The sequence below is a fragment of the Pseudomonas sp. BF-R-24 genome (assembly GCF_019947335.1).
In the GTDB taxonomy this organism is placed as follows: domain Bacteria; phylum Pseudomonadota; class Gammaproteobacteria; order Pseudomonadales; family Pseudomonadaceae; genus Aquipseudomonas; species Aquipseudomonas jessenii.
This window is the reverse complement of sequence record NZ_JAGYGG010000005.1, coordinates 173,014-230,310: the sequence shown is the minus strand read 5'-3', so window position 1 is coordinate 230,310 and position 57,297 is coordinate 173,014. Positions and strand designations below refer to the sequence as shown.

Sequence of the window (57,297 nt, the reverse complement as noted above, 5' to 3'; positions counted from 1 at the left end):
CTTGATACGGAACACCCATGGCCAAACGCCAACTCAATCGTCGTCAAAACTGGCGCATCGAAAAGATTCAGGGCGAACGCGCTGCCCGCGCCGCCAAACGCGAGTCCTCGGCCGTCGAGGCACTTGAGGGCGGCGATCTGGGCCCGGAACAGCACGGCCTGGTGATCGCGCACTTCGGTGTGCAGGTCGAGGTCGAGGCCCGCGACGGCGAACTGGCCGGCCAGGTATTCCGTTGCCACCTGCGCGCCAACCTGCCGGCGCTGGTGACCGGCGATCAGGTGGTCTGGCGTGCCGGCAACCAGGGTATCGGCGTGATCGTGGCGCAACTGCCGCGCAACACCGAGCTGTGTCGCCCGGACAGCCGTGGTCAGCTCAAGCCGGTTGCGGCCAACGTCGACATGATCGTCATCGTGTTTGCACCGCTGCCCGAGCCCCATGCCAACCTGATCGACCGCTACCTGGTGGCGGCCGAGCATGCAGGCATCAAGCCACTGTTGCTGCTGAACAAATTCGACCTGATCGACGAAAACAACGCTCCTGCACTGAATGCCTTGCTCGCCGTATACCGCACCCTGGGCTATCCGGTGCTGGAAGTGTCGGCGCACCACGGCAACGGCATGGAGCAATTGCAGACACAGCTGGACGGACGCATCAGCGTATTCGTCGGCCAGTCCGGCGTCGGCAAGTCGTCGCTGGTCAACAGCCTGCTGCCGGATGTCGAAACCCGCGTCGGCCCGTTGTCCGAACTGTCCGGCCAGGGCACCCACACCACCACTACCGCGCGGTTGTTCCACTTCCCCGGTGGCGGTGAGTTGATCGACTCCCCGGGTATCCGCGAATTCGGCCTGGGCCACGTCAGCCGTGCCGACGTCGAAGCCGGCTTCATCGAGTTCAACGACCTGCTTGGCACCTGCCGTTTCCGTGATTGCAAGCATGACCGCGAACCCGGTTGCGCCCTGCTCAAGGCCCTTGAAGACGGCCGCGTGCAGCAACAGCGGATGAACAGCTACCGCTCGATCATCGCCAGTCTGCCGGAAAACGGCTACTAAACAGTCGTGTCGACCACCCTGCCTTCAGCGGGGTGGCCGGCGGCTGGATCTTCCCCCCGCTTAAACATCAGACCTTTCTGTAAGACCTGTGCACGCTCGCTTGTAGGGCATTTCTCTTTCCGCACCACCCCCTTGTAGCCGCCCTGTATTCGCCTAAGTTCTAGCCCTCTTCGCACTCCAGCGACTCCGAGGGACACCTATGCAAACCTACCACCTGTTCATCAGCCACTCGTGGAACTACTCCGACGCCCACGACAATCTCGTGCGCCTGCTCAACGCAAAGCCTGGTTTCACGTACAAGAATTTTTCGGTTCCGCCGGACAACCCGATTGTCGGCGCGAAAACCGACAAACAACTTGAGGAGGCCATCGAAAACAAGATTCGCCCGTGTTCGGCGGTGTTGATCATGGCCGGGATGTACTCCACCTACAGCAAGTGGATCAACAAGGAAATCGAAATCGCCAAGCGCATGGGCAAGGTGATCATTGCGATCAAGCCGTTCGGTGCCGAGCGCATTTCCACGGTGGTACGTGACGCGGCACATGCCGAATGTGCGTGGAACACCAACAGCATCATCAGCGCGATTCGCGAGCATACGGCGGTGTAACCATGCGCAAGGGACTGTTTATCGGCATCAACGACTACACCTATGTGTCGCGCCTGAGCGGTTGCAGCAATGACGCCATGGCCATGGCCTCCGTGTTGAAAACCGACGCCAATGGCGATCCGAACTTCAAGAACATCGTGCTGACTTCCGCCGAGGACTTCCTGAGCAGGGAAAAACTCGAAGACCAGATCCGCGAGCTGTTTTCCGGTGACTGCAACGTCGCGCTGCTGTACTTCGCCGGCCACGGCAGCTTCGACACCGACACCGACGAAGGCATGTTGATCCCGCAGGATTACAAGAGCGCCAAGGACGGGATTCGCCTCAGCGACATCCTCAACTGGGCGAGCAAGGCCACCAAGATCAAAAACAAAGTGATCATTCTCGATTGTTGCCAGAGCGGCTCGGCCGGCGAACTGCGCGCCTTGCGCAGCGAAGGCAGCGTGGTCGGCGAAGGCATGACCATTTTGACCGCCTGTAAAAAGGAAGAGCCGGCGATGGAGGGCGTGCAGCACGGCGTGTTCACCGGATTGCTGCTCCAGGCCCTGCACGGCGGAGCCGCGAACATCCTGGGCAAGATCACCCCCGGCAGCCTCTATTCGTTTGTCGACAATGCCCTTGATGCCTGGGAACAGCGTCCGGTGTTCAAGACCAATGTCTCGCAGTTCATTTCCCTGCGCGAAGTGTCCCCGCTGATCCCCAAGGAAATCCTGCGCAAACTCCCCGAATGGTTTGCCGAAGCCGAGTCGGTGTACCCCCTCGCCCCCAGCTTTGAGCCCACCGAGCCCGAGTTCAACCCGGAACAGGGCGAGGTCTTCGCCCAGTTGCAAAAGTGCAACCGCCACAGCCTGGTCGAACCGGTGGACGCCGAACACATGTATTACGCCGCCATCCACTCCACCGGCTGCCGCCTCACCGCCCTCGGCGCCTATTACCGCGAACTCGCGATCAAGGGACATTTCTGATGCCAGTGTTTATCAGCTACCGCCACATGGACCGCGCCCACGCGATCAACATCAACACGCGCCTGATGCAGGCCAACATCAAGACCTACCTCGACGTACTGGATGCCGAATCCCAGACCACCGACGACATCACCGGGGTGATCACCCGCAACATCAGCGAATGCACACACCTGCTGGCGGTGGTGTCGGAGAAAACCGCACTGTCCTGGTGGGTGCCGTTCGAAATCGGCGAGGCGACCATCACCAACCGACGCATCTGCTCGTTCAAGACCGGCCCGACAGAGCTGCCGCTGTACCTCGACAAATGGCCGAAGCTGACCAGCGACCGGGACATCGAGTTCTTCATCGATGCCTATCGCAACGAGTCGATGCTCAAGCGCTCGATGTCACTGGATTCGGTGACCGGTAGCGAGTCGGTGCGCAGAGTTAACAAATCCAATGCGGATCGCTTTCACGCCGACCTCAAGTCCCGAATCATCCGCGGCTTTTAACGTAGGAAACACCCACAAAAAAGCCGACATCTCTGTCGGCTTTTTTGTGGGTCATGCTGACCAATCAATCGACACCCGAGGTAATCGATTCACTATTGCCAGTTCAGATAGTCTAGTAAGACTCAAACTCAACCATCGGTTGAATCATCTGCCGGAAGCTTGGTCGCCTGTTTCGCAAGATTTTTCTCTTCGGATTTCACGCGACGTTCAAGCTTTCTTATGTCCTCTTCAGCGGGAAGCTCCTCGGGCTTGATGCCGCGCTGCTCCAACATGTCTCGGACGCTCAAATTATTCTGGACATGCTCCTTGGCAATGGCCGGCTCGCCTTGCAAGTTCACCTGTAGCACGTTGTGATTAGTTATCTCATTAGCCAGATTTTTGGCAGCAATAGTCAGCGTCGGTAAAAAATCAGCCAATGGGCGGCTCTTAACAATGCCATACGTGTCCTTCATCGCCTGCGTGGTCTTGCCGCCGAACAATGCTGCATCTCCTCGGGAGCGTATACGGGCAAATCCTTCATCATCTACACCACGTTCGTAAATGTTCTGCGATAGCTCTTTCTCCGACTCACGCAACCGATCTCGAGCCTCGAAGCGGGCTTGTAAGCGCATTCGGTCCTCGATCAACTCTTGCTTGCGCGTTTGGAGCGCGAAGTAACTCTGAGCGAATGCGATCGCTTGTTTACGCGGGTCACCATTTTGGGCAATCAAGTAACAGGCATAACGAGTGAGCATGAAATCTTCGACAGGACGCTGACCACCTTTGCCCACCTCGATCATTTTCGTGACGTCACGAAAATGATCAGAAGCCTCCACTCCAGTAGCTTCACAGGAGGCTATAGCACGCCTGATGGCGGTCAAAAAATTATCCCAGCGCGCGTAACCCAAGGGAGCTTGCAACTCGCGGGCGAACCAGAATTCGATGCTTTCATCAGGCACGCGATGTACCAGCGCGTCGAAACGCTGTTGCAGCAGTGGTAGTGATTGATTGTCCATGGCAAATCCCGGGGCAGTCAGAGGACGTCGATCTCGAAAGCTTTACGACCGCATAGCCTCAAATGTGTGACAAAAAAACCGCGAACATTACGGCTTTCCTATTTTCAGCGTGCGGTCTTTTCCAGCTTCCAGCCCAGCGCATCCAATGCGTCACAGCCCTCCTGTATCAGTATGTGCGCAGCATTGGCGAAATGTTCCAAATCGTGACCCTCAGCATCTTTCACGCACAGGCAGGTGACGCTGTTGAGCAGATTGCGCGCAGCTTTGATTCGGTGAATGGCGGTTTCGAGAAGATCGGAAGCTCGAGCTTCAGTGTCGATGTACAGCGTGCTCCCGACGCTGAAGCTGCTTTGGAGCGGGTGGAATTGGGACATGGTTTGAATTCCGTCTGAAAGATGAAACTCCCACCCTTTTCGCGGCTAATCGAATGGGGTGGCAGCTGTACGCGGGTTAGCCGACCGGTCAGAGGAACCCGGCACACCCGAAGGTGTCCCACGCACAGCCACCATAGACATATGTCAGGCAGCAAAACGCGCCGCGATTATACGGGCGCTCGTGCATTCCTCTCAAACGACCGGCTAAGGTCCGTCACCGATTCGTCGGCGACTGGCGAACTGTACCGAGGCCCCAAGCGAAGTAAAACCCGGTTTTCGGGTCTCAGACCCGTCCTACACAATTCTCGGACCAGACCTCATGCCTTGAGTTTTTTCGCAATGCAGCGGATCTGAACTCATTCTTGCATGCACAAAAAAGCCGACATCGCTGTCGGCTTTTTTGTCGGTCACTGCTTGGGCGGTTCAGCCGGTTTGGCTGGCTCACCCGGCTTCGGTGCCGGATCATCGAACAGATTCAGACGCTCGCGCAGTTCGTGAGCCGGCAGCGGTTCCTTGTCCGCCGGCAACGCGTTCGGGTCGACCGGTGCAGCCGGTGTGGCTCCCGGCGCAGTCGAACCTTGCGGTGCATCAGGAGCAGGTTCAGCACCTTGCGAACCTTCGATGGCACGCTGTGCTTTCTTGGTCAGGACGACGATGTCGATACGACGGTTCACCGGGTTGAACGGATGCTCGCGATCGAACAGGGCCGACGAGGCATAACCGACCACGCGCGCCACCTGCGCATCCGGATAGCTGCCCGCCACCAGCGCACGTCGTGCGGCGTTGGCACGGTTGGCAGACAATTCCCAGTTACCGAAATCACCGGTGCCGGTGTATGGCTTGGCATCGGTGTGGCCGCTGATACTGATCTTGTTCGGCACCGCCTTGATGGTGTCGGCCATGGCCAGCAGGATGTCTTCGAAATACGGCTTCAAGCGAGCAGAACCTGAATCGAACATCGGGCGGTTTTCCGCGTCCATGATCTGGATTCGCAGGCCGTCCGGCGTGATTTCGAACAGGATCTGATCCTTGAACTTCTGCATCTGCGGGTTTTCTTCGACCTTGTTCTGCAGTTCTTGCAGCAACAGCTCGAGGCGCTCTTTTTCGACCTGCTCGGCCATGCCTTCGACCTGATCGGTATCGATGGTGACCTTGTCCGGCTGCGGCTGGGACTTCACCTCGGGGTTGAGAGTGTTTTCCGGCGCCAGGGTCGGCGTGCCGCCCAGATCGATGATGTAGGGCGTGCCACTTTCGGAAAAGCCGATCGGGTCCTTGAAGTAACCGGCGATGGCAATTTTCTGTTCCGGCGTAGCGGTGGACAACAGCCACAACACCAGGAAGAACGCCATCATCGCCGTGGCGAAGTCGGCGAAGGCGATTTTCCAGGCGCCCCCGTGATGCCCGCCGGCGATGCGCTTGACGCGCTTGATGATTATCGGCTGGTTATTTTCCATGGCTTAACGACCGCGAACCGCTTGTTCCAGCTCGGCGAAGCTTGGACGGTGCGCCGGGTACAGGACCTTGCGCCCGAACTCCACGGCCAGCGATGGCGGCATGCCGGAAGCCGAAGCCACCAGTGAGGCCTTGATGGCTTCGTAGACGTTCAGCTCTTCCTTGGCATCATGGGCCAGGGAATGGGCCAGCGGGCCGAAGAAGCCGTAGGCGGCGAGAATACCGAAGAAGGTACCCACCAGTGCCGCACCTACGTGCAGGCCGATGGACTTCTGGTCGCCTTCACCCAGCGAAGCCATGGTCACCACGATACCCAGTACCGCCGCGACGATACCGAAACCGGGCATGGCGTCGGCGATGCCGTTGACCGCGTGGGATGGGTGTTCGAGGTCTTCCTTGAGGCTGAACAGCTCCATGTCGAACAGGCCTTCCAGCTCGTGGGGAGCCATGTTGCCGGAAGACATGATGCGCAGGTAATCGCAGATGAACGCGGTCATGCGCTCGTCCTTGAGTACCGTCGGGTACTTCGCGAAGATCGGACTCGCAGCGGCATCTTCGATGTCGCCTTCGATGGCCATCATGCCTTCGCGGCGGCTCTTGTTGAGGATCTCGTAGATCAGGCCCAGCACTTCAAGGTAGAAGGCGTGGTTGAAACGTGAACTGAACATGCTCAGGGACTTCTTGAGCACGTGCATCGTCATGTAGCCGGGGTTGGCCTGCAAGAAGGCGCCGAGGGCAGCACCGCCAATGATCATGACCTCGAAAGGTTGTATCAGGGCGGCTATCTTGCCGTGGGAAAGCACGTATCCGCCGAGCACGCTCGCGAATACGACGATGATGCCGATAATTTTAGCCATAGGTTAGGAGAGCACTTACTGAGTCGGGTTCAAGGTCATATTCGGAAGTTAAAAAATCTCTTCTTCTACTTATCGGCAAAACTGCGCCAGACTATAGCCCGTTCAGGCGAAAAGCTAATTTGACCCCATCCGGGCACAGGTAATGTTGACGATGATCGCCTCCCACCATGGTTAACGAAACGAACGTTCCAACGCCAAAACCAACGACCCTCGAAGGCTGGGTCAAGCTGCTCGATGGCGTACGTCTTCCCGTCCCGCAAGCCAGCCATGACCGTGTCTGCAAGGCCATCCGCGACAATCGCAGCTCGCTGCGCGACATCGCCGACCTCATGCAAGGCAGCCCGGCCCTGGCCTTGAGCGTGATTCGCGAAGCCAACCGGCATACCCATGGCAGCATGACCGAGCCTGCGGAAAACCTTGAAATTGCAATCAACCGCCTCGGTTTGACGCGCACCGAAGAGCTGCTCGCGCGGCTACCCGCCGAACCCGAGCTCGAGATTCCCAAAGCCCTGCGTCAGTTGCAGATGATCAGCCAGCACGCCACGCAACAGGCCAACGGTTTTTTTGCCAGCCGCCTGGCGCGCCTGTGGCAGGACATCCACTGGGGCAGCCTGCTGTTTCTTTCGCCCCTGTGGCCGCTGGCACTGACCCATCCGAAACTGCTCGAAGACTGGGAGCTGCGGGTCATCCATAAAGGCGAGTCGGCACGCAAAGTCGAGCAGCAACTGTTTGGCGTACGCCTGCTGGATATCGGCCAGGCGCTGGTGGAGGTCTGGCGCTTGCCGATCTGGGTGCAGCAAGGCTATCGATTGCTGCTCACCGAGCAGCGGGAACTGGTGAAAGTCCTGCGCATCGCCCGTGACAGCGACCATCCACTGCGCCAGCAGAATCGCCTTGATGACGATCCGACCCTGCGCCGCTGGCTCAATCAACCGGCCAATACAGTGCTGCTGGCCAATGGGCTGGCACTGTCGGCGCAACACGCCTGGGACAGCCCCCACAGCGAGCGCTGGCAGTACCTGACCAGCCTTTACCTGCAAATGCCGATGGACGAACTGCAGCAGCAATTGCACCAGCAAGCCGCCAACAGCGCACGCCAACACGCCATGCCCGACCTCTGGCACCCTGCCGAGTCGCTGATCTGGCCGTGGGGCATGAACCGTGTCCACGCAGGCTTGCTGCCGGCATCGGCACCTACCGCCGAAGACCTGGCGAAGTGGCGCAAGCAATGCGCCGAGTTGCTGGTCGAGCCGAGCCGTTTCACCAACGCCATGCACTTGACCATCGCCGCCCGGGACGCCCTCGTGGCCTGCGGCATGCGCCGGGTGATGATCCTGATGGCCGATCGCACCCACGCCAACCTGCGCGTGCACCAGACGGCCGGCCTGTCGAAGGAAGCGGCCGGGTTGAATTTCGTGGTCAGCCAGAGCAACGTGTTGCAACGCCTGCTCGCGCAGCAGGCCCAGGTGCGCCTGACGCCTGCCAACAACGCGCAATTCTCGGCCCTGTTGCCCAACAGCCTGCGCTCGCAGTTCAGCGGTGAACACTTGCTGCTGCGTTCGCTGATCAACAATGGCCGGGTGATCATGATCGTCGTGGCGGATCAAGGCGGCGGGCCGTTTTCGGAAATTTCCGTACAGGCCTTCGGCAAAACCGCACAGTGCATCGAGAAAGCCCTGCACAGCTTTAGCCACCGTGGCCAATAAGCTGCGTTACAATCCTCCCTTTTGTGCTCTGGAGACCTCACATGTCTGACTTCTCTGGCTTGCCGCTGGTGATCGAGCCGAGCGACTTGCTCCCTCGCCTCGACGCCCGCGAACTGATTCTGGTGGACTTGACCAGTGCCGCCCGCTACACCGAAGGGCACATTCCCGGCGCGCGCTTTGTCGATCCAAAGCGTACGCAGCTCGGCCAGGCCCCCGCCCCGGGGCTGATGCCCCCGCAGGCAGCACTCGAAACGCTGTTTGGTGAGCTGGGGCACAACCCCGATGCGGTCTACGTGGTGTATGACGACGAAGGCGGCGGTTGGGCCGGACGCTTCATCTGGCTGCTGGATGTCATCGGCCACAGCAAGTACCACTATATTGACGGTGGCCTGACAGCCTGGCTGGCAGCAGGCTTGCCCATGTCGATCCAGATCCCGCCGCACGTGGGCGGTCCGGTTGCGTTGACCCTGCACGATGAACCCACCGCCACCCGCGAATACCTGCAAAGCCGTCTCGGCGCCGCCGACCTGGCAATCTGGGATGCGCGCGGGCCGCTGGAGTACTCCGGCGAGAAAGTCCTGGCAGCCAAGGGCGGACACATTCCCGGCGCGATCAATTTCGAATGGACCGCTGGCATGGATCGGGCACGCCAGCTGCGCATCCGCACCGACATGCCGCAGATCCTCGAACAACTCGGGATCAGCAAAGACAAAGAAGTGATTACCCACTGCCAGACACATCATCGTTCTGGTTTCACCTATCTGGTGGCCAAGGCTCTCGGTTATCCGCGGGTCAAAGGCTACGCCGGCTCCTGGGGCGAATGGGGCAATCATCCCGATACCCCGGTAGAAATTTAAGATTTTTAAGGACCGTTAATGAACAAGCGTCTGTTTCTCCTCGGCCAGTACCTGCTGCCCCACAACTTGCTCTCGCGTCTGGCCGGCTGCATCGCCGAATGCCGCGTGCGCTGGTTCAAGAATGCCTTCACCGCCTGGTTCGCCAAGCGTTATCAGGTGGACATGTCCCAGGCGCTGGTCGAAGACCTGACCGCCTACGAGCACTTCAACGCGTTCTTCACCCGCGCACTGAAAGACGGCGCCCGTCCGCTGGACGAAACCCCGGGCGCGATCCTCAGCCCCGCCGACGGCGCGATCAGCCAGCTCGGCCCGATCGAGCACGGCCGCGTGTTCCAGGCCAAGGGCCACAGCTTCAGCGTGCTGGAACTGTTGGGGGGCGATGCGGCAAACGCTGCGCCGTTCATGGGTGGCGACTTCGCGACCATCTACCTGTCGCCGAAGGACTACCACCGCGTGCACATGCCCCTGGCCGGCACCCTGCGCGAGATGGTCTACATCCCGGGCCGTCTGTTCTCGGTCAACCAGACCACTGCTGAAAACGTTCCGGAATTGTTTGCCCGCAACGAGCGCGTGGCGTGCATTTTCGACACCGAACGCGGGCCGATGGCCGTGGTGCTGGTGGGTGCGATGATCGTGGCGTCGATTGAAACCGTGTGGGCCGGTCTGGTCACGCCGCCGAAACGCGAGCTGAAAACCTTCCGCTACGACGAAGCCGCACGTGCGCCGATCCACCTGGAAAAAGGTGCGGAACTGGGTCGCTTCAAACTGGGTTCGACCGCCGTCGTGCTGTTCGGGCCGGATCAGGTGAAGTGGGCTGAAGAAATGACCGCTGGCACAGCGGTGCAGATGGGTCAGGGCATGGGCTCACCAAAAGCCTAAAGACCGAGCTGCATACCTGTGGGAGCGGGCTTGCTCGCGAAAGCGGACTTACAGTCAACATAGATGTTGAATGTGATGACGCCTTCGCGAGCAAGCCCGCTCCCACATTGATTTGCGGCGCTTAGAGCTGCCCGTCGCGATCGCGGAAACCCAGCAGGTAGAGCACACCATCCAGCCCCAAGGTGGAAATCGCCTGCTTGGCCGACTGTTTGACCAGCGGCTTGGCCCGGAACGCCACGCCCAACCCGGCAATCGCCAGCATCGGCAAGTCATTCGCACCATCACCGACCGCAATGGTCTGCTCCAGGCGCAAGCCTTCCTTGTGTGCCAGTTCCTTCAGCAAATCCGCCTTGCGCTGTGCATCGACAATCGGCTCGACCGCCACGCCGGTGACTTTGCCGTCGACCACTTCAAGTTCGTTGGCGAACACGTAGTCGATACCCAGTTTGGCCTGCAATTGCTTGGCGAAGTAGGTGAAGCCGCCCGACAGAATCGCGGTCTTGTAGCCCAGGCGCTTGAGTTCGGCGAACAGGGTTTCGGCGCCTTCGGTCAGGCGCAGCGAGGCACCGATGGAGTCCAGCACATTGACGTCCAGACCTTTGAGCAAGGCCAGGCGTTCCTTGAAGCTGGCGCGGAAATCCAGCTCACCGGCCATTGCCCGCTCGGTGATTTCCGACACTTTGTCGCCGACGCCGGCCGCCTTGGCCAGCTCATCGATCACTTCGGCTTCGATCAGCGTTGAATCCATGTCGAACACCGCCAGGCGACGGTTGCGACGGAACAGCGAATCTTCCTGGAAGGCGATGTCGACGTTCAGTTCCTGGGCGACACTGAGGAATTCGGCACGCAACGCCTGCGGATCAGCCGCCTCGCCACGCACGGAAAACTCGATGCAGCCCTTGCCCTTGTCGGCCGGGGTGTCCAGCGGCATGCGCCCGGACAGGCGATCGATGTGGTCGATGTTCAGGCCATATTTGGCAGTGATCGAGCTCACGGCCTGCAACTGCCCGGCTGTCACCTTGCGGGTCAACAGGGTCACAATGTGGCGCTTTTTGCCCTGATTGCCGACCCACTGCTGGTAATCCTGTTCGGACACCGGCGTGAAACGCACTTGTTGATCGAGTTCATAGCCCTTGAACAAGATGTCCTTGAGCACGGACTTGCCTTGCTCGGTGTCGGGAATTTCAACCAGGATACCGAACGACAAGGTGTCGTGGATCACCGCCTGACCGATGTCGAGAATGTTCACACCACCCTGGGCCAGAACGCCGGTAATGGCCGCAGTCAGACCCGGACGGTCGACTCCCGTGATGTTTATCAGGACGATTTCGCGCAAGGCGCACCCCCGCAAGTGGAAAAAAACCGCATTCTACCCACTTTCAGTGACCATCGGGCACCGTGAGCGCTTTGACGGTCTAGGGCCTGTCGCTATACTGCGCGTCAACTTCACGGACAAAAGAGCCGAGCTCAAGTGAACCGGCCCACGCCAGTAAAAACCGACAACTTCTTCCTGCTGATCTTCCGGGCACTGCGCCACCGCCGTGTACCGATTGCATTGCGCATCGCCAGCCATAACGTGATCCTGGTCGCCCTGGCTCTGGTCATCTATGCCGGTGTGATGGGCCTGCAGTTCAAGCAGGCCATGCACGAGCAGGCGGATGCGCTGGGCGAAAGCCTGACTACGCAGACGGCCACCTCGGCCACCGAGCTGTTGGTGTCCAACGACATCCTCAGCCTCAACGTGCTGCTCAACAACCTGACCAAGAACAAGCTGGTGGCCCACGCCGCCATCTACAGCCCGGACAACCGCATCCTCGCCGAATCCGGCCAGCGTCCCAAGCATGGCCTGCTGGGCGAAGCCGAGGGCATGTACCAAAGCAAGATCACCTTCCAGGACGTGACTGCCGGGCAATTGCGCATCAGCCTGGACATGGACCAGTTCCAGCAGCCGATGACCATCAGCCTGCAAAGCATGGGCATTCTGAGTGCAATCCTGCTGGCCCTGTCCTTGGCCCTGAGCCTGCGCATGGGGCGTTATCTCTCCACGCCGCTGCTGCAATTGCGGGTGTGGCTGCGCAATATCGATGAATTCACCCCGGCCACCGACCGCCAGGACGAAATCGGCGACCTGGCGCGTCAGCTGCACGCCAACTTCGCCCCGGAGCCCGCCCCTGTGCCAGAACCGGAACCGGAGTTCGACGACATGGATGACGAGGCCGACCCGGCCTTCGAAGTCCGTAACCTGCGCGATCCGAGTTTCGACGAGAGCCGCCCGGTAGCGGCGCTCAAACCAGCGCCACGACAGATCGTCAGCACCGTTGAAGACGACGATGACGAAGACCCGTTCGCCGATCTGCGCGACGAGTCGCTGGACAGCACCCCACAACCGGTGATTCGCAAAGCCACGCCGAGCGTGCCGCAACACAGCGCGGTGCTGGCGGTGCAACTGGGCTCCCAGGAGCAACTGCGACGCCTGCCGCGGGCGCGTCTTGAAGAACTGCTCGAGCGCTATCGCGATTGCCTCGACCAGGCAGCTTCCCTGTATCAGGGCGAAGTAGAGACCTTGAACGATGGCAGCACGCTGATGCTGTTCCACACCGAAGACAGCGGCGACGATTACCTGACCAACGCCATTTGCTGTGGCGAGCTGCTGCGGGCCCTGGGCCACCAGTTGCAGATCGAAGTCGCGGACAGTGGCATCACCCTGCAATTGCAGCTGGGGCTGACTCTGGGCGACGAACTGTTCGGCCTGAGCCAGATCGACTTGCTGCTGACCGACCCTGCCCAGGACGCCCTGGCCCTGTCGCAACACAGCCGCAACCTGCTGCTGGTGGAGCGCAAGATCAGTGACGACGTGTTGATTCGCCAGCGCGCGCGGATCCGCCCGATCGCCAGCCCTGAAGGTGCGTGCTGCGTAGAGCGGTTGATGGAGCCGTATCCGTCGATGCTGGAACGGCAACTGGCACGGATGCACGAGCGTCGCGCTTAAGCCTTAACCTCGATATGAAGAAGCCCGCAGATGAGTGATCGTCTGCGGGCTTTTTTGTTGCCTGTTCTGGCCTATTCGCGAGCAAGCCCGCTCCCACACTTGATCCGGGTTAGCCCAAGGGTGTGCTCACTGAAGATCCCCTGTGGGAGCGAGCTTGCTCGCGAAGAGGCCAGAACAGGCGCTAGATATCTCCAACCTGTAAAAACAACAAAGCCCGCATCAATGCGGGCTTTGTATGGATTCAGTCCACACTTAGAAGCGGAACACTTCCATATCCGTACGAATAGGCGCGGCCATCGGGATCTTCGGCTGCTTTTCCTGTTCTACCGCAGGTGCTGCCGCCTTGGCTGCCGGCTTGCGTGGGGCTTCGGCGATCGGCGGCTGATTGGCCAGGGGCTTGAGCGCCACCGACAGTTGTTCGGCCAGGCGTTGCAACAACACACCCTGTGCCTGGACCTGAGCCGCCGTGGTACCGGCATGCCGCTCCTGTAAATGGATGATGCGGTTGTCGCGGACCTGCCCGCGACGGTCGATCAGGCGCCATTGCGCGTCGAGGATCGCCGGTTGTTTTTCACCCGAATCCAGGCGCGTGATAGTCAGCAGCACCTGAACGTCCGGGGTGAAGCCCACTGTCGCCGGGGCCAGCACTACGCGCTGACTGTCCAGGCGACCCGCGACCTGGCGCAGCAGCAGCTGATCGATATCCGACGAAAGGCTGCCAGCCCAACGACCGTCGGTCGAGGCTTGCAGGCTGCCATCCGGCTGACGCTGCAACAGGGTTTCGCGTTGCAGGTAGTCGGCCACGGTGACCGGCCCCAACAATACCGCCATGCCCGCGTTCTGTGCGGGCTGAACCGGACTACCAGCGTCCAGTTGATACAACGACACCGGCTGGTGAACGCTGCAACCCGCCAGGCCAAGAACGCCGGCGAGCAAAAGAATAAAAGGAAGGCGCAGAGCAGTCATCGTCCCATCCAGGTGGTCGCTAAAAGGCTGACCACAGTGAAAATACTCAATAAATATGAAGAACGCGCGGCAACGCCGGCGCTTGAAAGGCCATATCATCCGTGAATATGCGTTCCGACTCCAGCGTAAAGCGCCGAACTACGGGTTAATTCGTAGTTCGGCGCTTCTAAGTCGCCTAATTGAGGTTTTCGACGAGCAGCGCGTCTACCCTCTGGAAGCCACGCGGCAACTTGTTGCCACGACGACCACGTTCACCCTTGTAGTGTTCGAGATCGTCCGCTTTCAGTGACAAGGTACGTTTCCCGGCCTGCAACACCAGTGTTGCACCGTCCGGCAATACCGCGATGTCCGTCACATACTCTTCACGACTGGCCACTCGTTCACCGGGAATCCCGATGATCTTGTTGCCTTTGCCTTTACCTAATTGTGGCAGGTCGCTGATTTTGAAGATCAGCAGGCGACCTTCGGTCGTCACCGACGCCAGCCAGTTCTGCTCACGATCGGCCACAGGACGCGGCAGCATGACCTTGGCGTTGTTCGGCAGGCTCAACAGGGCCTTGCCCGCCTTGTTCTTGGCCTGCAGGTCTTCACCCTTGACCACGAAGCCATAGCCGGCGTCGGAGGCGATCACGTACAGCGCATCGTCTTCCGGCATCAGCACGCACTCGAAACTCGCCCCTGGCGGCGGCGTCAGGCGACCGGTCAGCGGCTCGCCCTGGCCACGGGCCGACGGCAAGGTGTGGGCGGCCACCGAATAACTGCGGCCCGTGGAGTCGATAAACACGGCAAACTGGTTGGAGCGCCCGGCTGCCAGTGCCTTGAAGCCGTCCCCGGCCTTGTAGGAAAGCCCGGTGGCGTCGATTTCGTGGCCTTTGGCGGAGCGAATCCAGCCTTTTTCCGACAGCACGACCGTCACTTTCTCGTTCGGCAGCAGATCGTGCTCGGTCAGGGCCTTGGCTTCGGCGCGCTCGACAATAGGCGACCGGCGGTCATCACCGTAGGTTTCAGCGTCCTTGATCAGTTCGCTGCGCACCAGTTTTTTCAACTTGGCTTCGCTGCTCAGCAGGGCTTGCAGCTTGGCTTGTTCCTTGAGCAGTTCATCCTGCTCGGCACGCAGTTTCATCTCTTCCAGTCGCGCCAACTGACGCAGACGGGTGTCGAGGATGTAGTCGGCCTGGATTTCGCTGAGGGCGAAGCGCTCGATCAGCGCGGCTTTCGGCTGCTCCTCGGTACGGATGATGTGGATCACTTCATCCAGGTTGAGGTAGGCAATCAGCAAACCGTCCAACAGATGCAGGCGACGCTCGACCTTGTCGAGGCGGAATTGCAGGCGACGACGCACGGTCTGCACCCGGAACTCCAGCCATTCGACCAGCAGCGCCCGCAGGTTTTTCAGCTGCGGCTTGCCGTCCAGGCCGATGATGTTGATGTTGACCCGGTAGCTCGACTCCAGCTCGGTGCTGGCGAACAGGTGCTGCATCAGCGCATCGTGGTCGAAGTTTTTCCGTGCGCCCGGAATGATCACGATCCGGCACGGGTTTTCGTGGTCGGATTCGTCACGCAGGTCGGCAATTTGCGGCGCCTTGGACGGCTTGGCCTGCATCATCGCGGCGATCTGTTCCAGCACCTTGGCGCCCGAAACCTGATGCGGCAGCGCGGTGACGATGATGTCGCCGTCTTCGATGTGATACACGGCGCGCATGCGCACAGAACCGCGACCGGTTTCGTAGATTTTCAGCAGGTCGGCGCGCGGGGTGATGATTTCCGCTTCGGTTGGGTAGTCCGGGCCCTGGATGTGTTCACAGAGCTGTTCGACCGTGGCCTTGGGCTCATCGAGCAAGCGCACGCAGGCGGTGGCGACTTCCCGCAGGTTGTGTGGCGGAACGTCGGTGGCCATGCCCACGGCGATGCCGGTGGTGCCGTTGAGCAGGATGTTCGGCAGGCGGGCCGGCAACACCAGCGGCTCGTCCAGCGTACCGTCGAAGTTCGGGCCCCAATCCGCCGTGCCCTGGCCCAGTTCGCTGAGCAGCACTTCGGAATAACGCGACAGCCGCGCTTCGGTGTAGCGCATGGCGGCGAAGGACTTGGGATCATCCGGCGCACCCCAGTTGCCCTGGCCGTCGACCAGCGTATAGCGATAGCTGAACGGCTGGGCCATCAGCACCATGGCTTCGTAGCAGGCCGAGTCGCCGTGGGGGTGGAATTTACCGAGCACGTCACCGACGGTACGTGCCGACTTCTTGTGCTTGGAATCAGCGTCCAGCCCCAGCTCGCTCATGGCGTAGACGATACGCCGCTGTACCGGTTTCAGGCCGTCGCCGATATGCGGCAGGGCACGGTCCATGATCACGTACATGGAGTAGTTGAGGTAGGCATTTTCGGTGAAGTCAGCCAGTGACCGGCGTTCTACACCGTCCAGGCTGAGATCAAGGGAGTCGCTCATGCGGGCCTCATCGGTTCGTTGTCTGGCGCAGCAGCATGGTGCCACCGCGCTGGGTAAATTCAAGTTTGTTCAGTGCGCTCATGCCGAGCAACACTTGATCGCCATGCAGCCCCGGGGCCACCAGTGCGCGTACATCCCGCAGCACGATGTCGCCCAGCTGCAGGCGCTCGATACGGGTGCGATAGCCCTGGCTCAGGCCATTGGCCGTGCTCAGGGTCACGCCGAATCCTTCTTCGAGCTTCAAACGCTTGGCCAGGTCCGCCGGAATCGACACATCGGTCGCCCCGGTATCGAGCATGAAGTCCACCGGATGGCCGTTGATCTGACCGCTGGCGACAAAATGCCCCTGCGCATTGCTCACCAGTTTCACCTCAATGAAACCCTCGCCCTGCTCCGAGCTGACCACCACGTTCGGATTTTGCTGACGCGCTTCCCACTGGCCGAAAAAACGCGTGGCCAGAAACAACGCGGCACACCAGGCCAGTACCATAAACACCCGGCCGATGCGCTGCCCCGGGCTTCGTTGTCTCATGACTTGGCACTCCAGCCACCTTCCGGTGCAGCAAAACGCCAGACTACCGGACGGACTTCACCATCGGCGCGAGCACCGTTGTTGTTGTCGATACCGATCCAGGCACCGTCAGCGTCCACTACCAGCGCTTCCGCGAGGCCATAATCTTGTGGATAACGCCGATTTTCCTGCAATGCCTCTTCGGCAAACGACCAGCAACGCTCGACTTTGGCGGTCAGCGCATCTCGGCGGCAGACCTCGAACGCATTGCGCTCCAGGGTAAACAGCTTGCCGTTGAACAATGACAGATCGGCAAAATCCCGAGGCATCGCTCTGGCGTGGGGAAACTGTGCGGGTTGCATTTCATTCCCGGCTTCACTCAGCAGCACGCATCCACCATCGCAGTCCCACACCGATTGCTTGCGCTTGATCAGCAGCAACCCGCGGTTCTCGCGCTCGGCAGCCAACCACAACTGGTCACCTTCAGGATTGATTGCCAAGCCTTCGAACAGTGCATTGAAGCGCAACAACATGCCTCTGGCCCGGGCTTCGCGCGCCATGAGCGGCGAAATCTTCAGCCAGGAAGTCGGCCCGGTTGGCGGTATTTGCAACACCGCTGCATGGGATTCGCTGACCACGTAACGATTGCCGGCGCGGTCACAGGTGATGCCTTCGAAATCCAGATTGCCGCCACGCACGAACGAAGCGGCCCAGGTCCGCGAACGCAATCCCCAGGGCAACCCGCTGTCAGGTACTTCAGGTACGCCGATGCCCACGGCCTGTGCGCGCCAGACGTTGGCCCGGGTATCGAGACGATAGATCTGATCATCGTCACGGTCGGAGACCGTCCACAGCTCCTTGCCGCACTGTGCCAACCCGGACAGGTTGCCGCCGCGCATGCCATCGACGGCATGCTCGGACAACAGACGCAGTTGCGGTGTCGGTTCGCCAGACACCGTCATTGAGGTCAGCAGCAACGCACACGCCAGGGCAAAGCCCAAGCGCATCAGCCCAGCACCTCGGCCAGGTTGCCCTTGGACTCCAGCCAGGTCTTGCGGTCACCGGCACGCTTCTTCGCCAGCAGCATGTCCATCATCTCCGAGGTAGCCTCGAAATCTTCCAGGGTCAACTGCACCAGACGCCGGGTGTTCGGGTCCATGGTGGTCTCGCGCAACTGCGGCGGGTTCATTTCGCCCAGACCCTTGAATCGGGTGACCTGCGGCTTGCCGCGCTTCTTCTCGGCCACCAGGCGATCGAGAATCCCGTCGCGCTCGGCTTCATCGAGGGCGTAGTAGATCTCTTTGCCCAGGTCGATGCGGTACAACGGCGGCATCGCGACGTAAACGTGACCGGCATCGACCAACGGGCGGAAATGCTGGACGAACAAGGCGCACAGCAAGGTCGCGATGTGCAGACCGTCGGAGTCGGCGTCGGCGAGGATGCAGATCTTGCCGTAGCGCAACTGGCTCATGTCCGCCGCGCCCGGATCGACACCGATGGCCACGGCGATGTTGTGCACTTCCTGGCTGGCCAGCACTTCGCTGCCGTCGACTTCCCAGGTATTGAGGATCTTGCCGCGCAACGGCAGGATCGCCTGGAACTCCTTGTCCCGCGCCTGCTTGGCCGAACCGCCGGCGGAATCACCTTCGACCAGGAACAGCTCGGAACGCATCGGGTCCTGTCCGGCACAGTCGGCCAGTTTGCCCGGCAGCGCCGGGCCTTGGGTAACGCGTTTGCGCTCGACCTTCTTGCTGGCCTTGAGGCGACGGCCGGCGTTGTTGATCGCCAGTTCCGCCAGCAGCATGCCGGTTTCCGGGTTGGCATTGAGCCACAGGCTGAACGCATCCTTGACCACACCGGAGACGAACGCCGCCGCTTCACGGGACGACAGCCGCTCCTTGGTCTGCCCGGAGAATTGCGGTTCCTGCATCTTCATCGACAGAACGAAGGCGATGCGTTCCCAGACGTCTTCCGGTGCCAGCTTCACGCCGCGCGGCAGCAGGCTGCGGAATTCGCAGAACTCGCGCATGGCGTCGAGCAGGCCCTGACGCAGACCGTTAACATGGGTACCGCCCTGGGCCGTCGGGATCAGGTTGACGTAGCTTTCCTGCACCGCATCGCCGCCTTCCGGCAGCCACAGCAGCGCCCAATCCACGGCTTCCTTGTTACCGGCAAAAGCGCCGCAGAACGGTTCGTTCGGCAGGCGCTCGAATTCGCTGACCGCGTCCACCAGATAGGAACGCAGGCCGTCTTCGTAATGCCATTCGACTTTTTCGCCGGTGGCCTTGTCTTCAAAACTGACCAGCAGGCCCGGGCACAGAACGGCCTTGGCCTTGAGCACGTGCTTGAGGCGGCTGATGGAGAATTTTGGTGAGTCGAAGTATTTCGGGTCCGGCGCAAAGAACACGCTGGTCCCGGTATTGCGCTTGCCGACAGTACCGACGACTTCAAGCTCGGTGGCCTTGTAGCCATCCTTGAAGGTCATCTGGTATTCGTTGCCGTCACGTTTTACACGCACCCGCACTTCGGTGGACAAGGCGTTGACCACGGAAATACCCACCCCGTGCAAGCCGCCGGAGAACTGGTAGTTCTTGTTGGAAAACTTGCCACCGGCATGCAGCTTGGTGAGGATCAACTCGACGCCCGAAACACCTTCCTCGGGGTGAATGTCCACCGGCATGCCTCGGCCGTCATCGCTGACCTCCAGGGAATGGTCGGCATGCAGGATCACCTGCACCGATGTGGCATGCCCGGCCAAGGCTTCGTCGACACTGTTGTCGATGACTTCCTGGGCAAGGTGGTTCGGCCGACTGGTGTCGGTGTACATGCCGGGGCGCTTGCGCACCGGGTCGAGGCCCGAGAGGACTTCGATGGCGTCTGCGTTATAAGAGCTAGCGCTGGGAGTGGCCATGGGGTCTCGTCGTCAGTGTTCGGTGAAAAAAGAATTCATGGGGCTATCGCTCACAGTGCGGTGAAATCGATTGCCTGATACAAATCGGCGCCAATGCCGGCAAAACTCAACATGGCCGGCAATTGCCCGGCAAAACCCTGGAAACTGTGGTCGCCGCCGGCCTGGATACGCAAGGCGCATGCCCGGTAATACTGCTGGGCGAGGCGATAGTCCAGCGTTTCGTCAGCCGTCTGCAACCATACCTGATAACGCTGTGGATCCTGGGGCGCCGGCACTTCCAGTTCGGCCAGGGCCACCACGTGGTCGTGGGTCATTTCCCAGGTCTCTTCGGTATACAGGTTTTTCTGCGTCCCCAGAAAGCCGTCGAACATCCGGTGCGGGCTGACGGCAGGGTTGATCAACAGGGCTTTCAAGCCATGGCGCTCGGCAAGGTGAGTGGCATAGTAGCCGCCGAGCGAGCTGCCGACCAGCAGTGGCCGCCCCAGCTCGGCAATCGCCTGCTCCAGCTGCTCGATAGCCTGGCGCGGGTGATGGTGCAATGCCGGAACGCGCAGGTGTTCGCTCAGGCCCAGACGCTCCATCACCTCGACCAACTGACAGGCCTTCTTCGACAACGGCGAGCTGTTGAAGCCGTGGATATAAAGGATCGAACCGGACATTTGAGCTCCCTGTGCGTCGGCTAAAGAGGCGGAGTTTACAGGGACTCGGGGATATCCACAGAATCCACGGTGTCTGTGTAGACGCCTTCGCGAGCAAGCCCGCTCCCACACTGGACTTGCGTCGGTCACAAGCTCCCCCTGTGGGAGCGGGCTTGCTCGCGAAGGGCGCGACTAGGTTTTCCAGAAAAAATGAAAAAATCAGTAGCCGTTGGAACCGTAATCCACAGTGAAATCAAACCCGGTAACCCGCTCCACCCCGGTTTCCAGCCGCCCGTCGGGCAGCAGTCGCAACCAGCGATAGCCCGGCGCCTGTTCCCCGACCTTGAAATCTTCGCTGCCCGGCTCGAACTGGATGCAGGTAGAGGGCGAGGCGATCAAACGTACGCCGTTGCGCATCCGGTCGATTTCCTGGTGCACATGCCCCCACAACACCGCACGTACCTGCTCGAAGCGATCCAGCACGGCGAACAGCGCCTCGGGATTGCGCAAGCCGATCGGTTCCATCCATGCACAACCGATGGACACCGGGTGATGGTGGAAGCACACCAGATGATGGCGCTCCGGCGCTTCGCTCAACGAGCGGGCGAGCAACTGCAGCTGTTCATCCTGCAAATAACCCGGCACCGAGCCTGGCACCGCCGAATCGAGCAACGTGACCCGCCAGTTGCCGATATCCACCACCGGCTCGAGCAAAGCACTCTGCACCGCCGCCTCGGCCATGATCTGCGGCTCATCGTGATTGCCGGGAATCCAGCGCGCCGGCGCATCGAGCTGACGCGTCATGTCGCGAAATTGTTTGTAGGACTCCAGCGTCCCGTCCTGGGACAGATCACCCGTGGCCAGGATCAAGTCAATCCGCGGCTGTTGCGCGCGCACCAGTTCGATGACCTTTTGCAGGCTGTCGCGGGTGTTCATGCCCAGCAACACGCCGTCCGCTTCGGCAAACAGGTGACTGTCGGAGAGTTGCACCAGCAACGCCGGATCGGCGGTGGTCAATGTGGATACGCTCGGCAAGGCGTTCTCCCAGGGCGTGATCACGGGGATGGGTAAGTGCCGCAATTATGCTGGGGGACGATCGAAAGGGGAAATCTGTGAACCTGACGCAGTTCACAACTGCTGATCACAATTAACGTACCACTTCGTACTCATGCCCCAGCGCCAGGCAATGGCTCAACCACTCGCCCAGAAACATGTTCAGCTGGGCCTTTTCGTCCGGCTGGTGCATCGAGGCGTTCGGGTAAGGATAGATGCCGCGAAAGCGTCGTGCATGTTCGGCGCTGACCACTTCGGCCATGCGCGCGTCGTGATAGACCTGCACTTCCAGTTGCGGCACCGGCAGCCAGGGCAGGCTGTGTTCCTGACGCACTTGCAGGGTCGTGGTGTAGGGGCAGGTCAGCAGGACTTCCAGGGCCAGCACACCGAGCATCTGGTCGCCATGGGTCACGGCGATGCGCCGCGCGGCGGGCTCGCTGCGCATGTCCGGCAGCAGTCGCATCAAGCGCGCGTAGTTCGCCTCGCAGGACGCTTGCAGCCCCACCAGGTCCACCCGATAGCGATCGCGCAGCTTGTTTACGACCATAACCCCCTCACTTCAACGCGGTTCAAAGCCAGCCATTGCAAGGCAATGATGCTCGCCGCGTTGGCAATACGCCCGTCGCGCACGGCTTGCAGGGCATCGTCGAAAGCCCAGACCGTGACGCGGATGTCTTCTGCCTCTTCCTCCAGCCCATGCAGGCCGCCAACCCCGGTAGTGTCGCAACGCCCCAGGTACAGATGCACGAATTCGTTGCTGCCGCCCGGCGATGGAAAGTATTTGGTCATCGGCCAAAGCGCCCCGATTTCAAGCCCAGCTTCCTCCTGCGCTTCGCGGTGAGCAACTGCTTCCGGCACTTCATCCTTGTCGATCAGACCAGCGACCAGTTCGATCAGCCACGGGTTGTCGGTCTTGCCCATGGCGCCGACGCGAAACTGCTCGATCAGCACCACTTCATCGCGTTGTGGATCGTAAGGCAGCATGCATACCGCGTCATGGCGAACGAACACTTCACGATTGATCTCGCGACTCATGCCCCCGGCGAACAATTCGTGGCGCAAGTGCACGCGTTCGAGTTTGTAGAAGCCCTCGTAGCACTTTTCGCGCCGCACGATATCAACGGCGGTGGGAATGGCGTTGGCAAAATCCGTCATGACTATCCTCTTTTACTGCAAATCCTGTTCGAGGCTGCTTTTTTCCTGGGCCTCGACTTCGCGCCATCCTAACGCGCCCGTGACATTTGATGCAGCCCCTTTCCCGTCAGCGGGATGGACGGTGAGGGCGAAACCCACTCTAATTAGCTTAGTGGCGAACTGACTGCTTTGTTGAGAGTCGAAGCCGGTAACTTTTTGCCTTCCCTGTTTCAGAAAGGACGCTCATGTCGCTTTTCAAAATCGCCTCCGTGGCCGCTATCGCCCTGACCCTGGGCGCTTGCGCGAGCCTGTTCCAGCCCAACTACCGGACGCCGCTGGAAACCACCCGCGACGCCTCCGAGCAACTCAAGCCCGGTTGCAGCAACCCGGATTGCCCCCTGGTCAACATCGACACCCTGCACTTCCCGGACGAACCTGCACTGGACGGCATCATCGAAAAGCGCCTGCTGCAAATGACCCGCACCTCGCCCAACGCGCCGGTCGCCCCGACCCTGGCGGCCTATCGCGAAGAGTTTTTGCGCACCGCCGGCCCGCGCTTCAGCAGCTATCTGCAGGCAAAGGTACGTGAGCAGCATGACGGCTTGGTGATCGTCGAATTGTCCAGCTACCTGGACACCGGCGGTGCCCATGGCACCCCAGGTCGAGGTTTCATCAACTATTCACGCCAACAGCATAAAGTGCTGACGCTGTCGGACATGCTGGTGCCAGGGCAGGAAGACGCGTTCTGGAAAGCCGCGCAAGTGGCGCACAACAGCTGGCTGATCAGCACCAAGCTCGATCAGGAACCGGAGTTCGTGAAGAGCTGGCCGTTCCAGACAACCCAGAACGTGGCGCTGACCTACGGCGGGGTAATCCTCAAATACGAAACCAGCACCATCGCGCCTTACGCGCTGGGCCATGTCGAACTGAAGATCCCCTACCCTCGCCTGAACGGCATCATCAAGCCCGAGCTGTTTCCCGGCCGTAACTGAAGGCCCGACCCAGCACTAGCTGGAGCAACCCTGCCACTACCAGTGCCGGCAGGGTTGCGCCGACATCCGGATACAGGTTGGCCAGCAAATGATAGGTGCTAACCCCGCCCAGCCAGGCGAGCAGCGCCGGCCAGCGCAACGCGGCTGACGCCACCAGGCCACTGCGTTTGCGCAGGATGAAGTGATCCACCAGCACCACGCCGAACAACGGCGCAAACACCGAACCGATCAGCAGCAGGAAGTTCTGGTACTGGGCCAACGGCGCCAGCAGGGCAATCAGCGTGCAGACAACGCCGATGGCCAACGCCAGGTGCTCGACTTTGGCGCGCAACAGAATCCCGCTGGACACTGCCGCCGAGTGAATATCGGCAAAGGCGTTTTCCGATTCATCCAGCAGAATCAACAACAGCGGAATCCCCAGGCCGGCGCCGGCCAGCGCCAGCAGCAAGGCATTGACTTCACCGCTCGGCGCGAACGCCAGTGTGTAGGCCACGCCCAGGCTCATCAGCCAGAAATTGCCGATGAAGAAACCGATGGCGGTGCCGCCGAAGACGTTTTTCGCCCGTTTGCCGAAGCGCGAGTAGTCGGCGATCAGCGGCAACCACGAGAGCGGCATGGCAATGGCGATGTCGAAACCCACGGCGAACGGCATCGAACCGTCACCGGCCTGGGCCCACAATGCGGTCAGGTCAGCCTTGGCGAACAGGTTCCAGGTCAGCCAGACACACGCGGCCAGCAGCAGCCAGATACCCCATTTGCGCAGGATCTGGCGCACGAAAGTCAGCGGACCGCTGACCGCGAGCAAGGTCGCAAGGGCACCGAAAAACAGCGTCCACAGCACGGGATTGGACAGCAGGCTACCTTCGTTGAAGGCCTTCGCGCCCAGCAGGCTGGCAGCATCGCGCATGACGATGATTTCGAACGAACCCCAGCCGATCAATTGCAGCAGGTTCAGTACCGCCGGCAGGCTTGCGCCTTTGGCGCCGAGGCTGAGTTTGAGCGCGGCCATCGACGACAGGCCGGTGTCGCTACCGATCACGCCGACCGCCGCCAGCAGCAGAACGCCGACCAGGGTGCCAAGAAAAATTGCCAGCAACGAACCGGACAGGCCAAGGCCCGGCGCGAGCAAGGCACCGGTCTGCAGCACCATCAGGCCGATGCCGAGGGAGAACCACAGGGAAAACAGATCGCGGCCGCCGAATACACGCTTGTCGGTCGGCACCGCGATATCGGGGGAGTAAGTGCTGGGTTGAATGCTCAAGGGTGTTATCTCAGAGGAATATGTTTTGTCATTGAGAGTTTCGGTGTCTGATCTGGCGCTTTCGCGAGCAAGCCCGCTCCCACATTGGTCCTGTGTACGCAGGTCGAATGTGGGAGCGGGCTTGCTCGCGAAGGCGGCGCCACAGGCACCGCCAATCCAGGATCAGATCAAACTTTCTGATACAGCTGACTGCCTTCCTGCTTGAAGCGCTCGGCCTGTTCGGCCATGCCTTGGGCGACGTCTACGTCGACCGCTTCGATCCGCTGGTTGGCCGCATACTCGCGGACTTCCTGGGTGATCTTCATCGAGCAGAATTTTGGCCCGCACATGGAGCAGAAGTGCGCCACCTTGGCCGAATCCTTCGGCAGGGTTTCATCGTGATACGAACGCGCGGTGTCCGGATCGAGCCCCAGGTTGAACTGGTCTTCCCAACGGAATTCAAAACGCGCCTTGCTCAAGGCATTGTCGCGGATCTGTGCGCCCGGATGCCCCTTCGCCAGATCGGCGGCATGCGCGGCGATCTTGTAGGTGATGATCCCGGTCTTCACGTCATCCTTGTTCGGCAGGCCCAGGTGCTCCTTCGGCGTCACGTAGCAGAGCATGGCGCAACCAAACCAGCCGATCATCGCCGCACCGATACCGGAGGTGATGTGGTCGTAGCCCGGCGCAATGTCGGTGGTCAGCGGGCCAAGGGTGTAGAACGGCGCCTCGTCGCAGCATTCGAGCTGCTTGTCCATGTTCTCTTTGATCAACTGCATCGGCACGTGGCCCGGGCCTTCGATCATGCACTGCACGTCGTGTTTCCAGGCAATCTTGGTCAGCTCGCCGAGGGTCTCCAGTTCGCCGAACTGCGCTTCGTCGTTAGCGTCGGCAATCGAGCCCGGACGCAGGCCATCGCCCAGCGAGAAGCTGACGTCGTAGGCCTTCATGATTTCGCAGATGTCTTCGAAATGGGTGTAGAGGAAGTTCTCTTTGTGGTGCGCCAGGCACCACTTGGCCATGATCGAACCGCCACGGGAGACAATGCCGGTCACGCGCTTGGCGGTCATCGGCACGTAGCGCAACAGCACGCCGGCGTGGATGGTGAAGTAGTCGACACCCTGCTCGGCCTGCTCGATCAGCGTGTCGCGGAACAGCTCCCAGGTCAGGTCTTCGGCCACGCCGCCGACTTTTTCCAGGGCCTGGTAGATCGGCACCGTACCGATCGGCACCGGCGAGTTACGGATGATCCACTCGCGGGTTTCGTGGATGTGCTTGCCCGTGGACAGGTCCATGACCGTGTCCGAGCCCCAGCGAATGCCCCAGGTCAGTTTCGCCACTTCTTCTTCGATGGACGAACCCAGTGCACTGTTGCCGATGTTGCCGTTGATCTTCACCAGGAAGTTACGGCCGATGATCATCGGTTCCAGTTCGGTGTGGTTGATGTTGGCCGGAATGATCGCGCGGCCACGGGCGATTTCGTCACGGACGAATTCCGGGGTGATGATTTTCGGCACACTGGCACCGAAGCTGTGGCCGGCGTGTTGCTGGTCCAGCAGGCCGGCGGCGCGGGCCACTTCCAGCTTCATGTTTTCGCGGATGGCGACGTATTCCATCTCAGCGGTGATGATGCCTTTGCGCGCGTAGTGCATCTGGCTGACGTTGGCGCCCGGCTTGGCGCGGCGCGGGTTGTTGACGTGGGCGAAGCGCAGCTTGGTCAGCTCCGGATCGGCAAGTCGCTCCTGGCCAAAATTCGAACTCAGGCCGCTCAGGCGTTCGGTGTCGCCACGGGATTCGATCCACGGCGAACGCACATCGGCCAGGCCTTTGCGCACATCGATGATGACATTGGGGTCGGTGTACGGGCCCGAGGTGTCATACACCACCACCGGTGCGTTGACCTCGCCACCGAAGTCGGTCGGCGTCACGTCCAGGCTGATTTCGCGCATCGGCACGAGGATGTCCGGGCGAGTGCCCTGAACATAGATTTTTTGCGAGCGGGTAAACGGCTGAACCGATTGCTGATCGACCTTGGCCGAATCACTCAGGTTGGTGGCGATTTTTGCTTTTGTAGTCATCACGGGCTCTCCAGACACACATCCAGGCAGTGGATTTTTGTCGGAGCGAACCTGTAAACGAATGGACGCACGGGCGCTGGGAAAACCAGCTGTGCTGTGCTCAGTGCTCGAGGGGTGTTCGATTGTCGAACAACATCCCGGACGAAGCACAAGAGGACTCGCCGGGTGACGAGAAATCTTGTTCCCTACGCAGGCGCTAACCTGATCAGGTTCAACGGGATCCGAAATTATTCGATCTCAGCCTCAAAGCAAGGCACCCCGACAAGAACCCGGCCAGTCTAGACACAACTGGCAAAGAACGCCAACCCCACGGCAAACACCATGATGAATGGCGTAATTACACGCAGTATCAGGATTGTTGCCGTCCGAATGCACAACTACACTCGCTACGCTGAGCCGCGCATTGACGCTGTCAAAGCAGGGCCTTAGCCTTGGCGCTCAAATTACCTCTGTAATATCAATTCTAGGGATCGTCTATGCTGCGCAAACTCTCACTGGCCCTCGCCGTGTCTTGTGCGTCCAACGGAATGGCCTGGGCAGCAGATGTGCCCTTATCGGCCAAGACGGACCTGGTCAGCGTGTATCAAGAAGCCGTCAACAACAACGCCGACCTGGCGGCTGCCATCGCCCAATATGGCGCGCAGAAAGAAGTCGTGCCCCAGGCTCGCGCCGGGCTGCTGCCGAACCTCTCGGGCGGCGCCAATGTTTCCGAGGTGCGTACGTCGCTCGATCAACCTTCGGGCACGACCAACCGCGACGCTCATTCCTACCAGGCCACTTTGGCGCAGCCGCTGTTCCGCGCCGATCGCTGGTTCCAGTTCCAGGCCGCCAAGGAAGTCAACGAACAGGCCGCCCTGCAACTCTCGGCGACCGAGCAAAACCTGATCCTGCAAACCGCTGACAGCTATTTCAACGTGCTGCGCAGCCAGGACAACCTGGCCTCGACCAAGGCCGAAGAAGCGGCGTTCAAACGCCAGCTCGATCAATCCAACGAACGTTTTGATGTCGGCCTCTCGGACAAGACCGACGTATTGAACTCACAAGCCAGCTACGACACCGCACGCGCCAACCGCATCGTTGCGCAGCGCCAGGTGGACGACGCCTTTGAAGCATTGATTACCCTGACCAACCGTCAGTACAACTCGATCTGGGGCATCAGGCATGACTTGCCGATCCTGCCGCCAGTACCGAACGACGCCAAGGCCTGGGTCGAAACCGCGGGCAGGCAGAACCTCAATCTGTTGGCCAGCAACTATGCCGTCAGCGCCGCCGAGCAAACCCTCAAGCAACGCAGGTCCGGGCACTTGCCAACGGTTGACGCGATCGCCAAGTACGAGAAAGGCGACAACGACGCACTGGGCTTCAGCAACCCGAACAACCTGCCCCAGGCGTACGGCGGCAACGTCGAGCAAACGACTGTGGGCCTGCAACTGAACATCCCGATCTACAGCGGTGGCCTGATCAACTCCCAGGTGCGTCAGTCCTATGCACAACTGGACCAGACCGAACAGCAACGCGAATCCCTGCGCCGCAGCATCGTGGAAAACACCCGCGACCTGCACCGCGCGGTGAACACCGATGTCGAGCAGGTACAGGCGCGCAAGCAATCGATCATCTCCAACCAGAGCGCGGTGGAAGCGACTGAAATCGGCTATCAGGTGGGTACGCGAAACATCGTCGACGTGCTGGATGCGCAGCGCTCGCTCTACACCTCGGTGCGTGACTACAACAACACCCGCTACGACTACATCCTCGACAACCTGCGCTTGAAGCAACAGGCCGGTACGTTGAATCCGGGGGACCTGCAAACCCTGGCTCGCTGGCTCAACCCGAACTACAACCCGGACAAGGACTTCCTGCCTCCGGATCTGGCCAAGGCGGCAGAGGAGCAGTTGAAAGCGCGACCTTGACCATCAGAGTTCAAGGCAGCACAAACCTTGCTCGCGATAGCTGACTGACAGGCAACTTAGGTGTTGGATGTACAGCCGCCATCGCGAGCAAGCTCGCTCCCACAGGATCAGCGGCGAATTGAAGACTTGTCGATCAACCGCCCCAACCCATCCAGCAACCGCTGCAACGCCCCCTGATTGGTGCGCATCACCGTCAACCCGGCCTCTGCCATGCACTGCGCATCTCGCGGCAGTTCGAACAGTCGCTGCACCGCCACCGCCAGCCCTTCGGCATCTTCCACTTCCTGCAACGCCCCGGCACTGCGCAACTGCGCGGCGATTTCGAGGAAGTTGAAAAGATGCGGACCGCTCAACACCGGTTTAGCCAGGGCCGCCGGCTCCAGCAGGTTATGCCCGCCATTCGGCACCAGGCTGCCACCGACAAATGCGCTGTCCGCCAGGGCGTAGAGAAACAGCAACTCGCCCATGGTGTCGCCCAGCAGCACTGAAGTATTCGCACTGACCGCATCGCCGCTGGAGCGCCGGACCGTGGCAAACCCTTGTTGCTGGCACAACCCGAACACCGAATTGAAGCGCTCAGGATGACGCGGCACCAAAATCAGCAGGGCATCGGGGTGACTGGCCAACAACTGACGGTGGGCCGCCAGCACCACCTCGTCTTCGCCGTCATGGGTACTGGCCGCGATCCACACCGGTCGTTCCAGCGCCTGCCATTGCCCGCGCAACTCAACGGCGCGCTCCAGCAGTTGCGGGTCGATGGTCAGGTCGAACTTGATCGACCCGGTCACTTCGACGGTTTCCGTCCGCGCGCCCAGGTCGCGCAAGCGCTGGGCCTCGGCTTCGGTCTGCACCGCGAACAGACTCATCTCGGCCAGCATCGGCTGGGTCAGCCTGGGGAACCGGCCGTAACCTCTGGCCGAACGCTCGGACAGCCGTGCATTGGCCAACGCCACGGGGATCCCGCGCTTGGCACATTGATGGATGTGGTTGGGCCACAGTTCGGTTTCCATGATCACCGCCAATTTCGGCTGGACCCGATCAAGGAAGCGCCGGGCAGCGCAAGGCAGGTCATAGGGCAGATAGCAGTGCTGGATGCGCGGCTCATTGGCGAACAGTGCATGGATGCGTTCCGAACCGGTCGGGGTCATGCAGGTCACGGTGATCGGCAGATCCGGATAACGCGCCAGCAAGGCGCGAATCATCGGTGCGGCCGCAATGCTTTCGCCCACCGACACGGCGTGCACCCAGATGCCGCCCGGTTTCATCGTCGGCATCCCGTAGGAAAAGCGCTCGCCGATGCGCCTGGCATACGCCGGCGCCTTGCGCGCGCGCAGCCAAAGCCGAATCGCTACCAATGGCAGCCCCAGATAAAACAGCGCGGTGTAGAGAGTTCTATTCATGGCGGCGGAGTTTATCGGCTTTTTTCGCCTATCGTCTGCAAGTGCACGGCAAAACGTTCGGCGAGCCAGCGCGCGGCCGGACCGAGCGGTTCATCCCGGCGCCATACCAGTTCCACCACCAGGGCCGGCGGGGTCCATTCGCTGACCAGTTCGACCATCTGGTTCTGATAGGTCGGGTACTGCACCACGTGGCGTGGCAACCAGGCCCAGCCGAGGCCGCGTACCAGCCATTCGGCCATCACATAAAAGCTGTCGGCGCGCCAGACCTGCGGGCTGGCCGGATCACTGCCGGGGTAAATGCTCGACTCTGTGGACATCAGCAACTGCCGATGTTGCGCCAGTTGCTGGCCGTCCACTGCGCCCTTGCGCGCCAACGGATGATCCTTGCCGCACACCGTGACCATTTCCACGCTGCCCAGCACCCGCCGCTCAAGAGCCTCGGGAATCTGATCGTGAAAGAACAGCAGCCCCAGATCGGCGCGCCGCTCCACCAGCTTGCGCGCGACATCGCCTTGGGCGGCGCTGGTCAGTTGCACTTCAAGGCTGGGGAATTTTTCCGCCAGGGCTTCGAAGCTTTCGATGATCGGCTGATAAGGCATCGCCTCATCCTGTGCCACACGCAGTCGAGCTTCCTGCCCGCGCATCATCGCCAGCGCCCGGCCATTGAGCCGTTCGCACTGGCGCAACACTTCCCGCGCTTCGTCCAGCAAAGCCGTGCCGGCTTCAGTGAGTTTCGGCTGACGGCCGCTGCTGCGGTCGAACAGGCTGACGCCCAGGTCTTCTTCCAGCAACGCTATCGAACTGCTGACCGCCGACTGCGCCTTGCGCTGATCGCGCGCAACAGCAGAAAACGAACGCTGCTCCGCTACGCTCACAAACAACCGCAGCTGCTCCAGATTCCATTGCATGCTCATGGCTCAACCAATCTCTCAAACAGATAGGTAATGACTTTACCGCATCTGGCGAATCTCTAGAATGCCGACCTCAGAGAGCAACACTTCACACGAGGATTGACCCATGACCGCTTACTACTACCTGGCCATTGCCATCTGCGCCGAAGTGATTGCCACTGTTTCGATGAAAGCGGTCAAAGGCTTCAGCACCCCGCTGCCACTGGTGCTGGTCATCGTCGGGTACGGGATCGCCTTCTGGATGCTGACCCTGGTGGTGCGCAGCGTTCCGGTGGGCGTGGCGTACGCCGTGTGGGCCGGCATGGGGATCGTGATGGTCAGCATCGCGGCGCTGTTTATCTATGGGCAGAAGCTGGACGTGCCGGCAATGATGGGGATGGCGCTGATTGTGCTGGGTGTCGTGGTCATCCAGCTCTTCTCCAAGACTGCGGGGCACTAGAGCTCGAAACACGATCCCCTGTGGGAGCGAGCTTGCTCGCGATGACGGCATGGCATTCAGCATCAATGTTGACTGACCCACCGCTATCGCGAGCAAGCTCGCTCCCACAGGGTTACTCGTTGGCTCGAGAGCACTGGCGTCAGCCCCTCCAATCTTCGAGTCTGTATACTGCGCCCTCGTCTTGAACACAGAGGTCGCCGAATGCCATCCGTTATTTCCACCGACGTGCTGATTGTCGGCGCTGGTGTCGCCGGCCTCTGGCTGAATGCGCGCCTGCGTCGCCAGGGCTTTTCGACCGTGCTGGTGGAAAGCGCCAGCCTCGGCGGCGGGCAGAGTGTCAAGTCCCAGGGCATCATCCACGGGGGCGCCAAATACGCGCTGCATGGCGCCCTGACCGGTGCCTCGGAAGCCATCGCCGACATGCCGCGCCGCTGGCGTGAAGCCTTGGCTGGCGACGGCGAACTGGACCTGTCCGGGGTGCGACTGTTGTCCGAAGCCCATTACCTCTGGTCCCCTGGCACCCTCGCCGGCAACCTCACCAGTTTCTTCGCCAGCAAAGCCGTGCGCGGCCGCGTCGATCAGGTCAAGGGCGAGCAATTGCCGCCAGCCCTGCAAGACAAACGTTTCAAGGGCAAGGTCTATCGCCTGGCGGAACTGGTGGTCGACGTGCCAAGCCTGATCCAGCGCCTGGCCGATCTGGCCGGAGATGGCTTGCTCGCCGGGCAGAAGATCGAGCCGCTGCTCGAAGGCGGCGTGCTGGTCGGCCTGAAGGTGGACGAGCGCGAGATCCGTGCCCAACGCATCGTCCTGAGTGCTGGCGCCGGAACCGCGGCATTGCTTGAAACGCTGGGCCTGAGCCAGCCCGCCATGCAGCGCCGCCCGTTGCACATGATCATCGCCAAGGGGCCAAGCCTCAAACCGCTGTACGCCCACTGCCTGGGTGGTGGCACCAAACCGCGCATCACCGTGACCACGCACCCGGCGGCGGATGGCCAATGGGTCTGGTACCTGGGCGGCGATATCGCGGAATCCGAAGGCGTGACCCGTGAGCCCGCCGAGCAGATCGCCACCGCACAGAAAGAACTAGGTCAATTGCTGCCATGGATCGACCTGAGCACAGTGCAATGGGCCACCTTGCGCGTGGATCGCGCCGAACCGCTGCAATCAGGCCTGACCCGTCCCGACAACGCCTTTGTGGCCGAGGAAGGCCGACTGCTGGTGGGCTGGCCGACCAAACTCGCCCTGGCCCCGGACTTCGCCGACCGGGTGATCGCCAGCCTGACTCGCGACGGTATCCAGCCAAGCCACCCGGCAGCGCTGCCTGAACTGCCGAAGCCGCCGATGGGCGTACCGGCCTGGGAGCAACTGCTGCCATGAGCCAACCGACCCTGCACGACCTGCATCGCCCGCTGGGCAGCACCGGTCTGCTGGTTTCACCCCTGGGCCTGGGCACCGTGAAACTGGGCCGCGACCAAGGGGTGAAGTACCCCAACGGCTTCCAGATTCCCGATGACGATGAAGCACGCAGGCTGCTCACACTCGCCCGCGACCTGGGCATCAACCTGATCGACACCGCCCCGGCCTATGGTCGCAGCGAAGAACGCCTCGGCCCGTTGCTGCGCGGTCAGCGTCAGGATTGGGTGATTGTCAGCAAGGTCGGCGAGGAGTTTGCCGACGGCCAGTCCCGTCACGATTTCAGCGCCGCACACACTCGAATGTCGGTGGACCGCAGCCTGCACCGCCTGGAAACGGACTTCATCGACCTGGTGCTGGTGCACTCCGATGGTAATGACCTGGCAATCCTCAATGACTGCGAAGTCTACGACACCCTCGCCGCGCTCAAGGCCGAAGGCAAGATTCGCGGTTTCGGGTTTTCCGGCAAAACCGTCGACGGTGGCCTCAAGGCACTGGAGCAAGGCGATTGCGCGATGGTCACCTACAATCTGAACGAACAAAACGAGAAGGCCGTCATTGACTATGCTGCTGCACACGGCAAAGCCATTCTGGTCAAGAAAGCCCTCGCCAGTGGTCATGTCTGCCTGAGTCCGGGCGTGGATCCGGTGCGCGCCAGTTTCGAGTTGTTGTTTGAACATCCGGGTGTTGCCAGTGCTATTGTCGGGACCATCAATCCGCTGCACCTCGCCCACAATGTCGCGACCGTTGCCCAGGTCCTACGTAGCCACTGACGCCGCTCACGCGGCCTTAAGCAGGAGCCGACATGTCGCGTACGCTCATCAGAAAGAACCCGAGCAACTTCAAGACCCTGCCGTTATTCGTCGAAGCGACCCCCGAAGGCCTGGCTTACCAGAGTGTCGGCAGGCCGCTGAATTTCTCCCAGACCCTGCAACGCCGTCGGCCGGTGACGGTCGGCGACAGCGAACGGTTTGCCCTGGAGTTGGCCAACCTCGGGGTTTCGGTGCGCCTGACCCTGCATTGGCAGAATCGCGACTATTGGGTGCTGGTGCGCCAACGCCGGCAGGACCGTGGCGATGTGGTGCTCAAGCTGATCTCCGGTTACGTGCCCGCCCATGAACTGAATCTGCCCTTGCACACGGCGATCCAGGAGATAGCCGAAGAATGCCTGCTGGAAACCCCGGAAGGCTGGCTCGGTGGTCGGTTCAACGACACCTGGCTGCCAGCGCCCTACTCGGCCGCCCTGCATTACCGTGAAGCCCTGCCGTTTCGCTTGTCGCCACTGTCTGGCTCGGCGCGACCGGTACGTTGCGCCAACCTGATGCTGATGGAGCGTCCGCGGGCTTACGTGCATTTGCCAACGGCGTCACTGCAACTGATCTACGACTTGCGCCTGGACGTTCCCAAGGAAGCCAAATCCCTGAGCCTGTTCCATGTCGATGAACGACTGGAAGGCGATCAACTCGTCGCCCGCCTCGACCGCAAGCGCCCCGATCTGTACTTGATGCCCTTGCAGGACGGCCACCCGATGGCTGAGCTCTACACCTTGAAAAAGGATCAGCTGTGTCCCGCCAGCACGCGCGGACTGTACCTGGCCGAGAGTTTTGCCCGACAGGAAGGCTGGCTGGTTCGCGACGAGCGAATTCGCTGGAAGGACTGGGTGAGGCAGCAGGGCCTGACCCCGCCGGGGAAGGATTCGGGCCTGGCGCGGTTACGCGGGAAGGCCAAGCTCTTGCTGAAGAAAATAGTGCCGCGTAAAAAAGTCAGCTCCTGAAAGCAAACTGCTGCAGCTCCGACTGGTGTACGCATAACCTTGTAGGAGCTGGCTTGCCAGCGATGGACTCAAGGACGCCGCATCTGTTCAATAGATTAGCGTCATCGTTAACGACCATCGCTGGCAAGCCAGCTCCTACAAAAGCTGCGTTATTCAGACTTGCGGATCTTCTCGACAATCGCGGTGGTCGAGCTGTTTTCCACCAGCCCCAGCACTTTCACGGTACCGCCATAGGCCGTCACGATGTCCGCGCCGACCACCTGGTCGATACCGTAGTCGCCGCCCTTGACCAGCACGTCCGGCTTGACCGCGCTCAGCAGGTTTTCCGGGGTGCCTTCCGAGAAGCTGATCACCCAGTCCACCGCACCCAGGCCGGCCAGTACGGCCATGCGCCGGTCGACACTGTTGATCGGACGGCCAGGCCCTTTCAGGCGGCTGACCGATGCATCGTCGTTGATCGCCACGATCAGGCGATCGCCCTGGGCCCGCGCCTGCTCCAGATAGGTCACGTGACCGGCGTGCAGGATGTCGAAGCAACCGTTGGTGAACACGATCCGCTCGTTGTGCGCACGGGCATCATCGACCGCCAGCAACAGTTGCTCAAGGCCCAGCACTCCACGCTCGGAACCTTCCTCGCGCTGAATCGCACGACGCAGTTCAGGCGCACTGATGGCCGCCGTACCGAGCTTGCCGACCACAATACCGGCCGCCAGGTTGGCCAGGGCCACCGCGTGGGGCAACTCCTCACCCGCAGCAATCGCGGCCGCCAGGGTGGAAATTACTGTGTCGCCGGCACCGGTCACGTCAAACACTTCACGGGCCCGGGCCGGCAAGTGCAGCGCTGGATGATCCGGGCGCAGCAAGGTCATGCCGTGCTCGCCACGGGTCACCAGCAAGGCACCGAGGTCCAGGTCGTGCATCAGTTGCGCGCCCTTGCTCACCAATTCGTGCTCATCGGCGCAACCACCGACGATGGTTTCGAATTCGTTGAGGTTTGGCGTGATCAGGCTCGCACCACGGTAGATCGAGAAATCCTTGCCCTTGGGATCGGCCAGCACCGGAATGCCGCGGGCGCGGGCAGCCTGGATCAGCGCCTGATGGTTTTTCAGCGCGCCTTTGCCGTAGTCGGACAGCACCAGCACCTTGATGCCTTCGAGCAACTCATCGACCTGCGCGGCCAGCGCCAGCGCGTCGGTGGCGAAGGGTTCTTCGAAGTCGATGCGCAGCAATTGCTGGTGACGGCTCATGACCCGCAGCTTGACGATGGTCGGCTGGTGCGCAATGCGCTGGAAGATGGCCCGCACGCCGGCGCCCTTGAGGCTGTTGACCAGGCTGTTGGCGGCTTCATCGTCGCCGGTGACACCGACCAGCGAAGCCGGAGCCCCCAGGGCGGCAATGTTCAAGGCAACGTTGGCAGCACCGCCCGGGCGGTCTTCGATGTGATCGACCTTGACCACCGGCACCGGTGCCTCAGGAGAAATCCGTGAGGTACCACCATGCCAGTAACGGTCGAGCATGACATCGCCGACTACCAAGACAGGGGCTTGATCGAATCGCGGCATGGACAACTTCATGGTGCAACCCACATACAGAATGAACAGGGGCGCGATATTAACACAGGGTTGGTGTCGGCTAGTGCGGTGGCTGCAACCGGATGATTCGCCAACATTTTTTGCTCATTTTTTGAGCAATAAACCCGCTAGGCGAAATCATCAAAGTCACGGTAGCGGCTGACCGGTTTCGACGGGAGTGCGAAAGGGCGAGCCAGGCTCGCCCTTTCGGGGTCAGGCGATGTCTTCGGCCGGGGCGTCGAGGCCCATCGCGTTGAGGCGCGAGTAGTAGCCGTTTTGCGCCAGCAGTTGTTCATGGGTGCCGCGCTCGACGATTTTCCCCTGATCCATGACCAGGATCAGGTCGGCCTTCTCGATGGTCGACAGGCGGTGAGCGATCACCAGCGTGGTGCGACCTTTCATGACCTGGTCCAGGGCTGCCTGAATATGCCGCTCGGACTCGGTATCGAGCGCCGAAGTCGCCTCATCGAGGATCAGCAGCGGAGCATTCTTCAACAGTGCCCGGGCAATCGCCAGGCGCTGGCGCTGGCCACCGGACAGCAACACGCCGTTTTCCCCGACCTGGGTGTCCAGGCCTTCAGGTAATTGAGCGATGAAGTCCATCGCGTAGGCATCCTTGGCTGCCTTTTCAATGTCTTCACGGGGTGCGCCAGCCAGGTCGCCATAGGCGATGTTGTTGGCCACGGTATCGCTGAACAGGGTCACGTGCTGAGTCACCTGGGCGATATGCCGACGCAGGTTCAACAGCTTGTACTGCTCCACTTCGACGCCATCGATCAGGATTTCGCCCTTGTCGTGGTGATAGAAACGCGGAATCAGGTTGGCCAGGGTCGACTTGCCGCTGCCCGAACGTCCCACCAAGGCCACCATTTGCCCGGGCTCGACCGAGAAACTGATGTCATTGAGCACCTGACGCTCGGTGTCAGGGTAGGTAAAGCTGAGGTTGCGCACATCCAGGCGACCGCTGACCACATCACGCTCGACGGTGCCGGTATCGACTTCAGGCTGGACATCCAGTTGCTCGAAGATACTTTCAGCGCCGGCCACGCCCTTCTGGATGGTCGAGCTGACTTCGGACAGCTGGCGAATCGGCTTGGGCAGCAGGCCAGCCAGAGTGATGTAGGCCACCATGTCGCCGGCCGACGCATCGCCCCGCAGGAACAGCACCAGGAACATCAGCACGGCCATGGCGGTGTAGATCACCAGTTGCAGCAACGGCGTGTAGATGGCGCCGGTGCGGGTCATGCGCAATTGCTTGTCGGTGTTGCCCTGGCTGGCATCGAAGAAGCGTTTCTCTTCGTACTTTTCACCGCCGAAGCTGCGCACCACGCGATAGCCCTGGATCGTTTCGGACGCCACATGCGTCACGTCCCCCATGGCCAGCTGGATTTTCTTGCTCTGCTTGCGGAATTTCTTGCTGGCCGTGCGCACCATGAGGGCGATCAGCGGCAGGATGGCGACCATGACCAGCGTCAGGCGCCAGTTCATGTACAACAGCGAGGCAAACAGGAAGATCACCGTCATGCCTTCACGGATTACGACCTTGATCGCATCTGTTGCCGCCCCCGTGACCATGGTCACGTTGAAGGTGATACGTGAAATCAGGTGCCCCGAGTTATGCTTGTCGAAATACCGGTTTGGCAACACCAGCAGGTTGTTGAACAACTGGACCCGTAGGTCATGGACCAGGCCCAGGGAAACCTTGGCCAGGAAGTAGTTGCCCAGGTACGACCCCAACCCCTGCCACGCGGCGATCAGGATGATCAACAATGGCACCGCCTGCAGCAGTTGCAGATCCCGCAGGTAGGGCACTGTTGGAAACAGCACCGCTTCAGGATTGGATAGACCGTCGACAAAGTACTTGAGGATGTAGCCCAGCATTGGCTGTGTCGAAGCGAAAATCAGAAAACCGACGATGCTGATCAGAAACAGGCTGATGTACGGCCGGACATAGCCGAGCAGGCGGAAGTAGATTTTCAAGCTCGATGGGCTTGCGCAGAGACTGGAGTCGGTCATATCACGCGAATGTCGATGAAAAGGACGCTGACTTTACCACAGCTTCCCCAGGGTTCTGGCAATCGCATACAGTCTGTGTATTGTGGCGCGTCAAATAGCCACCCGATGTCCCTGCCTTGGTATGGTCGCTCAATTCAGGAATAAGTTACCCAGCATGCAATTAAACGTTTTGAACAGCACGTCCAACAGAATCTTCGATTTCATTTGTTTGTGGATCCTTCCGCTCGGTTATCTGTTGCTGCTTTGTGCGCTGTTTTTCCTGCCGGGGCGCAGTGTGCATCACAAGCTTTATTATGGCCTGTTCAGCATTCCGGCACTCTTTGCACTGTGCCTGCGGCCGCGGCTCGGCAAAGAGTTGCTGCGCGAGCCGATCGTCATTGCAGCCCTGCTATTTATGGCGTGGGCACTGCTCAGCCTGAGCTGGAGGCCAGACGACGACATCGACTTTGGCCAGTTCAAACCGCCATTGCACACCTTGTTGCTGTTCGTTGGCTGCTACCTGCTGGTGCGCTTTCGCAGCGAAATCATCCAGCCCCTGCTGTTCTGCGCCGCGACGGTGGCACTGGTCATCTCTGCCTACAACCTGTACAGGTTCGACCAGATCTACCAACCGGAAATGCGCCTGATCGGTGTAGGCGCATTCGACAATCCACTGCTCAGCTCCCACGTTTTCGGCTTTTTTTGTACCTATTGGCTGAGCCTGAGCATGACGTGCAAGCGACGCCAGGTACTTTGGCTGAGCGTACCGGCGATGGCGATCATGTTCGCCGCGGTGCTGGCCACCGGCTCCAGGACCCCACTGGTTGCACTGACGCTGGCTGCGCTTTGGCTGTGTTTCATCTGCTGGAATCGACGCTCGGTCTTCATGCTTGGCGCCATGTTCTTCGCCGGTACGGCGACTTTCGCGTTGTTTGCGGACAAAATCTTCGAAAGAGGCAGTTCCTTCCGCATCGAGCTCTGGCAATTGACCCTGAACCGGATCGCTGAACACCCATGGATCGGGCACGGTTACAACGCCGCACTGAGACTGGACCCCGGCGTCGGCTACAACCTTCAGGAGCCCCATAGCTTTGCCCTTGGCGTGCTCTACTACGTCGGCATTATCGGCCTGCTGCCATGGCTGTTCTTTGTTGTATGGAGCTTCATCAGCAGCCGGCGCCATCGTGTGCAACCGCTGTTTATCATCGCCTCAGCCTGGCTGGCCTTCGGTATCGGTGCAGGCCTGACTGAAGGTGGCGGGATCATCTCTCGCCCCAAGGAGCACTGGTTCCTGCTATGGATCCCCTTGGCGCTGATTGCCGCATTGAGCATCAATCAGCGTGCCCGGCGCCTGCTGGACACGCCGATCAAGACGGCGACACCAAGCGCCCTGCAACAGCTGACTGCCGATGCCAGGGTCATCGAAGAGGATGGTCTGGGCCCCAAGGTCCTGCGCCTGACCGATGGCAGTTTTCTCAAGCTGTTCCGCCGCCGTCGCTGGTATACCTCGGGCAGTTTCACGCCCTACTCCGATCGTTTTGCCGTCAATAGCGTGCAACTGCGCGGCATGGGCATCCCGACACCGCACATCCTCGACCTTTACCGGTTCGAAGACGGCAGCACCGCCGTGCATTACTCCCCGTTGCCAGGCAACACGCTGCGCCAGATCCTGCAAGGCATCACCGCCCCGGCAGTGCGCCAGGCACTGGTGGAGCGCTTCGGTAAATTCATGGCTCAACTGCACCAGCAAGGGGTCTACTTCCGCTCCCTGCACCTGGGCAATGTGCTGGTGCTGGAGGACGGCGAGTTCGGCCTGATCGACCTGGCCGACCTGCGAATTTACCCCTCGGCATTGAGCCCTTCCCTGCGTCGGCGTAATCTGCGCCACATGCAGCGCTACGCATCGGATCGGCATTGGTTGTTCGAGGATCACTTCGAAGCACTGCTGCTGGGATACGCCGCGACGGCCTCGAAAGCCGACGTGGATAATTTGCACAGGCACGTGCTGGCCGGGAGTCCTCCGGCCCAGGCTCACTGATGACAGAAACCAACCCGCTTATCGCGATGGCGGCCTACCTGCTCGCCATCGCGACCGCTGCGCTACTGTTGCGCAGCGTGCCGAAAATCCCCCGAGAGCTGGAGCATTGCGGCGAAAGCCGCTTTGCCGGCATCGACGGCTTACGCGGGTATCTGGCCTTCGGCGTGTTCGTGCACCACTCGATCATTACCTGGATCTTTCTGAAAACCGGCGTGATCGACTTTCCTCCGAGCAACTTCTACTCGCAGCTCGGCCAGGGTAGCGTCGCCCTCTTTTTCATGATCACCGGCTTTCTGTTCTGGAACCGCTTGCTCACCCACGGACGGCAACACGACTGGCTGGCATTTGCGGTATCCAGGCTGTTTCGCCTCTACCCGCTCTACCTGCCGCTGATGTTGACCGTGTTTGTCTGTGTGTTCTATTTGCAGGACTGGGAACTCAAGGACTCCGGCACCCAACTCATTGGCCAGACCCTGGCCTGGCTGATCTTCGACCGGCCAGACGTCAACCAGTACCACCAGACCGGCATGCTGATCTCCAACGTCACCTGGACGCTGGGGTACGAGTTGTTTTTCTACCTGGCCCTGCCACTGGCCGCCATGGTGTTCATTTGTCGCGGCGGCTGGATGCAGACGGTGCTGTGCCTGATCGGCATCTATACCCTGTACCAGGTTGTCGGCTGGGAACACTCGCTGAAGAAGCACTTCCTGGCCAGCTTCCTCGGCGGCATCGCTGCGGCGTACTGGATTCGCCGTCCACAATGCGTCGCCTGGAGCCTGTCTCCACTGGCGGGCATCGTCGCCCTGCTCGCGCTGGCGATCGCCTTTACGGCGTTCAACCGGGCATTCAACCTGGGGGCGCTGCTGCTGCTTTCACTGTTCTTTGTGATCGTGGCGTCCGGCAATACCTTGTTCGGCGCCCTGAGACCACGCAGCATCCGCTGGCTGGGGGAAATCAGCTACAGCACGTATCTGCTGCACGGTTTCGTGCTCTGGGTACTGGTGCAGCGACTACCGCCGATATTGCACCTTGACGTCCGGCAACCCTGGGTCTTCCTGCCGTTGCTGGCCGTGTGCAGTTGCCTGCTGATCATCATCAGCAGCCTGACTTACCTGTACATCGAAAAGCCCGGTATCAATGCCGGCAAGAAAACCCTGCACTGGTTGCGCCAGAACAGGAAGCCGAGGAAAGAACTTCCGGAGGAAACGGCTCAACAACGTTGAGCCGTTGCCGGGGCATGCCTCCGAGGACAATGCCCCGCCTTCCCCCCCCTTGAATCCAGCCTCCGGCTCAGTCTTTCTCCAGCCGTGAGAAATACATCCGGCCCAGTCCACGCCAGGTTTTCTTGTTCCAGGCCTTGAATGGAATCTGCGCCAGCAACTCCCGCGCCAGCTTGCGATCACGGTTGGCGGTCTTGAGGAACATGGAATTGAGGAACTTGTAGCGCACCTCGTCATACAGCGGGTGATCGCTGAAGAGCGCGTAGGTGCGCAGGATGCTGTCGATCATGAAGCGGTGATTCTTGTAGGAGTTGGTGGCGTGCTTGCGATAGCGCGCCATCAACACATTCAGACCATCGATGAAGTAACCGGCATGGGTCACCTTCAGCTCGATCAGCAAGTCTTCCAGGCGAATGGTCGGGTCGAAACCGCCCACCTTGTCCAGCGCTTCGCGGCGGATCATCAGGGTGGGCGCCGGAGGATAGGGCTTGCGCTCGAGGAACATGTCGTCGAAATCCAGACGACGGAACGGCACATCCCGACGCTGGCGCTTCTCGGGGTAGAGATTGCCATCGGCATCGATCAGTTCGATGTTACCGGCGCAAATGCCGACCTCGGGCTTGCCCTCCATATGCGCGACCTGAGTGGCGATTCGCTCCGGCAGCATGATGTCATCCGAACCGAACGGCACGATCAGGCTGCCCTTGGCCCGGGCAATTGCACCGTTGAGGGTGTTGGTCAGCCCCTGGTTTTCCTGAACCCGGAAGTCGAAGCCATGGATGGCCTGCAATGCCTTGATCCGCTCGACGCTGTCATCCTTCGAGCCGTCGTCGACCACCAGCAACTCGATGTTCCGATAGGTCTGGTTGAGGACGCTGAGAATGCTTTCCTCGATGTAAGGAGCGTGGTTGTACGACGCGATGATGACTGTGACGATGGGTTGCGCGTCGTTCATGGCTGCTCCTTGCGGGCCTGTTCCAGGCCGGAATCGATCAGATTGAGGTATTCGCGACGGAACTCCTCAATGTCATGGTGTAGCTGCAGATAACGGAAGGACTGCTCGCCCTTGGCCTTGAGCTCGTCATCCGAAAGGCCAAGGTAAGTGTCCAGCGCCGCCTGCAGCGTCGGCACATCCTTCGGCGTAATCGCCAGGCCACCGGCCCCCTCGATGAGCGGCAACATGGCCGGCACGTTCGAGGCGATCACCGGCAAATGCCCGCTCATGCCTTCGAGCAGCGCCAGCCCGAGGCCTTCGGCCAAAGAAGGCATGGTCCAGATGTCGAAAGCTCGAATGTACTGCAGGGCAATTTCCTTGAACCCCAGCAAATGGGCGCGACCGCTGAGGCCGAGGCGGTCGATTTCCGCGGCCAGGCGCGACTCTTCGCGGCCGGCACCAATGATCGCCAGTTGGGTATTGGGGTATTTGTCCTTGAGTGCCGCGAAGGCCTGCAGCAAATAGATATGGCCCTTGACCGGCACCAGTCGCCCCAACGCACCGATCAGCCGCACCGACGGATCGATGCCCAGCATTTCACGGGCCTTTTCACGACTGTGTTGCAGACCTTCGGCCTGCTCGATGTCGATGGCATTGGTGATGGCATAGGTATTCTGATCGGTGAAGCCACAGTCACAGTCCAGCAGATACTGTTTCACCGCTGGCGACACGCCGACGAAGCGCCAGTGACGATCGATCAGGCGCTGGGTCTGGCGGCGCCGGTAAAAACGGTCGTACTCGCCAAAGCCGTGGGAAATGCCGATGCACAACGGCACTTTCAACCAGCGGTTGAGCGCCAGCATCATGTTCACCGGCTTGAAGCGGTTGCAGATCACTACATCGAATTTTTCCCGACGGCAGAACTTGTACAGCTGCCACATGGCCCGCAGGCGCATGCCCTTGAGGGACTTGTCGGAAAATTCGAAGTACACCGAACGGTCGGCTCGGCTCACTGCTTCGCCCGGCCCGGGTTTACCGCGCAGAAACGCGGCGGTCACTTCATAGCGATCACCGGGTAGGGCCTTGACGATTTGCTCCGCGAGGTCGGCGAAATCATGGGCTTTGACGTTGTAGTCAGGCTGCAGCTGCAGGACCTTTGACCGCTGACTCATAACTCTCCCCGCTGAGAAACATTGCCTGGTGTGTGCTTGATGGACCACAAAAGCTCGTGGCGCCGGACGGCCTTGCGAAAGAATTCGTTCTGGCCATAGATGGACGGCAACCGGCCGGCCAACAAACGTTGTATCAGCCGACGCAAGCGACGCTTGAACGGCATCGCCGATTGCAGGTCGTGCATCATGCCCAACGCCATGGCCTTGTCTCGCTGCTGCTCCAGCGGCAAGGACAGGCAATAAGGCTGCATCGGCTGGGCCGGATCGAAGGCCGGCGGCAAGGCGATGCCATCACCGGTATCGCCCATCGGCCAGCGGTCGTTGTCGTGCAGGTGGTTGGCATAGCCCAATAGCGTGGTCGGCTGCCAGTCCAGGCCTTGCAAGGCTTCGAGAACTGCCGCCTGGGCGCAGACATGGTCGGGATGCGGATCGAGGGTCGGATGCGGCAGGACGATGACCTCGGGGCGGGCCCGCAGCAGCAACTCACGCAGATCCGCCAGCAGATTGTTCCAGGTCGGCGCGCCATCGGCATCGCCCGGCAGCGTGAAAGGATTCAACTGACGGAACAGCCGGGTATCACCCAGGTCCGCTTCCCGCGATCCCGCGGCCACCGCAGGCGCGACCTGCATGCTCGCCAGTTGCAGGCAGAAATAACCCAGTTGTACGCAGCGGGCCTCGGGTACACCGGCCCAACGTGGCACGGTGATGCTGTCCCAGGTGCGCAGGCGGCCTTTCAAGCGGGCCGCATCGACCTTGTTCAGTCCCATCTGCCGGTAGTGTTCGGCTTCGATTTCGCCCGCTGTCAGCGTGACGATCCAGGTTTCGTCGGCCTGGCTGTACAAACCGTAGGCTGCCAGCTCGGCATCATCGGCGTGGGGCGCGATGACCATCACCCGTTGACGCCGATAATCCGGATGCTCCAGTGCCCACAGCACAGGCTCACCAAACACACGACAGAAACGCCCGCGCAAGCGCAGCTCACCACGCGACAGCGCCTGAGCCTGACCACTGAGATTGAGGTAACGCAGGCCGTTTACGCCTCGTTCGAAGGTTTGTCGGTCAGGGTTTTCGCCCCCCGCCAACTCGACCACTGGATCGATAAAACGTCCCAGCCAGGTGCTTTTTACCCGCAGGGCCAGCACCAGCGTCGCATCGTCGACCAGCATCACGCCCTCGTCCAGCCGCAAATGTTCACCGTTCAGGTGCACTTTGGGCTGGGGCGTGTAGGGCGGAAAGCTGTACTGGTAATCGTCTTTCGGTGAGTAGAACAGGTGGTCGGCAAACCAGGCTTCGTGGGCAACCCAACCCAGAACCGCCAGCACCAGCGGCAACCACCAGGCCACCAGCACACCCATGACGATCAACAGCACCAGCGCAATCAGCAGGCCGATACGTTTATTGCGCCGATGGCGCTTGAGCAGTTGCTGTTTGCGGCTCATGGTTTGGCTCATACGGTGAAGACCGGCACGGGGTTGCACCAGCGATCCTTGTACTCACGGTCGGCGCGACCGAAGGAAAAGCGCAACGGTTTGTCCTGCGCCCGGGCATGCTCCCAGGCGCTTTGCGTATTGAGGAAGCTCAATACGCTACCGGGGCTGAATTCGCGGGTTTCGGGATCAACGCCGCCGTTGATGTACTCGACGCTGATCCATTCCGGCGCTTCGACGCGGTACACCAGTTGAATCGCAATCGGCGCATCGTTGAGGAAGATCACCGAACCGATCAGCAACTCGCGCAGCAGTTCGAGGACTTCGGCCATGCGCGCAGCGCCGGTGGCCGGGAACCCCCAACGACGCTGGAACAGATCACAGTAGATCGCCGCCAATTCAGCGCTGGAAAATTCGCCGACCGGACGCACCACACCGCCCGCCTCTTCCAGCAGACGCAATTCGCGGCGCTGGTTGTAGCGAAACTTCTTCGACAGCTCTTCCGGGGTACGGGCCATGGCCAATTGTTCTGCCTGCAACTTCATGCCGCTGAAGCGGGTTTCGTTGAGTGCCGACAAGTAGCGTGCACGATGGCGCAGAGGAGCCTGAACATCAGCGGCGGCCGGCAAAATCAGCTCGGCATTGCCGAGATCGAACAGGCCTTTTTTGCCGTTGCGCTTGAGCACATCCTTGGACAGCGCCACATCGCGGCCCCAGGTCGGGATCGCGGCCTTGACTTCGCCCAGTTGCTCCCAGGCCAGGTATCGCACCGGGATGCCGGCAAGATCCGCCAGACGCTCGACCACCAGAGGATGAGTCGCGACGCTTCCGCCAAATTGCTGCCAGGCTTTTGCGTAGGTAGAGGCGTCAACGGGCGACCAGCCACGTTCGCGCCAGCCTTGGAATCGGTTGAGCATCAGCCCCTCGGTGCCAGATCGGTAACTTGCGGCAGACGCCAGAAGGTGTCGCGCACCGCACGGTCGGAGAAACGCTCACGCAAGCGATCGAGCATCATCTCGGCGCATTGACGGCGCTGTTGATCATCCATACCCGCCAAATGTTGCAGGCCTTGTGCAAGGTGTTCAGCATCGCCGAGCGGGAACAGAATGCCCACGCCTTCGACCACTTCCTTCGCCCCGCCACACGCTGTGGCGAGCAAGGGTACGCCAGCGGCCATTGCCTCCAGCAGCACCATGCCGAACGGTTCGTGATCGGAACTCAGGGCAAATACATCAAAGGCGCGGAAATAATTGCGCGCGTCCGGCACCTGACCGAGGAACAGCACCCGATCACCGATACCCAGCTCCCGAGCCAGCTCCTTGAGATCCTGCTCCAGACGCCCCTTGCCGAGAATCACCAGTTGGCTGTTGCCCGGAAGCCCCGGCAACGCCGCAGCAAAACCGTGCAGCAACGTAGCCTGATCCTTGTCCGGGTGCAGTCGGCCAACGTTGCCGACAATCCACGCATCAGCCGAGAGACCGAGGGTTTCCCGAGCTTCGCGAGCGGAAACCTGACTGGCTTGCAGCGCAGGCACGTCGATGCGGTTGTAAAGGGTTTGAATACGCGTCGCCGGCCATTTCGGCAGGCATTGGCGCATGTCGTCGCGCACCGCATCGGACACCCCGAGCAGGCTCAGACGCTTGCGGAAAATATGCGCGAACAGTTTGCGCGTGCCGCGCTTGTAATCGTCAAACGCGTGGTGCACGCCAATCACCGGCAACGAAGTGCCGAGCAAGGCGATGTAGATCGGCTTGAAGCGATGGGCGATGCAGAAACTGAAGTTGCGCGACGCGGCGATCTTGCGCAGATCGCCGATGGCACCCAGCTTCAGGCCACGAATGGCCTTGGAGCTGTATTCCATGAACAACACTTCATCGGAAGCACACGCTGCGGCCACCTCGCTATCGGCAGTCCCGGTCAGAAAGACCGTGGTCACCCGATAACCGGTGCCCGCGAACAGGCTGGCGTACTGCCGTGCGCAGTCCAGGAACGGCCCGTCATAGCCGTGGCAGAACTGCAGCACATGGCGTTCAGCCGAGCGAGTCATAAGCGTTTGCGCCCTCTTTGACCACCAGGATGTCTTCCATGATCAGGTACTGCAGATCCGAGCCGAAGAACATATTCAGCGCATCGGTCGGCGAGCAGATCATCGGTTCGCCACGACGGTTGAGCGAGGTGTTGAGCGACACGCCGTTGCCGGTGAGCACTTCCAGCGCTTTCATCATGTCGTAGTAGCGCGGGTTGTATTCGCGCTTGAGCACCTGGGCGCGGGAGGTGCCGTCTTCGTGGACGACTTCCGGCACGCGGGTTTTCCACTCTTCAGCCACTTCGAAGGTGAAGGTCATGAACGGAGCCGGGTGATCGATCTTGATCATCTGCGGCGCCACGGTGTCGAGCATCGACGGGCAGAAAGGCCTCCAGCGCTCGCGGAACTTGATCTGGTGGTTGATGCGGTCGGCCACGCCCGGCACGCTTGGGCAACCGATGATCGAACGCCCGCCCAGTGCACGCGGACCGAACTCCATGCGGCCCTGGAACCAGGCCACCGGGTTGCCATCGACCATGATTTTGGCGATCTGCTCCGGCATGTTGTCGAGCTTGCGCCACGTCGGCTTGTTGGCGTGACGGGCGCAGGCTGCGATCACGTCTTCGTTGCTGTACGACGGGCCGAGGTAGACGTGTTCCATCTTCTCGACCGGCACGCCGCGGGCGTGGGACACATAGGCTGCCGCGCCGACTGCGGTACCGGCATCACCGGACGCCGGCTGTACGAACAGCTCTTTGACGTCGTCGCGGGCGATGATTTTCTGGTTCAGCTTGACGTTCAACGCACAGCCACCGGCATAGGCCAGTTTGCCGGTTTCCTTGAGCACGTCGCCCAGGTAGTGGTCGATCATCTGCAGCGCAATCTTTTCGAACAGCGCTTGAATGCTGGCGGCGTAGTGGATGTAAGGCTCGTCGGCGATGTCGCCTTCGCGCTTTGGACCCAGCCACTCGATCAGCTTCGGCGAGAAGTAGTAACCCTTGCCCTTTTCTTTGTAGCGACGCAGGCCGATGACGTTGGCGTAGTCGGTGTTGATCACCAACTCGCCGTTTTCGAACGAAGCCAGGCGCGAGAAATCATATTTGCTGGCGTCGCCGTACGGCGCCATGCCCATGACCTTGAACTCACCGTCGAGCATATCGAAACCGAGGAACTCGGTGATCGCGCCATACAGGCCGCCGAGGGAGTCCGGATCGAAGAATTCCTTGATCTTGTGGATCTTGCCGTTTTCGCCGTAACCGAAGAAGGTCGTGGCGTACTCGCCCTTGCCGTCGATGCCCAGGATCGCGGTTTTCTCTTTGAAACCTGAACAGTGATAAGCGCTGGAGGCGTGGGCAAGGTGGTGCTCGACCGGCTCGATCTTGATCTTCTTCGGATCAAAACCCAGTTGCTCCAGGCACCAGACGATCTTGTTGCGATAGCGCTTGTAGCGACGGTTGCCCATCAGGATCGCGTCGAGTGCACGGTCCGGGGCGTACCAGTAACGCTTGGCGTACTGCCAGCGGGCTTTGCCGAACAGACTGATCGGTGCGAATGGGATCGCGACCACGTCAACGTCGGACGGCTTGATACCGGCCTGTTCCAGGCAGAATTTCGCCGATTCGTAGGGCATGCGGTTCTTTGCATGTTTATCGCGTACGAAGCGCTCCTCTTCAGCCGCCGCGACCAGCTTGCCGTCGATATACAGGGCTGCGGAAGGATCATGGCTAAGGGCGCCGGACAGGCCAAGAATCGTCAATGCCACAGGGGTCTAGCCTCTTTAGTCTGCATGCAGGCGCAAGCGCCTCAAAAATTAATGTGCCCTCGCAATGAGCGAGAGACAGCTAAAGGGCGGGATTATAGCGTAAAAGCGGCGGCAAACCTCTAGCCGCAAGCGGTATGCAACCACGGCCGGGACCTCACGGCATTTTTTATCCGCGCGCAGGCCGCCAATAGATGGAGATACTGCCGTCCACGCTTTGCCGGTAAATCGTGTACGGCAAGACAACGGTATCCAGCGCGCCAGACACGGCCAGATCCACCAATACGAGCGGCACAAGGATACCCGTAGGGTCTGGCGGTGCATTCAAGACACAGAAGTCGTAGGCGAGGCCGCTGTAGACCCGTGGAATGGATTGGCAATAGGTCTTTTGCCGACGCAGCCCCTGCGCGGCTTGGGCTTCATCCTGCAGGACGGTGGCGGCGGTCCCGCAACCCGTTAGCGACACTGATAAAACACCCGCTGAAACTGCCATTTTGATCGTCAAAATCTGCCCTCCGAGAACGTCAGGCAAACTAGCATCGGAGCGATTTTGGCCACAGTTCATGACTTCCCAAGATCGCGTAGGACGGTTCACAAGAACCTGTCGCCCTTCTCGGCTGGCAGTTCCGGCCCCTTCGCGAGCAAGCCCGCTCCCACACTTGATCCATGTCGCGCACAAATATTGTGTTCGCAGGAGAGCTATGTGGGAGCGGGCTTGCTCGCGAAAGGACCGAAGGTCCGATTCAGGCCGCGCTGGAGATGTCCTTGGGCAACCGCTGATCAATGACCTGATAAAGGGCACTGCCTTCAGGCCAATTGCGCATGAACCGCGCGCGATCCCTTGCATACGCCGGGGAGAAACTGCCGAGGGAGCCGTGCTGGCACATCGAATCGAGGTCGATCAACGCCCAGCGATCCTGCTGCCAGAACAGGTTATGCCCCTTGAAGTCGCCATGACTGATGCGTAGACGAATCAACTCGGCGAACAGATGATCCAGTGCCGCCAGTTCGGCTTCCGGTGCATCACCACGCTCCACATACGGCGCAAAACGCTCGATGATGTCCGGCCCCGGCAGGTACTCGGTGATCAGGTAAGCCCGGCTACGCAGCCACAGGAAACGCTTTTCCAGCAACGCCAGCGGCTTGGGCGTGGCAATCCCGAGGAACGCCAGGCGGTTGCCTTCGCGCCATGAATGCCAGGCCCGGCTCGGGCGCCAGAAGCGCTTGAGCCAGTGGGCAAAACCCTTGATGTTGTAGCGCTTGATCACCAGCGTGCGGCCATCCACCTCGACCTTGCCGACGCTCGCCGCACCGCCGGTCTTGTACAGGTGCCCCTGATCGAGCAAGGCATCGGCCTGCTCCAGCACAGGCACCATCGACGGCACTTCCTCGCGGCGAATCGCCCGTAACCCGAAGGCTCCGCGCTGGACGCTGAACAGCGTGCACTCGCGGCCGACCTTGATCAGGAAGTCTTTGAGGCGCCAACTGCGGACCTTGTCGATCTGCTTCTGCAACGCTTCCATGGGTAAGGCGTGTTCGCCGTTGCTAAGCAGGTAATACACCAGCAACTCTTCAATGAAGGGTTCAATCGACTTCGGCAACTGGGCGAAGAACACCCCGAGGTTTTCCAGGACCTTCTGCCGGGACAGCGGCTGGCCAGGTGTCTCGCAGCAGATACCTGCGCCATCGATCAGGTACAGGCGACCGCCCTGGCGCAGCAAATTGTCCAGGTGCAGGTCTTCCTGCCACAGGCCCTTGCGATGCATCTGGCCGATCGCGCCCAACGCCTCGGCCAGCACCGCCCCTTGCCCATCGGACAGTACGGGCTGCTGCTCCACCTGCTTCCAGGTGTCGCCCAGGCTTTCGGCATGCTCAAGAAAATCAAACAGCAGCCAGCCACCCTCGCCGTCCTTCAGGCCATCGGCCAACAGCTGCGGCGTGGTCAGCCCCTGGGCAGAGAGCAGGCGCACGCCATCCAGCTCACGCTGAAAATGCCGTGCAGCCTTGCTGCCGACCAGCAATTTGGCCAACACCGGCCGGCCACGCCAGACGCCGGCACCGACATAACGCTGCCCCGGCAACACCCGCAACAGGCTCAGCAGTTGCAGCTCGGCAGGGCCGGCGGCGTCGGCCAGCGAAACGCTCAGCGGCAAAACGGGAGTGCGGCCTGCGGTCTTCAGTTCGGATAAACGCATCAGCGCGGCCTCTTTTGGCTGCGCCGCGCAGTCAATCGCTGCAGCCAGCTATCGATCAGCGAGCTGTCCTGCGGCTGATCCAGATAGGCGGCCAGCAATTGCCGCAGTTGCGACTCGCCCCACTCGGGCGCACGGCGCGTCAGCGGCTCCAGGTCCTTGATTCGGTCACGCTGCCCGTACAGCAGCGGCCGGGTCTTTTCCAGGTCGATCAATTGAGCCTGATAGCCGTTGCCGGTGGCGCGCATGAAAATGTGCTTGGGATAGAAGCACCCATGCACCTGGCGTGCGGCGTGCAGCTGCCGGGCCAGTTCGCCACTGGCCTTGAGGATTTCCGAGTGCTGCTCAGGGCTCAATTGAGTCCAGCGCTGCAACAGCGAGTCGAGGTCGTCCCAACCGTCCAGCGCACGGGTCAGCAGGATCGCGCGGACCTCGCCATTGACCTTGCGCTCCCCGTAGAACACCGCTTCGAGCGCCGGAATGCCCATCTTCCGGTAACGGGAGATGTTGCGAAACTCGCGAGCGAAACTCGGCTCGCCGAACGGTGCGCGCAAGGTGCGGGTCAGGTAGTTGCTTTGACGCTTGAGGTAGAAACCATGACCTTCCAGATCCAGCCGAAACACGCTGCTCCAGCCGCCGCCACCGGTGTTGGGTTCGTCCACCGCATCGAGCTGTTTGGTCCAGAGTGCCTCGAACGTGCCGAGGCCATGGCGCTCAAGCAGCGCACGGTCTTCAGCGGCCAGAAAGTCAGTCATTCGCGTCCCTCGAAAAATCTCACCACGTGCCGGATGCGTTTTTTGTCCGCAGCGTTGAGCCGGGTCCGGTTGCGGTATTGCAGGTAAAAGCGCAGGCGCTGTGTAGCCGACAATTGATATTTGGCGACCTTGTCCAGGCACGCCAGATCCTTGGTAATACGGTACTTGAGCCAGAAACCGCGCCAGAAATCGCCGTTGGGGCAATCGATCAAAAACACTCGAGCCTGATCGTCGATCAGTAGGTTGCGCCACTTCAAATCATTATGGGTGAAGCGGTGGTCGTGCATGGTCCGGGTGTATTGGGCCAGCTGACGACTGACGGTATCGACCCAGGCGCGGTCCGCCAGCTTCGGGTCGTGGCGCTCGGCCAGTGCCGACAAGTCCTCGGTACCCGGCAGCTCCCGGGTAATCATCGCGCCGCGAGCGTAGGCCGCACCGCGCCGCTCCAGCCCCCAGGCCACCACTTCGGCAGTGGGGATACCCCACTTGGCAAAGCGCTTGAGGTTCTGCCATTCCATCTTCACCCGAGGCTTGCCCAGGTAACGCCGCAAGCCTTTGCCGGCGCCCACATACCGTTTGACGTAATAGTTGACGCCATTGCGCTCGACACGGATGACCTCCGAGAGCGCGTCACGGGTCAAACGCTCGCCTTGCAGCGCAAACACAGCCTCGAGGCTGCCGAAGTCATCGGCCAGCTCGCTGTAGGCCGGTTCCAGCTTCCAACCCGACATCAGAGCGCATCCCCGTATCGCTGTTTACGCTCGTAGAGCTTGTTGGCCTTGCCGTCGAGCCATGCCAGCAAAGCTGCCTCTTCACACAGGATCTGTCGTATCGGTTGCTGGAAATAGCCTTTGAGGAAGCGCAGCTTGTCGCGGCGGGTCAGGCCGATGTCCAGCGCGGAAAAGTACAGGGCAGCCAGGTCCTTGTTGCGCCAGCGCAAGGTGATCGCCGGGCGGGTCTGGGCACGGTGCAGGTCGATCACCGAAAGCTTGAAGTCGTCGGCGGTCACCGGTTTGTCGGTGTGCAGCAGGAAATGGCAGATGTAGCAGTCGCGGTGGTTGACCCCGGCACGGTGCATCATGCCGGTCATGCGCGCGACTTCGGCGATCAGTGCGCGCTTGAGTTTTGGCTCCGGTGGCTGCCGGGTCCAGTTGATGCTGAAATCTTCCAGGCTGACCGTCGGCGCCAGCTCTTCGGTGACGATGAACGAATGTTGATCGGCCGGGTTACGGCCCTTCTCGCCATACGCGACGGCGGTCATGGTCGGCACGCCGACTTCCTGCAGGCGCTGAATCGCCTTCCACTCCTGACCGGCACCCAGTACAGGAAGCTTGGCCGTCAGCAGGTTCTTGAATATTTCGCCCCAGCCGATGCCACGGTGGATTTTCACGAAAAACCCGTTGCCGTCGACTTCCGTGCGTAATGTCCGGCGTGCTTCCAGCTCGCGGTACACCTCGCCCTTGAGCCCCTCGACTTCGGCGAACGGGTCGCGTCCGGCCCAGAGGCTCTTGAACGGTTCAGCCAGCATCAACTTCATTTAAGCGTGCTCCGCCAGAATCACATCCGCCGCGTGCTGCGGCATGCTGTAGAGGTCGGCCGTTTCGGCGAAGGCCAGACCATTGCGGCTCCAGGCCGCCCTTGCTTGAGCGTCGTTCAACATGCCGGTCAGGTACTGCGTCAGCTGTGCCTGATCGAACGGTTCGTCCAGCACCAGGCCAGCATCGGCCTCGGCGATGTAATGGGCGTAACCGCACACCGCGCTCACCAGCACCGGCAAGCCGGCCACCAGGGCTTCGAGCAGCACGGTGCCGGTATTTTCGTTGTACGCCGGGTGGATCAACAGATCGGCACCCAACAGGAAACGCGGAATGTCACTGCGCCCTTTGAGGAACGTGACGTTGTCACCCAGCCCCAAGGTCGCGCTCTGCATCTGGAATAACTTGGGGTCATCCTGGCCAATTACAAACAGCCGGGTGCGCTTCTTAAGATCAGCGGGCAATGCCGCCAACGCCTTGAGGCTGCGATCGACGCCCTTGGTCTTGAACCCGGAGCCGATCTGCACCAGTAGCAGTTCATCGTCCTTGAGATTGAATTCAGCACGGAACCCGGCGCGAATTTCATCGGCATCGGCCGGCCGACGACGATCCTGGGCGATACCCGGTGGCAGCAGGTGAAAGCGCTCCAGCGGCGTGTCGTAATGCTTGATGAACAGCGGTTGCTGGACCTCGGAAATCATCAGCACTTCGGTCTTCGCCTCTTTGGCGAACACCGCCCGCTCGTATTCGGCGAAGTGGCGATAGCGGCCCCAACGGCGATACAGCGAGTTACGCAGGTTCTGCGCCTTGTCTTCGAAACAGCCGTCGGCGGCGTAGTAGACGTCCAGGCCCGGCATCTTGTTGAAGCCGATCAGGCGGTCGACCGGGCGCTTGGCCAGGTCCGCTTCCATCCATTCGCTGAGCTTTTCGTTGCGCCGATGGTTGAAGAACGCCTTGACCGGCGCCACCAGCACTTCGAAACCCGGCGGTACGTCACCTTCCCAAATCAGCGTGTAGACGCGAATCTGATGGCCGCGCTTCTGGCACTCCAGGGCGATTCGCATGAAATCGCGCTGCAAGCCGCCAAATGGAAAATACTTGTACAAGACAAATGCCAATTGCATCAGCGCAGCTCCTCAGCCATTAACAACGTGCTCAGTCGGCTCGCGACACGCTCGGGATTCAGACGCGTGAAGCACAACGGCCACTCGCGTTTCAGGTCAAACTGACGGGCATCTTCAGCCGTCGGTTGATAAGTGCATTTCTTTTGCAGGCACGGCGCACAAGGGAAGTCGCTGGCCAGGTGAATCTGCACCTTGCCATAGGCGCCGGTCAGGCCCGGGTTAGTCGGGCCGAACAGCGACAGCGTCGGCACATCCAGCGCAGCGGCCAGATGGCCCAGGCCGGTGTCCACCGCCACGCAGGCTTGCGCGCCCGCCAGTACCTTGCCGACACCGGCCAGGTTCAGTTTGGGCAACACCTCGGCGTGTTTGAAACCGGCTGCGATGCGCTCGGCCCGGGCTTTCTCCAGCGCATTGCCCCACGGCAGTTTCACCCCTACGCCCAGGTAGCCGACCCGCTCGGTCAGCTCACGCCAATAGGCTTCGGGCCAGTGCTTGGTGTCCCAGGTGGTGCCGTGCAGAAACACCACGTACGGATTCTTGCGCGGCAATTCCACCAGGCGCTCGATATTCAGGCCGTAGTCACCCAGGCCTTTGGGCAAGTCATAGCCCAACGCGATGGCGAACAACTGACGCACTCGCTCCACCGCGTGCTGCCCGCGGGCAACGGCCAGGCGTCGATCGTAAAAGCGCGCAGCGATGGGTTCGCGTGCAGAGTTTTTATCGAGGCCGGCCACCGGCGCCTTGACGTAACGGGTCAGCCAGGCGCTTTTCAGCAGGCCCTGGGCGTCGATCACCAAGTCATATTTCGTGGCGCGAACGCTTTGCTTGAAGCGCTTCCACTCACCGCTCTTGATGGTCTGCCAGATGTTTTTGCGCCAGCGACGTATCGCCACCGGAATCACCTTGCCCACCGCCGGATGCCAGGTCGGGATCTCGGCAAAGCCTTCTTCCACCACCCAGTCGAATTTGATGCCGGGGATCGCCCGCGCCGCGTCGGTCAACGCCGGCAACGCATGAATGACGTCGCCCAGCGAAGAAGTCTTGATCAACAGAACCCGCAAGCTATTTGACCTCGACCGGAGTGCCTTGCAACCGCTGCAGGGCTTCGTTCACCGCTTGCGGCATGAGTTGGCGCAAGCAGTTGTAATGGCCGAAACGGCAGGTGCGGTCGAAGCATGGGCTGCATTCGATGCCCAGGCGAACGACTTCGACGTGCTCGGCCAACGGTGGCGTGAAACCTGGCGACGTCGAGCCGTAGACTGCCACCAATGGGCGATTCAGCGCGGCGGCAACGTGCATCAGGCCGGAGTCGTTGGACACCACCGCATCGGCGCAGGACATCAGGTCGATGGCTTCGGCCAGCGAGGTGCCGCCGCTGAGGTTGACCGATTCTTCACGCAGGCCGGGAATCAGCCGCGCGCGGATGTCTTCGCCCACGGCGTGGTCGTTTTTCGAACCGAACAGCCAGACTTGCCAGCCTTCGCGGATCTTCGTTTCGGCAACCTTGGCGTAATGCTCGGACGGCCAACGCTTGGACTCACCAAACTCGGCGCCGGGGCACAGGGCCAACACCGGGCGGTCGAGGGTCAGGCCGAACTTGGCAAGCGCCGCTTCGCGGGTAACCGGGTCGATCTGCAGGCTCGGACGTGGATACGGCTTTGGCAACTCAAAGCCCGGCTCGTAAGCCAGGGCCATGAAGCGCTCGATCATCAGCGGATAACGATCCTTGTCCAGCGTGCGCACGTCATTGAGCAGGCCATAGCGAAACTCGCCACGCCAGCCGGTGCGCTTCGGGATGCCGGCAAAGAACGGCACCAGCGCCGACTTCAGGGAATTGGGCAACAGGATCGCCTGGTCGTACTGGCCTGCCAGGGATTTGCCGATGCGCCGACGCGTTGCCAGTTCCAGGACACCGTGACCGAGCGGAAAGCTCAAGGCCTGGCGAACTTCGGGCATGCGCTCAAGAATCGGCCGGCTCCACTCGGGGGCCAGCACGTCGATTTCGCATTGCGGGTGGCGTTGTTTCAGACACTGGAAAAGTGTCTGCGCCATCACCATGTCACCGACCCAACTGGGCCCAACGATCAGAATTTTCATGTGGTTTCCATAAACGAACCGGGGAGGCCTACGCCTCCCCGCCTCGAAAATTCTACAGAACAACGCAAATCTACTGTAGGAGCGAGCTTGCTCGCGATGAGCCTGAAAACTCCGCGGGGTGTCAGGCTCGCCGCGTTATCGTTAACGACCATCGCGAGCAAGCTCGCTCCTACAGGGAATATTGGCGTATCAAATATCCCGTTTCAGCTTAACCCCAGCTCACGCCAGATCCGCATGACCTGCCGCCGTTCGTCCGCAAACTGATCGCCCGGGATCACCCCGGGGTCCTTCTGCAAGGCCTGCCGGTGGGCGGCGGAACGGTACGCTTTATACGCTTCACGCAACAGGCTGGCATCTTCGACGGGCATCAGCCCTTCATGCTCCAGCTCTTCCAGAATGCGGATGTTGTCCGTCCAGCGTA

General features: G+C 60.8%; 51 protein-coding genes and 1 riboswitch (1 of these 52 only partly in view). Of the genes, 16 read left to right on the top strand and 35 right to left on the bottom strand.

The annotated features are described in order from the left end of the window. The first annotated feature begins 17 nt into the window (after positions 1-17). The 4 genes from rsgA (at position 18) to KGA98_RS06375 (ending at position 3,109) form a co-directional block, all read left to right on the top strand. Complete coding sequence (rsgA, locus tag KGA98_RS06390; RefSeq protein WP_007978809.1) at positions 18-1,049, top strand: small ribosomal subunit biogenesis GTPase RsgA; 1,032 nt, start codon at positions 18-20, stop codon at positions 1,047-1,049. 199 nt (positions 1,050-1,248) lie between these two features. Then, positions 1,249-1,656, top strand: a complete 408-nt coding sequence (locus KGA98_RS06385; protein ID WP_154861127.1) for a TIR domain-containing protein — start codon at positions 1,249-1,251, stop codon at positions 1,654-1,656. Positions 1,657-1,658: 2 nt separating this feature from the next. Then, on the top strand, positions 1,659-2,618 hold the full coding sequence (locus KGA98_RS06380) for a caspase domain-containing protein (protein ID WP_223501877.1): 960 nt from the start codon (positions 1,659-1,661) through the stop codon (positions 2,616-2,618). Further along, entirely contained in the window at positions 2,618-3,109 is a 492-nt protein-coding gene (locus KGA98_RS06375; protein WP_057712251.1) for a toll/interleukin-1 receptor domain-containing protein, read from the top strand. The genes KGA98_RS06380 and KGA98_RS06375 overlap by 1 nt, the downstream gene beginning before the upstream one ends. A 128-nt stretch (positions 3,110-3,237) precedes the next feature. On the opposite strand, the gene dinD is transcribed toward KGA98_RS06375, so the two are convergent. From dinD to motA, 4 genes are all read right to left on the bottom strand, one after another. Then, on the bottom strand, positions 3,238-4,104 hold the full coding sequence (gene dinD, locus KGA98_RS06370; RefSeq protein WP_223501876.1) for a DNA damage-inducible protein D: 867 nt from the start codon (positions 4,102-4,104) through the stop codon (positions 3,238-3,240). Positions 4,105-4,208: 104 nt separating this feature from the next. Further along, positions 4,209-4,478, bottom strand: coding sequence for a hypothetical protein (locus KGA98_RS06365; RefSeq protein ID WP_223501875.1), 270 nt, complete (start codon positions 4,476-4,478; stop codon positions 4,209-4,211). A 407-nt stretch (positions 4,479-4,885) separates the two neighbouring features. Continuing rightward, a complete protein-coding gene (gene motB / locus KGA98_RS06360) occupies positions 4,886-5,932 on the bottom strand; it encodes a flagellar motor protein MotB (RefSeq protein ID WP_223501874.1) in 1,047 nt (348 codons plus the stop codon). 3 nt (positions 5,933-5,935) lie between these two features. Next, complete coding sequence (gene motA, locus KGA98_RS06355; RefSeq protein WP_015093220.1) at positions 5,936-6,787, bottom strand: flagellar motor stator protein MotA; 852 nt, start codon at positions 6,785-6,787, stop codon at positions 5,936-5,938. A 167-nt stretch (positions 6,788-6,954) separates the two neighbouring features. On the opposite strand from motA, the gene KGA98_RS06350 reads away from it, so the two are divergent. From KGA98_RS06350 to asd, 3 genes are read left to right on the top strand one after another with little or no spacing between them, the layout of a single operon-like run. Then, positions 6,955-8,493 (top strand): HDOD domain-containing protein, encoded by a 1,539-nt coding sequence (locus tag KGA98_RS06350; RefSeq protein ID WP_223501873.1) that lies wholly within the window; start codon positions 6,955-6,957, stop codon positions 8,491-8,493. Positions 8,494-8,534: 41 nt separating this feature from the next. Further along, positions 8,535-9,350, top strand: coding sequence for a rhodanese-like domain-containing protein (locus KGA98_RS06345; RefSeq protein ID WP_150811899.1), 816 nt, complete (start codon positions 8,535-8,537; stop codon positions 9,348-9,350). Positions 9,351-9,368: 18 nt separating this feature from the next. Further along, positions 9,369-10,229: an archaetidylserine decarboxylase gene (asd, locus tag KGA98_RS06340; RefSeq protein WP_008048034.1), complete on the top strand. Its 861-nt coding sequence runs from the start codon at positions 9,369-9,371 to the stop codon at positions 10,227-10,229. 121 nt (positions 10,230-10,350) lie between these two features. Here the strand turns inward: asd and serB are convergent, their stop codons facing one another. After that, positions 10,351-11,565: a phosphoserine phosphatase SerB gene (serB, locus tag KGA98_RS06335; protein ID WP_057395688.1), complete on the bottom strand. Its 1,215-nt coding sequence runs from the start codon at positions 11,563-11,565 to the stop codon at positions 10,351-10,353. 135 nt (positions 11,566-11,700) lie between these two features. On the opposite strand from serB, the gene KGA98_RS06330 reads away from it, so the two are divergent. Then, positions 11,701-13,218 carry an AhpA/YtjB family protein gene (locus KGA98_RS06330; RefSeq protein ID WP_154910352.1) on the top strand — a complete coding sequence of 506 codons (1,518 nt, stop codon included), beginning with the start codon at positions 11,701-11,703 and terminating at the stop codon, positions 13,216-13,218. Positions 13,219-13,470: 252 nt separating this feature from the next. On the opposite strand, the gene KGA98_RS06325 is transcribed toward KGA98_RS06330, so the two are convergent. The 9 genes from KGA98_RS06325 to KGA98_RS06285 form a co-directional block, all read right to left on the bottom strand. Beyond that, positions 13,471-14,184 (bottom strand): membrane integrity-associated transporter subunit PqiC, encoded by a 714-nt coding sequence (locus KGA98_RS06325; RefSeq protein WP_223501872.1) that lies wholly within the window; start codon positions 14,182-14,184, stop codon positions 13,471-13,473. A gap of 175 nt (positions 14,185-14,359) precedes the next feature. Beyond that, positions 14,360-16,627: a DNA topoisomerase IV subunit A gene (gene parC, locus KGA98_RS06320; protein ID WP_057712258.1), complete on the bottom strand. Its 2,268-nt coding sequence runs from the start codon at positions 16,625-16,627 to the stop codon at positions 14,360-14,362. 7 nt (positions 16,628-16,634) lie between these two features. Then, the gene (locus tag KGA98_RS06315) at positions 16,635-17,159 is read right to left on the bottom strand and encodes a TIGR02281 family clan AA aspartic protease (protein WP_057712259.1); all 525 of its coding nucleotides are present in this window, start codon (positions 17,157-17,159) and stop codon (positions 16,635-16,637) included. Next, positions 17,156-18,145 (bottom strand): esterase-like activity of phytase family protein, encoded by a 990-nt coding sequence (locus KGA98_RS06310; RefSeq protein ID WP_154910351.1) that lies wholly within the window; start codon positions 18,143-18,145, stop codon positions 17,156-17,158. Before KGA98_RS06310 ends, KGA98_RS06315 begins: the two co-directional genes overlap by 4 nt. Continuing rightward, positions 18,145-20,049 carry a DNA topoisomerase IV subunit B gene (parE, locus tag KGA98_RS06305; RefSeq protein WP_090452794.1) on the bottom strand — a complete coding sequence of 635 codons (1,905 nt, stop codon included), beginning with the start codon at positions 20,047-20,049 and terminating at the stop codon, positions 18,145-18,147. Before parE ends, KGA98_RS06310 begins: the two co-directional genes overlap by 1 nt. 50 nt (positions 20,050-20,099) lie before the next feature. Next, the gene (locus tag KGA98_RS06300; RefSeq protein WP_090452792.1) at positions 20,100-20,708 is read right to left on the bottom strand and encodes a YqiA/YcfP family alpha/beta fold hydrolase; all 609 of its coding nucleotides are present in this window, start codon (positions 20,706-20,708) and stop codon (positions 20,100-20,102) included. A 198-nt stretch (positions 20,709-20,906) separates the two neighbouring features. Then, complete coding sequence (cpdA, locus tag KGA98_RS06295; protein WP_223501871.1) at positions 20,907-21,722, bottom strand: 3',5'-cyclic-AMP phosphodiesterase; 816 nt, start codon at positions 21,720-21,722, stop codon at positions 20,907-20,909. Positions 21,723-21,834: 112 nt separating this feature from the next. Next, complete coding sequence (locus KGA98_RS06290; RefSeq protein WP_007977461.1) at positions 21,835-22,287, bottom strand: DUF1249 domain-containing protein; 453 nt, start codon at positions 22,285-22,287, stop codon at positions 21,835-21,837. After that, complete coding sequence (locus tag KGA98_RS06285; protein WP_150811903.1) at positions 22,278-22,895, bottom strand: NUDIX domain-containing protein; 618 nt, start codon at positions 22,893-22,895, stop codon at positions 22,278-22,280. The genes KGA98_RS06290 and KGA98_RS06285 overlap by 10 nt, the downstream gene beginning before the upstream one ends. 224 nt (positions 22,896-23,119) lie before the next feature. Between KGA98_RS06285 and KGA98_RS06280 the strand changes: the two genes are divergently transcribed. Next, complete coding sequence (locus tag KGA98_RS06280) at positions 23,120-23,866, top strand: RsiV family protein (protein WP_223501870.1); 747 nt, start codon at positions 23,120-23,122, stop codon at positions 23,864-23,866. On the opposite strand, the gene cytX is transcribed toward KGA98_RS06280, so the two are convergent. Beyond that, positions 23,835-25,127, bottom strand: a complete 1,293-nt coding sequence (cytX, locus tag KGA98_RS06275) for a putative hydroxymethylpyrimidine transporter CytX (protein ID WP_223501869.1) — start codon at positions 25,125-25,127, stop codon at positions 23,835-23,837. The two genes, KGA98_RS06280 and cytX, sit on opposite strands and share 32 nt — an antisense overlap. A gap of 167 nt (positions 25,128-25,294) precedes the next feature. Next, positions 25,295-27,184 carry a phosphomethylpyrimidine synthase ThiC gene (thiC, locus tag KGA98_RS06270; RefSeq protein ID WP_008063536.1) on the bottom strand — a complete coding sequence of 630 codons (1,890 nt, stop codon included), beginning with the start codon at positions 27,182-27,184 and terminating at the stop codon, positions 25,295-25,297. Between the two features lie 165 nt (positions 27,185-27,349). Then, positions 27,350-27,455, bottom strand: a riboswitch (TPP riboswitch). A 205-nt stretch (positions 27,456-27,660) separates the two neighbouring features. On the opposite strand from thiC, the gene KGA98_RS06265 reads away from it, so the two are divergent. Further along, entirely contained in the window at positions 27,661-29,094 is a 1,434-nt protein-coding gene (locus KGA98_RS06265) for a TolC family outer membrane protein (RefSeq protein ID WP_090452786.1), read from the top strand. Between the two features lie 107 nt (positions 29,095-29,201). On the opposite strand, the gene waaA is transcribed toward KGA98_RS06265, so the two are convergent. Then, positions 29,202-30,494, bottom strand: coding sequence for a lipid IV(A) 3-deoxy-D-manno-octulosonic acid transferase (gene waaA, locus KGA98_RS06260; protein ID WP_223501868.1), 1,293 nt, complete (start codon positions 30,492-30,494; stop codon positions 29,202-29,204). Between the two features lie 11 nt (positions 30,495-30,505). Next, complete coding sequence (locus KGA98_RS06255; protein WP_191622243.1) at positions 30,506-31,408, bottom strand: LysR family transcriptional regulator; 903 nt, start codon at positions 31,406-31,408, stop codon at positions 30,506-30,508. Between the two features lie 103 nt (positions 31,409-31,511). Here KGA98_RS06255 and KGA98_RS06250 point away from each other — a divergent pair, with 103 nt between their 5' ends. The 4 genes from KGA98_RS06250 to KGA98_RS06235 all read left to right on the top strand — a co-directional run bounded on the left by KGA98_RS06250 (position 31,512) and on the right by KGA98_RS06235 (position 35,031). Further along, positions 31,512-31,844, top strand: a complete 333-nt coding sequence (locus tag KGA98_RS06250) for a DMT family transporter (protein WP_057712271.1) — start codon at positions 31,512-31,514, stop codon at positions 31,842-31,844. A gap of 201 nt (positions 31,845-32,045) precedes the next feature. Then, positions 32,046-33,221 carry an NAD(P)/FAD-dependent oxidoreductase gene (locus tag KGA98_RS06245; RefSeq protein ID WP_057712272.1) on the top strand — a complete coding sequence of 392 codons (1,176 nt, stop codon included), beginning with the start codon at positions 32,046-32,048 and terminating at the stop codon, positions 33,219-33,221. Further along, positions 33,218-34,030, top strand: a complete 813-nt coding sequence (locus KGA98_RS06240) for an aldo/keto reductase (protein WP_223501867.1) — start codon at positions 33,218-33,220, stop codon at positions 34,028-34,030. Before KGA98_RS06245 ends, KGA98_RS06240 begins: the two co-directional genes overlap by 4 nt. Before the next feature lie 32 nt (positions 34,031-34,062). Beyond that, positions 34,063-35,031: a metal ABC transporter ATPase gene (locus KGA98_RS06235; protein WP_102669303.1), complete on the top strand. Its 969-nt coding sequence runs from the start codon at positions 34,063-34,065 to the stop codon at positions 35,029-35,031. A gap of 149 nt (positions 35,032-35,180) precedes the next feature. Here the strand turns inward: KGA98_RS06235 and hldE are convergent, their stop codons facing one another. Together hldE and msbA are read right to left on the bottom strand one after the other, a co-directional pair. Continuing rightward, positions 35,181-36,605 (bottom strand): bifunctional D-glycero-beta-D-manno-heptose-7-phosphate kinase/D-glycero-beta-D-manno-heptose 1-phosphate adenylyltransferase HldE, encoded by a 1,425-nt coding sequence (gene hldE, locus KGA98_RS06230; RefSeq protein WP_090452776.1) that lies wholly within the window; start codon positions 36,603-36,605, stop codon positions 35,181-35,183. A 210-nt stretch (positions 36,606-36,815) separates the two neighbouring features. Continuing rightward, positions 36,816-38,618, bottom strand: coding sequence for a lipid A export permease/ATP-binding protein MsbA (gene msbA / locus KGA98_RS06225; RefSeq protein WP_057712276.1), 1,803 nt, complete (start codon positions 38,616-38,618; stop codon positions 36,816-36,818). Positions 38,619-38,772: 154 nt separating this feature from the next. Between msbA and KGA98_RS06220 the strand changes: the two genes are divergently transcribed. Next, the gene (locus tag KGA98_RS06220; RefSeq protein WP_150811910.1) at positions 38,773-40,635 is read left to right on the top strand and encodes a bifunctional O-antigen ligase/aminoglycoside phosphotransferase family protein; all 1,863 of its coding nucleotides are present in this window, start codon (positions 38,773-38,775) and stop codon (positions 40,633-40,635) included. Beyond that, on the top strand, positions 40,635-41,858 hold the full coding sequence (locus tag KGA98_RS06215) for an acyltransferase family protein (RefSeq protein WP_223501866.1): 1,224 nt from the start codon (positions 40,635-40,637) through the stop codon (positions 41,856-41,858). The genes KGA98_RS06220 and KGA98_RS06215 overlap by 1 nt, the downstream gene beginning before the upstream one ends. A 67-nt stretch (positions 41,859-41,925) precedes the next feature. On the opposite strand, the gene KGA98_RS06210 is transcribed toward KGA98_RS06215, so the two are convergent. The 15 genes from KGA98_RS06210 to glnE all read right to left on the bottom strand — a co-directional run. Next, on the bottom strand, positions 41,926-42,810 hold the full coding sequence (locus KGA98_RS06210; RefSeq protein ID WP_102669306.1) for a glycosyltransferase: 885 nt from the start codon (positions 42,808-42,810) through the stop codon (positions 41,926-41,928). Beyond that, a complete protein-coding gene (locus KGA98_RS06205) occupies positions 42,807-43,961 on the bottom strand; it encodes a glycosyltransferase family 4 protein (RefSeq protein ID WP_223501865.1) in 1,155 nt (384 codons plus the stop codon). The genes KGA98_RS06210 and KGA98_RS06205 overlap by 4 nt, the downstream gene beginning before the upstream one ends. Continuing rightward, positions 43,958-45,400, bottom strand: a complete 1,443-nt coding sequence (locus KGA98_RS06200) for a PIG-L family deacetylase (RefSeq protein ID WP_223501864.1) — start codon at positions 45,398-45,400, stop codon at positions 43,958-43,960. Before KGA98_RS06200 ends, KGA98_RS06205 begins: the two co-directional genes overlap by 4 nt. 8 nt (positions 45,401-45,408) lie before the next feature. Then, entirely contained in the window at positions 45,409-46,305 is an 897-nt protein-coding gene (locus tag KGA98_RS06195; protein WP_223501863.1) for a GNAT family N-acetyltransferase, read from the bottom strand. Further along, on the bottom strand, positions 46,305-47,435 hold the full coding sequence (locus KGA98_RS06190) for a glycosyltransferase (protein WP_223501862.1): 1,131 nt from the start codon (positions 47,433-47,435) through the stop codon (positions 46,305-46,307). The genes KGA98_RS06195 and KGA98_RS06190 overlap by 1 nt, the downstream gene beginning before the upstream one ends. Next, complete coding sequence (locus tag KGA98_RS06185; RefSeq protein ID WP_057712283.1) at positions 47,419-49,176, bottom strand: carbamoyltransferase; 1,758 nt, start codon at positions 49,174-49,176, stop codon at positions 47,419-47,421. The genes KGA98_RS06190 and KGA98_RS06185 overlap by 17 nt, the downstream gene beginning before the upstream one ends. Before the next feature lie 166 nt (positions 49,177-49,342). Continuing rightward, positions 49,343-49,678, bottom strand: coding sequence for a YceK/YidQ family lipoprotein (locus KGA98_RS06180; protein ID WP_079246814.1), 336 nt, complete (start codon positions 49,676-49,678; stop codon positions 49,343-49,345). A gap of 238 nt (positions 49,679-49,916) precedes the next feature. Beyond that, a complete protein-coding gene (locus KGA98_RS06175) occupies positions 49,917-51,368 on the bottom strand; it encodes a lipopolysaccharide kinase InaA family protein (protein WP_057712285.1) in 1,452 nt (483 codons plus the stop codon). After that, the gene (locus tag KGA98_RS06170) at positions 51,368-52,120 is read right to left on the bottom strand and encodes a lipopolysaccharide kinase InaA family protein (protein ID WP_090452769.1); all 753 of its coding nucleotides are present in this window, start codon (positions 52,118-52,120) and stop codon (positions 51,368-51,370) included. The genes KGA98_RS06175 and KGA98_RS06170 overlap by 1 nt, the downstream gene beginning before the upstream one ends. Beyond that, positions 52,117-52,851: a lipopolysaccharide kinase InaA family protein gene (locus KGA98_RS06165; RefSeq protein WP_090452768.1), complete on the bottom strand. Its 735-nt coding sequence runs from the start codon at positions 52,849-52,851 to the stop codon at positions 52,117-52,119. Before KGA98_RS06165 ends, KGA98_RS06170 begins: the two co-directional genes overlap by 4 nt. Continuing rightward, positions 52,851-53,657 carry a lipopolysaccharide core heptose(I) kinase RfaP gene (gene rfaP, locus KGA98_RS06160; RefSeq protein ID WP_057712288.1) on the bottom strand — a complete coding sequence of 269 codons (807 nt, stop codon included), beginning with the start codon at positions 53,655-53,657 and terminating at the stop codon, positions 52,851-52,853. Before rfaP ends, KGA98_RS06165 begins: the two co-directional genes overlap by 1 nt. Continuing rightward, entirely contained in the window at positions 53,658-54,779 is a 1,122-nt protein-coding gene (locus KGA98_RS06155; RefSeq protein ID WP_046039743.1) for a glycosyltransferase family 4 protein, read from the bottom strand. Further along, positions 54,779-55,840 (bottom strand): lipopolysaccharide heptosyltransferase I, encoded by a 1,062-nt coding sequence (waaC, locus tag KGA98_RS06150; protein WP_046039742.1) that lies wholly within the window; start codon positions 55,838-55,840, stop codon positions 54,779-54,781. The genes KGA98_RS06155 and waaC overlap by 1 nt, the downstream gene beginning before the upstream one ends. Position 55,841: 1 nt before the next feature. Then, positions 55,842-56,876 carry a lipopolysaccharide heptosyltransferase II gene (gene waaF / locus KGA98_RS06145; protein ID WP_150811919.1) on the bottom strand — a complete coding sequence of 345 codons (1,035 nt, stop codon included), beginning with the start codon at positions 56,874-56,876 and terminating at the stop codon, positions 55,842-55,844. Between the two features lie 203 nt (positions 56,877-57,079). Next, positions 57,080-57,297: the final stretch of a bifunctional [glutamate--ammonia ligase]-adenylyl-L-tyrosine phosphorylase/[glutamate--ammonia-ligase] adenylyltransferase gene (glnE, locus tag KGA98_RS06135; protein ID WP_223501861.1), read on the bottom strand. 2,722 nt of this gene lie beyond the right edge of the window; only the last 218 of its 2,940 coding nucleotides appear in the window; its start codon lies off the right edge, out of view; its stop codon occupies positions 57,080-57,082.

What these genes read in the sequence shown, in the direction of transcription:
- rsgA (WP_007978809.1), top strand. Translation starts at nt 18, where the DNA reads ATGGCCAAACGCCAACTCAATCGTCGTCAAAACTGGCGCATCGAAAAG.
- KGA98_RS06385 (WP_154861127.1), top strand. Translation starts at nt 1,249, where the DNA reads ATGCAAACCTACCACCTGTTCATCAGCCACTCGTGGAACTACTCCGAC.
- KGA98_RS06380 (WP_223501877.1), top strand. Translation starts at nt 1,659, where the DNA reads ATGCGCAAGGGACTGTTTATCGGCATCAACGACTACACCTATGTGTCG.
- KGA98_RS06375 (WP_057712251.1), top strand. Translation starts at nt 2,618, where the DNA reads ATGCCAGTGTTTATCAGCTACCGCCACATGGACCGCGCCCACGCGATC.
- dinD (WP_223501876.1), bottom strand. Translation starts at nt 4,104, where the DNA reads ATGGACAATCAATCACTACCACTGCTGCAACAGCGTTTCGACGCGCTG.
- KGA98_RS06365 (WP_223501875.1), bottom strand. Translation starts at nt 4,478, where the DNA reads ATGTCCCAATTCCACCCGCTCCAAAGCAGCTTCAGCGTCGGGAGCACG.
- motB (WP_223501874.1), bottom strand. Translation starts at nt 5,932, where the DNA reads ATGGAAAATAACCAGCCGATAATCATCAAGCGCGTCAAGCGCATCGCC.
- motA (WP_015093220.1), bottom strand. Translation starts at nt 6,787, where the DNA reads ATGGCTAAAATTATCGGCATCATCGTCGTATTCGCGAGCGTGCTCGGC.
- KGA98_RS06350 (WP_223501873.1), top strand. Translation starts at nt 6,955, where the DNA reads ATGGTTAACGAAACGAACGTTCCAACGCCAAAACCAACGACCCTCGAA.
- KGA98_RS06345 (WP_150811899.1), top strand. Translation starts at nt 8,535, where the DNA reads ATGTCTGACTTCTCTGGCTTGCCGCTGGTGATCGAGCCGAGCGACTTG.
- asd (WP_008048034.1), top strand. Translation starts at nt 9,369, where the DNA reads ATGAACAAGCGTCTGTTTCTCCTCGGCCAGTACCTGCTGCCCCACAAC.
- KGA98_RS06325 (WP_223501872.1), bottom strand. Translation starts at nt 14,184, where the DNA reads ATGACTGCTCTGCGCCTTCCTTTTATTCTTTTGCTCGCCGGCGTTCTT.
- parC (WP_057712258.1), bottom strand. Translation starts at nt 16,627, where the DNA reads ATGAGCGACTCCCTTGATCTCAGCCTGGACGGTGTAGAACGCCGGTCA.
- KGA98_RS06315 (WP_057712259.1), bottom strand. Translation starts at nt 17,159, where the DNA reads ATGAGACAACGAAGCCCGGGGCAGCGCATCGGCCGGGTGTTTATGGTA.
- KGA98_RS06310 (WP_154910351.1), bottom strand. Translation starts at nt 18,145, where the DNA reads ATGCGCTTGGGCTTTGCCCTGGCGTGTGCGTTGCTGCTGACCTCAATG.
- parE (WP_090452794.1), bottom strand. Translation starts at nt 20,049, where the DNA reads ATGGCCACTCCCAGCGCTAGCTCTTATAACGCAGACGCCATCGAAGTC.
- KGA98_RS06300 (WP_090452792.1), bottom strand. Translation starts at nt 20,708, where the DNA reads ATGTCCGGTTCGATCCTTTATATCCACGGCTTCAACAGCTCGCCGTTG.
- KGA98_RS06290 (WP_007977461.1), bottom strand. Translation starts at nt 22,287, where the DNA reads ATGGTCGTAAACAAGCTGCGCGATCGCTATCGGGTGGACCTGGTGGGG.
- KGA98_RS06285 (WP_150811903.1), bottom strand. Translation starts at nt 22,895, where the DNA reads ATGACGGATTTTGCCAACGCCATTCCCACCGCCGTTGATATCGTGCGG.
- KGA98_RS06280 (WP_223501870.1), top strand. Translation starts at nt 23,120, where the DNA reads ATGTCGCTTTTCAAAATCGCCTCCGTGGCCGCTATCGCCCTGACCCTG.
- thiC (WP_008063536.1), bottom strand. Translation starts at nt 27,184, where the DNA reads ATGACTACAAAAGCAAAAATCGCCACCAACCTGAGTGATTCGGCCAAG.
- KGA98_RS06265 (WP_090452786.1), top strand. Translation starts at nt 27,661, where the DNA reads ATGCTGCGCAAACTCTCACTGGCCCTCGCCGTGTCTTGTGCGTCCAAC.
- waaA (WP_223501868.1), bottom strand. Translation starts at nt 30,494, where the DNA reads ATGAATAGAACTCTCTACACCGCGCTGTTTTATCTGGGGCTGCCATTG.
- KGA98_RS06255 (WP_191622243.1), bottom strand. Translation starts at nt 31,408, where the DNA reads ATGAGCATGCAATGGAATCTGGAGCAGCTGCGGTTGTTTGTGAGCGTA.
- KGA98_RS06250 (WP_057712271.1), top strand. Translation starts at nt 31,512, where the DNA reads ATGACCGCTTACTACTACCTGGCCATTGCCATCTGCGCCGAAGTGATT.
- KGA98_RS06245 (WP_057712272.1), top strand. Translation starts at nt 32,046, where the DNA reads ATGCCATCCGTTATTTCCACCGACGTGCTGATTGTCGGCGCTGGTGTC.
- KGA98_RS06240 (WP_223501867.1), top strand. Translation starts at nt 33,218, where the DNA reads ATGAGCCAACCGACCCTGCACGACCTGCATCGCCCGCTGGGCAGCACC.
- KGA98_RS06235 (WP_102669303.1), top strand. Translation starts at nt 34,063, where the DNA reads ATGTCGCGTACGCTCATCAGAAAGAACCCGAGCAACTTCAAGACCCTG.
- hldE (WP_090452776.1), bottom strand. Translation starts at nt 36,605, where the DNA reads ATGAAGTTGTCCATGCCGCGATTCGATCAAGCCCCTGTCTTGGTAGTC.
- msbA (WP_057712276.1), bottom strand. Translation starts at nt 38,618, where the DNA reads ATGACCGACTCCAGTCTCTGCGCAAGCCCATCGAGCTTGAAAATCTAC.
- KGA98_RS06220 (WP_150811910.1), top strand. Translation starts at nt 38,773, where the DNA reads ATGCAATTAAACGTTTTGAACAGCACGTCCAACAGAATCTTCGATTTC.
- KGA98_RS06215 (WP_223501866.1), top strand. Translation starts at nt 40,635, where the DNA reads ATGACAGAAACCAACCCGCTTATCGCGATGGCGGCCTACCTGCTCGCC.
- KGA98_RS06210 (WP_102669306.1), bottom strand. Translation starts at nt 42,810, where the DNA reads ATGAACGACGCGCAACCCATCGTCACAGTCATCATCGCGTCGTACAAC.
- KGA98_RS06205 (WP_223501865.1), bottom strand. Translation starts at nt 43,961, where the DNA reads ATGAGTCAGCGGTCAAAGGTCCTGCAGCTGCAGCCTGACTACAACGTC.
- KGA98_RS06200 (WP_223501864.1), bottom strand. Translation starts at nt 45,400, where the DNA reads ATGAGCCGCAAACAGCAACTGCTCAAGCGCCATCGGCGCAATAAACGT.
- KGA98_RS06195 (WP_223501863.1), bottom strand. Translation starts at nt 46,305, where the DNA reads ATGCTCAACCGATTCCAAGGCTGGCGCGAACGTGGCTGGTCGCCCGTT.
- KGA98_RS06190 (WP_223501862.1), bottom strand. Translation starts at nt 47,435, where the DNA reads ATGACTCGCTCGGCTGAACGCCATGTGCTGCAGTTCTGCCACGGCTAT.
- KGA98_RS06175 (WP_057712285.1), bottom strand. Translation starts at nt 51,368, where the DNA reads ATGCGTTTATCCGAACTGAAGACCGCAGGCCGCACTCCCGTTTTGCCG.
- KGA98_RS06170 (WP_090452769.1), bottom strand. Translation starts at nt 52,120, where the DNA reads ATGACTGACTTTCTGGCCGCTGAAGACCGTGCGCTGCTTGAGCGCCAT.
- KGA98_RS06165 (WP_090452768.1), bottom strand. Translation starts at nt 52,851, where the DNA reads ATGTCGGGTTGGAAGCTGGAACCGGCCTACAGCGAGCTGGCCGATGAC.
- rfaP (WP_057712288.1), bottom strand. Translation starts at nt 53,657, where the DNA reads ATGAAGTTGATGCTGGCTGAACCGTTCAAGAGCCTCTGGGCCGGACGC.
- KGA98_RS06155 (WP_046039743.1), bottom strand. Translation starts at nt 54,779, where the DNA reads ATGCAATTGGCATTTGTCTTGTACAAGTATTTTCCATTTGGCGGCTTG.
- waaF (WP_150811919.1), bottom strand. Translation starts at nt 56,876, where the DNA reads ATGAAAATTCTGATCGTTGGGCCCAGTTGGGTCGGTGACATGGTGATG.